Origin of the sequence: Spirillospora sp. NPDC047279 (assembly GCF_040643285.1) — a bacterium.
Lineage (GTDB): Bacteria > Actinomycetota > Actinomycetes > Streptosporangiales > Streptosporangiaceae > Spirillospora.
This window is the reverse complement of the sequence record NZ_JBEYUA010000011.1, coordinates 114,682-172,352: the sequence shown is the minus strand read 5'-3', so window position 1 is coordinate 172,352 and position 57,671 is coordinate 114,682. Positions and strand designations below refer to the sequence as shown.

Genomic DNA, 57,671 nt, shown 5'->3' with positions numbered 1-57,671 from the left:
CCGACCTCGCCGCCGACAACGAGCTGCGCGTCGTCGCCGACGCCGCGTACTCCCGTTCCGGCGAAGGGCTGCACCGGTTCGTCGACCCGGTCGACCAGAGCGTCTACCTCTACACGCAGTTCGAGACGGCCGACGCGCACCGGATGTACACCTGCTTCGACCAGCCCGACCTCAAGGCCACGTTCGAGCTGACCGTGACGGCCCCCGAGGGCTGGCAGGTGGTGACGAACGAGGCCGCCGACCGATCGGAGGGCGGCGACTGGCACTTCCCGCCGACGCCCGAGGTCTCGACGTACATCACCGCGCTGGTCGCCGGGCCGTACCACGTGGTGACCGACGAGTACCGGCGCCCGGACGGCGGCGTGATCCCGCTGGGCGTCTTCTGCCGCGCCTCGCTGGCCGAGCACCTGGACGCCGACGCGATCATCGACGTGACCCGGCAGGGCTTCGACTTCTTCGAGAAGGTCTTCGACCAGCCGTACCCGTTCACCAAGTACGACCAGCTCTTCGTGCCCGAGTTCAACGCGGGCGCGATGGAGAACGCCGGCTGCGTCACGTTCCTGGAGGACTACGTCTTCCGGTCGCGGGTGACCGACGCCGCCTACGAGCGCCGCGCCGAGACGATCCTGCACGAGATGGCGCACATGTGGTTCGGCGACCTGGTCACCATGCGCTGGTGGGACGACCTGTGGCTGAACGAGTCGTTCGCCACCTACATGAGCGTGCTGTGCCAGGCCGAGGCGACCAAGTGGACCGGCTCGTGGACGACGTTCGCCAACCTCATGAAGGCCTGGGCGTACCGGCAGGACCAGCTGCCCTCCACGCACCCGATCTCCGCCGACATCCCCGACATCCGGGCGGTCGAGGTCAACTTCGACGGCATCACCTACGCCAAGGGCGCCAGCGTCCTCAAGCAGCTGGTCGCCTACGTCGGCCGCGACAACTTCCTGGAGGGCGTCCGGCGCTACTTCCAGCGGCACGCCTGGGGCAACACCGTCCTGGCCGACCTGCTGGACGCGCTGGAGGAGACCTCGGGCCGCGACCTGGCGTCCTGGTCCAAGGAGTGGCTGGAGACGGCCGGGGTCAACACGCTGCGCCCGGTGTACGAGGTGGACGGCGACGGCGCCTTCACCTCGTTCGAGGTGCTGCAGGAGGCCAAGGCCGACTACCCGACGCTGCGCTCGCACCGCGTGGCGATCGGCCTGTACGACCGCACCGCCGACGGCATCGTGCGGCGCGAGCGCGTCGAGCTCGACGTGGTCGGCGCCCGCACGAGCGTCGCGGAGCTGATCGGCCAGAAGCGCCCCGACCTGGTGCTGGTCAACGACGACGACCTGACGTACGCCAAGATCCGGCTGGACGAGCACTCGCAGCGGGCCCTCGTCCAGGGCATCGGCGAGATCAGGGACGGCCTGCCGCGGGCGTTGTGCTGGTCGGCGGCGTGGGACATGACCCGCGACGCCGAGATGGCCACCCGCGACTACGTCGAGCTCGTCGTCCAGGGCATCAGCGGCGTCACCGACATCTCGGTCGCCCAGACGCTGCTGCGCCAGGCGCGCACCGCGATCGTGCAGTACGCCGACCCGGCCTGGCAGCCCGAGGGCCTGAAGCTGATGGCCGACGCGCTGCTCCGGCTCGCCCGGGAGGCCGAGGCGGGTTCGGACTTCCAGCTCGCCTACACGCAGGCGTTCACCGGCTCGGCGACGACCGACGAGCACCTGGCGTTCGTGGCCGGGCTGCTGGACGGCTCGCAGACGCTGGAGGGCCTCACGATCGACACCGACCTGCGCTGGGCGCTGCTGCGCCGCCTCGTCGTCAAGGGCAAGGCCGGCGAGACCGAGATCGACGCCGAGCTGCGGCGGGACGCGACCGCGGCGGGCGAGCGCCACGCGGCGGCCTGCAAGGCGGCCGTCGACACCGCGGAGGCCAAGGCCGCCGCCTGGGAGCGGGTCGTCTCCGGCGGCCTGCCCAACGCGGTCTTCCGGGCGACGCTGGGCGGGTTCACCGAGCCCGACCACGTCGAGCTGCTCCGCCCCTACCGGGAGCGGTACTTCGCCGAGGTCGGCCGGATCTGGAAGGAGTGGAGCAGCGACATGTCCCAGACGTTCGCCGAGGTCGCCTACCCCTTCCTGATCGTCGAGCAGGAGACGGTCGACCTGACCGAGGCCTACATCGCCGAGCATCGGCCGCCGGCCGCGCTCGTCCGGCTGCTCTCGGAGGGCCGTGACGGCGTCGCCCGCGCCCTGCGCGCCCGCGCCAAGGACGCGTCCGCGGGCTGACCGGACCGGGCCCGAGCCGGCCGGTCCGGCCGGGCCCGAACCGTCCCGGAACCCCCCGTGATCACGCAATCGTTGCCCAATCGAGGGAATGATCACGGGGGCCGGGGTGGAAGGGTTGATACGTGGAGACCGCGCGGGATGTTCTGAGGGCCTTGGCGAGCCGCTACGCGTTCGGCGACATCGAGGCCCTCGCGCCTCAGGTGGTCGAGCCGCGGCAGGCCGAGCCGCTGGCCGCGCTCTGCGCGTTCGGCCAGCGGGTCCTCGACCTGGACGCCGAGGACTTCGGCATGCCCGAGGCCGTCGGTGAGGTGCCCAGGGACCTGCTCGACCGGGCCCGGGCCAGCCGCATGCCGCAGACGCCCAAGGAACGCCCCCGCGGCGCGCTGGCCAGCCTGCGGCCCGCGTACGCGCTCCTGCTGGAGGTCATCGAGATCCGGTGGCGGCGCCGCGAGATGGCGGCGCTGGTCGCGGCCGTGCACATCGCCAGCGAATACCTGCCCATGCTCGCCTGGGAGCCGGTGCTCGGGCACGCGGGCGACCCGGCGCTGATCGGCGCCTCGGTGACCGGCGAGGGCAGCCGGTTCGGCGTCCCGATCGAGCCGGGGTCGGCGCGGATCTGCGACCACACCCGGCCGGAACGTTCCGCCTGCGAACGCACCCTGCGCGTCTCGAAGGAGCCGGGCCCCGGCTGGCGCGCCTACCTGGACCGCCAGCACAGCCAGGTGTCGCAGGCGCTCGGCGACTGCGCGGTCCGGTGCCGCACGCCCTGCACGGTCATGTCGCGGATCGACGAGCCGGTGCGGGCCGACCTGACCGACCGGTGCAAGCTGGCGTCGGAGTTCACCGACGGCGCGCTGGTCAGGCTGCGGCACGCGGCCCCGGTCGGGCACGGCTTCGGGGTGCCGTCGCCGGAGGAGGTCGAGACCGCGTGGGCGCGGTCGCGCGCCTCCCTGAGCCACCAGCCGCTGGGCCGGGCCGCGCTCGACGGCAGCGACGGCGACTCCTACCCGCTGCCCGGGCTGCCCGCGCTGTTCTCGGCGATCGCGGGCGTCACGATCGAGCCCGACGGGCTGCTGCACGAGGTGACCGAGCGCGTCACCGCCGGCATCTGACCGCGTCACCGCCGGGCTTTGAGCGCCTCGATCGCGGCGAGCACGCCCGGATGGCCGTCGAGGTCCTCGAGCCGGACGGGATCGCCGGCCGCGTCGGCGAGGGGCACCCGCCAGTTGGGGTACTCGTCGGTGGTGCCGGGCTGGTTCTGCGTCCGGCGCTCCCCCACGGCGTCGGCGAGCGCGATGCCGACGAGCCGGGCGGGCGTCCGGGCCAGGAACGCGTGCAGCGCCGCCACCACCGGGACGTCGTACTCGGCGGAGCCGCGCGCCAGCGCCGCCGTGATCTCGGCGGGCGCCGCCGCGAGCAGGCCCTCGGCGTGCAACAGGCCGAGCCAGCCGTCCAGCAGGCGCCGGTGCTCCGTCTCCTCGACCGAGCGGGGCCGCGTCAGCAGGCCGAGGCGGTCGCGCAGGTCGAGGTGGTCGCCGTGCAGGATGCCGGTGATCGGCGGCATGTCGTGCGTGCCGACCGTCGCCAGCGACGGCTCCCGCCAGGCCTCCGGCGGTTTGGGACCGCCGTCGCCGGCGCGTTCGAACCACAACAGCGAGGTGCCGAGGACGCCGCGCGCGGCGAGGTCGGCGCGCACGTCCGGCTCGACCGTGCCCAGGTCCTCGCCGATGATCACCGCCCCGGCCCGGGTGGCCTCCTCCACCAGGCAGGAGAGCAGCGCGTTCCGGTCGTAGGAGACGTAGGTGCCCTCGGACGGCGGGCGCCCCTCGGGCACCCACCACAACCGCGAGACCTGCATGGCGTGGTCGAGCCGCAGGCCGCCGCCGTGCCGCAGGGCCGCCGCGACCATCTGCCGGAACGGGGCGTAGCCGCTCGCGGCCAGGCGTTCGGGGTGCCACGGCGGCTGGCCCCAGTCCTGGCCGCGCTGGTTGAACTCGTCCGGCGGCGCCCCGACGCTGATGCCGGGCGCGAACAACGAGCGGTACATCCAGGAGTCGGCGCTCCCCTGGCTCACGCCGACCGCGAGGTCGTGCACGACGCCGATCGGCATGCCCGCGTCACGGGCCGCCCGCTGGGCGTTACCGAGCTGCTCGTCCAGCTGCCACTGCAACCAGGTGTGGAAGGCGACGCGGCGGGCGAGGCGCTTGGCCGCCATGGCCACCGCCGGGCCGTCGGCGTCGTGCAGTTCGGCGGGCCAGCGCCGCCAGTCGGCGCCGCGTTCCTCGGCGAGCGCGCACCAGACCGCGAAGTTCTTCAGCGGCGCGCCCTCACGTTCCTTGAACCGGTCGTACGCCGCCTCGCGGGCGGAGGTGCGCGGCAGCCGGTGGACGAGTTCGAGCGCCTTGCGCTTGGCCTGCCAGACGGCGTCCCGGTCGATGATCTCGCCGCGGTTCCGCAGGCCCGCCGCCCGGTCCGCGAGACGGTCGCGCTCCCGGCCGGGCAGCGCCGCGTACTCCGGCACGTCCTCCACCCGCAGGTACAGCGGGCTGGCGAAGCGGCGGCTCATCGGCGAGTACGGCGACGGGCCGACCGGCGGCGCGGGCTCGGTCGCGTGCATCGGGTTGACCAGCACGAACCCGGCGCCGAGCGCGCCCGCCCAGGAGGCGAGGCCGGCCAGGTCGCGCAGGTCGCCCATGCCCCACGAGCCGGCGGAACGCACCGAGTAGAGCTGGGTCGTGAACCCCCAGGCCCGGGAGCCGGGGGCGAGCCGCTCGGGCGTCTCGGGCGGCTCGGGGGCGGCGCGTTCGCGCGCGTTCAGGCGCGCCAGCGCGTCGTGCACGGCCGCCGGGGTGGACGCGTCCACGCCCAGCGCCGCCAGCACGGCCACGAGGGTCTCGCGGGAGACCGCGGCCTCGTGGCCGCGCCAGTCGGTGTAGCGAGTGGAGACGCTGTGCGCCTCGGCCAGGGAGTTCAGATCCTCGTCCACCACGTCGGGAACATTCCCCAGAAAACGTGTCGAACCCCGGGACCGTGTGCGACGTCTCCTTTCAGCATGGGCGGGAACACGGGCACGGGCGGGCCGGAGGCCGCCTCAGGCGTCCCAGACGCCGGGCTTGCGGCCGAGCCAGGGGCGCGCCTCCTCCAGCTGGGCGGCGAGCGAGATGAGCGTGCCCTCGCCGCCGAGCCGCCCGGCCAGCATGATCCCGATGGGGAGCCCGGCGTCGTTCCAGTGCAGCGGGACGTTGACCGCGGGCTGGCCGGAGATGTTGTACGCGGCGCAGAACGGCGTGAAGTGCTTCTGGCGCTCGAAGTTCTCGGCGGGCTCCTGGTCGTGGAAGTACCCGACGGGCACCGGCGGCAGCGCCAGGGTCGGGTGCAGGATCGCGTCGAACTCGTTCATGACCGGGAACGCGGCGCGCAGCGCGGCCTGCAGCCCGGCGTGGGCCCGGAACAGCTCGGGCGCCGTGGTGGCGTCGCCCCGCTCGCGCAGCCAGCGGGTCAGCGGCTGGAGCAGGTGCTCGCCCTCCGGCGGCACCGGGGTGAGCGTGGCCATCACGCCCCACAGCAGCTCGAAGTGCGGGACCAGCTCGGGCCCCATCACGCGGGGAAGCTCGACGACCTCGTGCCCCAGCTCGCCCAGCAGCTCGGTGGCGGCCTCGTAGGCGGCGACGCAGTCGGGGTGCACCTCGACGCCGGGGACGGCCGGTTCGAGGCTGCGCGCGATCCTCAGGCGGCCGGGCGGGCGTCCGGCGTACGAGAGGAACGTTCCCTCGGCCGGCGGGGCGCTGTAGAGGTCTCCCGGCTGCGGGACCGCCATGACGTCCAGCAGCGCGGCGGCGTCCCGGACCGTCCGGGCGATCGGCCCGTTCGTCGACAGGCCGAACAGGTCCGGGATGATCGGGCCCTGCGAGATCCGGCCGCGGGTGGGCTTGATCCCGAAGAGGCCGCAGGCGCTGCTCGGGATGCGGATCGACCCGCCGCCGTCGCTACCCTGCGCGATCGGGGCCAGCCCCGCGGCCACGGCCGCGGCCGCGCCGCCGCTGGATCCGCCTGCCGAACGGGACAGGTCCCAGGGGGTGCGGGCGGGCGGCGCGACGGCACTTTCCGTATAACAGGGCAAGCCGAATTCGGGGGTGGAAGTCTTGCCCAGAAGGACAGACCCCGCTTGCTTCAGGAGTACCACGACGTTGTCGTCCGCGAAGCCGGTGAGATCGTCAAAAACCTTCGATCCGAGCGTCGCCCGGATCCCGTTCACCATGTTGAGGTCCTTGACCGGAATCGGGACCCCGTGGAACGGGGGGAGGTCGGCGGGGTCGGCGGTTTCCAGAACCTGCTTTTCGGCTCTGGCGGCCTGATCGCGGGCCAGCTCCGCCGTGACCGTGGTGTAGGCGCCCACCTGGGGATTTACCCGCTCAATGCGTTCCAGGTAGTGATCTGTGATCTCCACCGGGGAAAGCTCCCGGGTGCGGATGGCGTCGGCGAGCGCTTGGGCGGTGAGGTCATGGGTATGCGTCACACCGCCGAACGGTAGACGCCGGGTGCGAGAGCATCAAAGATGGCATCCGGCGGTACACCGAGGAAGAGGGGGTAAAAACAAACCTACCCGGCCGTGACACCCGCGAATCACCCAGACGCGGCGACAAAAGTATTAACCCGACATCACTAGTCGCCAACCGTCGAAATCATTACTCTGCGCACAGAGGATCATGCCTCCAGCCCGGAAGGATTACGGAGCGTCATTTATGGCGATCATGGAGCGGGGCAACAACACCCAGCAGGCACGTGGGCAGCCCCATGAGACACCGTTGAAACGAACCGTCGACGAAAATCAGCAGACCTACGGAGACATGCTCAACGACCCCCAGATCCGCAGGTGGATCGAACGCGGCGTGGTGGCACTGATCGTCGGCGTGCTCTTCGCCGTCGTCTTCGACATCAGGATCGGGATCACGGCCGCCGTGATCGCGGTCATCGCCGACACGGTCCGCAGGTCCCGCAAGAACTCCAGCGTCACGGCGTGGCAGAAGTCGTCCGCCGCTGAACGGCGCACGGAGCGTCAGCTCAAGGCCCTGCAGAAGAATGGCTACGTCGTCCTGCACGCACGCGCCGTCCCGATGGACGACGAGGGCGTCAGCGACGGCCGGATCGATCACCTGGTGATCGGCCCGAGCGGCGTCTACGCCATCGACTCGGAGAAGTGGGACAAGCGCCTTCCGGTGCGGACCCTCTCGCACCGCAAGCTCTTCCACGGCCCCTTCAACAAGAAGGAGCGGCTGGACGAGGCGCGGTGGGAGGCCGAGCAGGCGGCCAGGATGCTGGAAGAGCGAGTCGGCTTCGAGGTCCCCGTACAGGCCTCGGTGGCGATCTACGGCCCGTCCATCCCGTGGAAGGTCATGCGGGTGCGGGACGTCGACGTCTACGCCGGCAACCGGGCACGCAGCTACCTGCGACGCCGTCCCAAGGTCCTGACCGAGACCGACGTCCAGCGGATCTTCAAGGCGGCCGAGAAGGCCCTGCCGCCCAAGTATCCGCAGGACGCCTAGAGCCCCGACGGCTCAACGACGAGCCCCCAGCGATCGGGAACCCCCTGCGGGTACCGGTGCCGGAGGGGCACCTCGCAGCCGTGAGGTGCCCGCTCCACCTCCTGGTACCCGCTGCTTTCTGAATTTCGGCCTGAAAGTTGCTCCGTACCTCTCTCCGCACCTCTCAGAATCCCGCTCCACCCCTCTCCACGCCGGCCGGGCCCTTCCCCGCCCCCGGCGTTTTCTGTTGCCCCCGGTTGGTAGGCTCGGGTGAAAGTCGTCGCCGACCCCCCAGGACCTCTGCCGGGCCGGCCGGGCAGCGCCGCGATCCGCCGCTGCGACTGAGACTCCAGCGAAAATCCCAGATCAGCGCATACGATCATGGGTACATCACACGTCAGGAGAGGTCCCATGCCCCCGCTCAGGTCACGTACGGTCACCCACGGCAGGAACATGGCAGGCGCGCGCGCCCTCCTCCGTGCCACCGGCGTGGAGCGGGAGGACTTCGGCAAGCCGATCGTCGCCGTCGCCAACAGCTTCACCCAGTTCGTGCCGGGCCACGTCCACCTGCGCGAGGTCGGCGACGTCGTGGCCGGCGCGGTCCGCGAGGCCGGCGGCGTGCCGCGCGAGTTCAACACGATCGCCGTCGACGACGGCATCGCCATGGGCCACAGCGGCATGCTCTACTCGCTGCCGTCCCGCGAGCTGATCGCCGACGCGGTCGAGTACATGGTCAACGCGCACTGCGCCGACGCCATGATCTGCGTCTCCAACTGCGACAAGATCACCCCGGGCATGCTCCTGGCCGCGATGCGCCTCAACATCCCCACCGTCTTCGTCTCCGGCGGCCCGATGGAGGCCGGCAAGCCCGTCACGGGCGTTGACGGCGGCAACAAGCTCGACCTGATCGACCCGATGATCGCCGCCGCCGACGCCTCGGTGTCCGACGAGACCCTGGCCGAGATGGAGGAGAACGCCTGCCCGACCTGCGGCTCCTGCTCGGGCATGTTCACCGCCAACTCGATGAACTGCCTCACCGAGGCGATCGGCCTGGCCCTGCCCGGCAACGGCACGATCCTGGCCACGCACACCGCCCGCCGCCGCCTCTACGAGGACGCGGGCCGCACCGTGGTCGACATCGCCCGCCGCTACTACGACCAGGACGACGAGTCGGTCCTCCCCCTCAACATCGCCACCAAGGACGCGTTCGAGAACGCCATGGTCCTGGACATCGCGATGGGCGGCTCGACCAACACGATCCTGCACCTGCTGGCCGCCGCCGTCGAAGGCCACGTCGACTTCGGCCTCAAGGAGATCGACGAGCTCTCCCGCCGCGTGCCCTGCGTCTGCAAGCTCGCGCCCGCGACCGCCAAGTACCACGTCGAGGACTGCCACCGCGCCGGCGGCATCCCCGCCCTGCTGGGCGAGCTCGACCGCGCCGGTCTCCTGCACCGCCAGGTCCACTCGATCCACTCCGCGTCCCTCGCCGAGCACCTCGCCGCCTGGGACGTGCGATCCCCCGAGATCGGCGACGAGGCGCGCGAGCTCTGGCACGCCGCCCCCGGCGGTGTCCGCAGCACCTCCGCGTTCAGCCAGGACGCCCGATGGGACGAGCTCGACCTCGACCGCGAAGAGGGCTGCATCCGCGACGCCGAGCACGCCTACACCAAGGACGGCGGCCTGGCCGTCCTCTACGGCAACATCGCCCCCGACGGCGCCATCGTGAAGACCGCCGGCGTCGAGGAGGAGCTCTGGACCTTCGAGGGCCCCGCCGTGGTCTTCGAGAGCCAGGACGACGCCGTCGACGGCATCCTGGGCGGCAAGGTCAAGGAGGGCGACGTCGTCGTCATCCGCTACGAGGGCCCCAAGGGCGGCCCGGGCATGCAGGAGATGCTCTACCCGACGTCCTTCCTCAAGGGCCGCGGCCTGGGCAAGGCCTGCGCACTGATCACCGATGGCCGCTTCTCCGGCGGCACGTCCGGCCTGTCCATCGGCCACGTCTCCCCCGAGGCCGCCTCCGGCGGCGCCATCGCCCTCGTCGAGGACGGCGACCGGATCGTGATCGACATCCCCCGCCGCGTCCTCGAGCTGGACGTCCCGCAGGAGACCCTCGGCGCCCGCCGCGAGAAGCTCCTCGCCGACGGCGGCCACCGCCCCAAGGACCGCCACCGCCCCGTCTCCGCGGCCCTCCAGGCCTACGCCGCCATGGCCACCTCGGCCTCCACCGGCGCCGCCAGGGACGTCAACCAGCTGTACCGGGACTGACCCGCGCCGACACGAAGGCCCGCGCCCCATGGGCTGCGGGCCTTCGCGCACGTATCCTCTACACGTGCCACGTTATGACTACCGCTGCCGCGCGTGCGGAGCCACCTTCGAGGTCTCGCGTCCCATGATCCAGGCCGGCGACCCCGCTTCCTGCCCCGACGGCCATGACGACACCGTCAAACTGCTGTCCACGGTCGCCGTCACCGGCTCCGCCAAGGGAGGCGCTCCCGCGCCCCGTCCCGGCTCGGGCGGCGGTGGTGGCTGCTGCGGAGGCGGCTGCTGCGGCTGACCCGCAAGGCCCGCTCAGCGGGCGGCCCTACGCAGCCGGCTCTGTGACGTAGGGGGCCCACTGGGGGTCGCCGTCGTGGACGATGCCGATCAGGCGCCAGTGGGCGCCCCGGGGCACGCCGGGCGTGACGGACAGGCTCCAGCCGAGCTCTTCGAGCAGGCGGTCGGCCTTGCGGTGGTTGCAGGTCATGCAGGAGGCGACGCAGTTCTCCCAGACGTGCTTGCCGCCTCGGCTGCGGGGGTGCACGTGGTCGATCGTCTCGGCCCGGCGGCCGCAGTAGGCGCAGCGGTAGTTGTCGCGGCGCATGAGGGCGGCGCGGGTCAGGGGCACGCGGGTGCGGTACGGGATGCGCACGTAGCGGCGCAGCCGGATGACCGAGGGGACCTCGATCGCCATCGTCGCGGAGTGCAGGATCGCGCCGGTGGTGTCGTGATGGACGACTTCGGCCTTCTCCCGGAGCACGAGGCAGACCGCCCGCCGGAGCGGAAGCGTGGTGAGTGGTTCGTACGTCGCGTTCAGGAGGAGGACTTGTCGCATCAGACGCCCTCCACCGGGCCGTGCGGGTCTGTCGCCTCGGCGGACGCGCGCCAGCGCGCCTCGCACCGAGGCCCGACTATTGTCTCCGGCACCTGCGCACCCATTAAGAGGACCTCCCCAGGGGCGAACCGAACCCGAAATCAGTGTGGCCCCTGAGAAGGCCGTCCGCTACCCCATTAATCCCCAGATGCGCAGGAGCTTGAACGCAAAAGGCTCCCGCCATCACGGTCCGTGGTGGCGGGAGCCCGGTGCGCATCACCCGGCGCGCCCCTGCGGGCACGCCGGGTGCCCGGCCTAGGCGGCGGGTGCTTCCGCGGTCGTGGGCGCCTTCACCGCCGGCGCGGTGGAGGAGCCGGGCGAGGTCGCCGTGCCCCCAGGCGCGGCGGGGCCCTGCTGCCAGGTCATCCGGCCGTTGATCTGCACGGTCCCGGAGGCGTCCGACGGCAGTTCGGCGACCACGACGCCCTTGCGCTCCTCCCCGGCCTTCATCGTGCCGTACTCGCACCTGATCGCGGTCGCGGTGACGGCGCACGGCGCGTCCACCGACCGGACCTTCAGCATCGGCGTCAGCTTGTGGGTCAGCAGCACCTTGTTGACGCTCTCCCCGCCGACGTTCTTGACCGACCAGCGCCAGGTGACCGTGTCGCCCGCCTCCGCGACCTCCGGCGCGGAGTAGGTGAACTCGACCTTCCCGACCGCCGTGACCGCGTTCGCCGGCGTGGCCGAGGCCAGCAGGGACAGGCCCAGCGCTGTCGCACCGAACGCGGCGCGGCCGCGGCGTCCCCTGACGATGCCCTTCATCTTCAACCCCCGTTTGGAAGAGCTCATTGATCGTTTCCACTTCTACCGAAGATGACCTGCGCGTTCATCTCGCCACACGGGCCGCGGCGGTCGCCGTCGCCGGGACTTCCCCGCGACATGACGGGCCCGTGACGCCCGCGCCGACGAACGCCTTGCCTCGGCCGTTACAGTGCGAGCCATGAGCCGACCCGCGTACCCGTCCGCGCCGCGCCAGGACATCGTCGACGAGTTGCACGGCCACCGGGTGCCCGACCCGTACCGCACGCTGGAGGACAGGCGGAGCGAGGAGACCGAGAAGTGGCTGAGCGCGCAGGACGACCTGTTCCACGCCTCGGTGGACGGCCTCCCCGGGCGGGATCACCTGCGGCGGCGGCTCGGTGAGCTGCTGGCCGCGGGCAGCGTCGGCTCCCCGGTGTGGCGGGGCGAGCGGCGTTTCTTCATGCGGCGCACGGCCGAGCAGGAGCACCCGGTGCTCTACACCGTCGACCCCGACGGCACCGAACGTACGCTGCTGGACCCGATGGCGCTCGACCCGGAGGGCACGACCACGCTGGACGGGTGGCAGCCCGACAAGGAGGGGCGCCGCCTGGCCTACCGGATCTCGACCGGCGGCGACGAGGAGTCGCTCCTGTACGTGATCGACGTGGCGACCGGCGACCTGGTCGAGGGGCCGATCGACCGCAGCCGCTACTCGGCCACCGCGTGGCTGCCCGGCGGGGAGGCGTTCTACTACGTGCGGCGGCTGCCCGCGGACGGCGTCCCGGAGGGCGAGGACCAGTACCACCGGCGCGTCTACCTGCACCGCGTGGGCACCGACCCGGACACCGACGACGTGCTGGTCTTCGGTGACGGCAGGGACAAGACCAACTACTACGGCGTCTCGGTGAGCCGGGACGGCCGCTGGCTGACGATCAGCTCGTCGCAGGGCACCGCGCCGCGCAACGACCTGTGGATCGCGGACCTGTCGGCGTCGCCGCCCGACCGGCCCGCCCTGCGCGTCGTCCAGGAGGGCGTGGACGCCGCGACCGGCCTGCGGGTGGGGCGCGACGGCCGTGCCTACGTCTTCACCGACCGCGACGCGCCCCGTTCACGGTTGTGCGTCGCCGACCCCGCCGGCCCGTCGTACGGCACCTGGCGCGACCTCCTCCCCGAGGATCCGGAGGCCGTCCTCTCCGACTACGCGATCCTCGACGACCTCGACCGGCCCGTCCTGCTGGCGGGCTGGACCCGGCACGCGATCAGCGAGATCACCGTGCACGACCTGGCCACGGGCGAGCGGCTCGGGACGGTCCCGATGCCGGGGCTCGGCTCGATCGGCGGCATCGTCGAACGCCCCGAGGGCGGGCACGAGGCGTGGTTCGGCTACACCGACAACGTGACGCCATCGTCGGTCATGCACTACGACGCGCGCACCGGCGAGACCACGCTGTGGGCGTCCGCGCCCGGCACGGTCGCCGTGCCGGAGATCGAGGCGCGGCAGATCACCTACGACTCGTTCGACGGCACCGAGGTCCGCATGCTGGTCCTCGCCCGCCCGGGGCCGCGCGAGCCGCGCCCGGCGATCCTGTACGGGTACGGCGGATTCAACGTGCCGCTCACCCCCGCCTACTCCGCCGGCGTCCTCGCCTGGGTGGAGGCGGGCGGCGTCTACGCGATCGCCAACCTGCGCGGCGGCAGCGAGGAGGGCGAGGAGTGGCACCGCGCGGGCATGCGCGACAGGAAGCAGAACGTCTTCGACGACTTCCACGCCGCCGCCGAGAGGTTGCGCGCCGACGGCTGGGCGAGCCGGCTCGCGATCTCCGGCGGCTCCAACGGCGGCCTGCTCGTCGGCGCGGCGCTGACCCAGCGCCCCGACCTGTACGACGCGGTGGTCTGCTCGGCGCCGCTCCTGGACATGGTCCGGTACGAGCGGTTCGGGCTGGGCGAGACGTGGAACGACGAGTACGGCACCGCCGCCGACCCGGACGAGTTCGAGTGGCTGCTCGGGTACTCCCCGTACCACCACGTCCGCGAGGGCGTCGCCTACCCCGCCACCCTGTTCACGATCTTCGACAGCGACACCCGGGTCGACCCGATGCACGCCCGCAAGATGTGCGCCGCGCTCCAGCACGCCACCGCGTCCGACGCGCCGGTCCTGCTCCGCAACGAGTCGGACGTGGGCCACGACGCCCGGTCGGTCAGCCGGTCGATCGGCCTGACCGTGGACACCCTGTCGTTCATGGCCGCGCACACCGGGCTGGTGCCGTCGGTCACATCGGTGGCCGACGACAATTGACTCGTGGTCGAATAACGGGGTGAGCCGAGTGCTGAACCGCGCCGCCCTGGACCGTGTCCGCGATCTGCTGGACGACGATCCGCTGGACGGCGATCCGCCCGAGCCGCACGACGGTTATCTCGACCTGCTCGACGCCGAGCCGACCCCGACGGTCGCGCAGCGCGTCATGCAGTCGACGTTCCTGCCCCAGATCTACGAACGGGTCTGGCGCCCGGTCGGCTTCAACCTCGCCAAGGGCTGGCCGGTCGGCCCCGACACCGCCACCGAGCAGGCGCTGGCCCGGAGCTGGCTCGGCCTCGGACGGCCCGGCGACGTGGACAGACCCGCCGCGACCGTGCTGGACGTGGCCTGCGGCCCGGGCAACGTCACCCGCGCCCTCGCCGCGGGCGTCGGCGGGGACGGCCTGGTCGTCGGGCTCGACGCCGCCCGCGGCATGCTCGCCCGCGCCGCCGCCGACGGCTCCGCCGGCACCGCCGACGGACACGGCGGCGGACATGGAGGCGGACATGGAGGCGGACATGGAGGCGGGCAGGGCGCCGACCACGGCGACATCGTGTACGTCCGAGGCAACGCCGTCGACCTGCCCTTCCGTTCGGGCACGTTCGACGCCGTCTGCTGCTTCGGCGCCCTCTATCTCTTCGACGACCCCTGGGCCGCCGTCGACGGCATGGCCCGCGTCCTCACGCCGGGCGGCCGGCTGGTCATCCTCACCACCCGCCGCCCGTTCCTGCCGGTCAGCCGCCTCGGCAGCGAGGTCGTCGGCGCCCTCTCCGGCGTCCGCATGTTCGGCGACCGCGAGGTGACCGGCGAGCTCGCCGCCCGGGGCTTCACCGACCTGAAACAGCGCCGCTATCCCCTGATGCAGATGGTGGCGGCCCGGCGTCCCTGAGCTGCGGGCCACTGAACCGCGGGCCCCCGAACCGCGGACCGTGCCATCCCGGGGACCGGGCCGCGGCCAGGCCCGGCCCCCGAGACCGCGGAACGTCAGCGAAGCCGTTTTTCGAGGTAGATGTTGACGATGCCGCCGATCAGCTCGCGGCGGATCTCCTTCCAGCCGAAGGTGCGGTAGAGCTCGAGGGCGGGGCCCTGGAGTTCGGTGGTGTCGGCCCGGAGGACGCGATAGCCGAAGTCGGCGGCACGTTCTTCCAGGGCGCGTACGATGGCGGTACCGAAACCACGGCGCTGCACGCCGGGGCGGACGCGGAGGCGCACCATTTCGACGGCGTCCAGGGTGGGCAGGCCGGTGACGGCGTACCCGCCGAACGCTCGCGAGCTGCCGCCGGGGACGAGATCGGCGCGGCGCAGGCCGCCCATGGCGACGATCACGCCGTCGAGCTCGCCGACGATGAACTCCCCGTCGTTGCGGAGATAGATGTCCTCCATTCGGAAGAAGTCGTGGTCGTAGTAGACGCCGTCGCCGGGGCGCAGGCCCACCTGGGCCAGCCCCTCTCGATGGAGTTCGAGAACGGTGTCGTGGTCGGTGGCACGGTACCGACGGATGCGCAGGTCGCCGAAGGTCCATACGGGCGGCTCCTGCTGGAGCCGGACCAGGGCTGCGCGAGTGCTGTCCACTCCCCCAGTGGTGAACTCTGGACGGCGCGGAAGGGGGGTGCCGTCCTGTGGTGCCATGGCCTCGCGCTCAGACCTGCTCGGCGGGTGGGACGGCAGGAGTGGACCTGGTCGGGCTCTTCACCGAGGGCGCGGCCAACGCCTCGTAGAAGTCCTTGAGCGCGGAGATCTCGCCGTGCTTGGCGTTCACGGCGGCTCCGAGCTGGCGGGCCCGGTGGACCAGGATGTCGGAACGATGCTCGCCGGGCAGTTCCAGGATGGCGTCCCGGCCGGCGTTGAGCGCCGCCTCCGGATGACCCGCATGGAGTTTGCAGGCCGCCCGGTCGAGGCGGACGAGCGTCATGTCGACCCAGTCGGTCGGCGAGTAGAGCGTGAGCGCGTGGCTCAGCACCTCGTCGCCGTGCTGGTGATCCCCGAGGTTGGTGAAGGTGTCGCCCTCGTAGAACGCCATCTGCCGGTCGGTGAACCCGAACGCCAGATCGCCGGTCTGCGTCTTGGAGAGCTGGTCGAAGACGGAACGGCCGCGGACGAGGGCACGCCGTGCGCTGGGCGCGGCGTCGCTGCGGCCGCGCAGCGCCAGCTGGCCGAGGGCGCGTGCCTCGACCGCGGGAGCCATCGCCGCCGCCACGCCGGGAGTCCGGCCCGCGAGGTCCTGCGCCTTGCGGGCCAGGTGCAGGGCTTCGCGCGGGTCGCCGTAGTACATCGGCACCAGCGACTCGCGCACCGTCACCCAGGCGCGCAGCTGGCGGTCACCGGTCTCGTCCGCCGCGGTGCGTGCGGTGCGGAAGAACGAGCGGGCGAGCCGATGGTCGCCCAGGTTGATCATGATCAGGCCGGACAGTCCGGAGAGCTGCGCGGCGATCCGGCACAACCGCTCCTGGAGCTCGACGGGCTGCCGCTTGTCGCACATGCGGCGTACCTCGCTGAAGTCCAGCAGCACGTCGCACAACATCCGCAGCGACGGGGTCGCCTGATACTGCTGGCCGTAGCCGAGAGTGGTCTCCTCCCACTGGTCGAGCATGGTCGGCGACACGGTGGCGCTGACCAGGGTGTCGTCCATCTTGCGACGAAGGTTGTCCACCGCCCCAAGAAATTGACCGTCGAGCGCCACGCCCGCGCCGGCCAGCAGTTGCAGAAGGGTTCTACGAAGCACGATGTCCTCCTCTCCTACATCGACGGAGATGGGGGCGTCGGCGCGGTCAGGCCCCCGTAGTTCGTTGACTGACATCCACTGACGATCGTCGGGCCGGGGTATCACGACCGACCCGACGAGAGGCGCGGGCTCCTCGGGCGCCCGCCTCTCGGCCATCCTCCGGTCCGCCGGCCGCAGGGGACCCGCCTCGCCCGGCCACCCCACCGTCCCGGAGCCGTTGACGGCGCCGGGTCGGACCGCGTGACCGCGGCCGCAGATGCAGGGGCTCTGAAAGCCGAGCTCGTCGGGCTCCACGCGGTAGACGGCGCAGAGGTAGTGCAGGTACTCGGGACCGGGGCGCTTGTATCCGCTCTCGTACGCCGACAGCAAGGTCTCCCCAAGGCGTGGGAGGGGCTTGCCTTCGACCTCGTAGAGCGCCCGGACCTGAGCGACGATGTCGGACAGCGCGACACCATGGGAAAGGCGGTGCGCCTTGACCCTGCTGGTGCCGAACAGCGGCCCGCATTGATCGTGGATCTCACCCGCGATCTCTATGGCACAACGTCCACGCGCCAGACCATGCGCGCGAATTCTGCGAGCAATGTCCGTTTCTTTCCGAGGGGGGTCCGACATCGATTCCGGCCTCCTCACCGCTGAGCCCGAAGCCGGTCCTCACAAGGGGAAGGGACCCGCTCCGGTCACGGCGACCGGTCCTAGATGGCCACGACAGATAATCTCTCGCGCACGCAGCGTAACTCTCGCAACGGGGCAGGCCAAGCCATTCTCATCTAAACCGAGGCGCTCCGAAGGGAGGTTCCGCCCCCGGGTAGAGATTCTTCCTCCGAGTAGGGGTGAACCTCCCCCTGAGGTGGGGCAATCCCGTACTTCGACGGACGGCACCCCCCTTGACCCACCACCGTGAGAGTTGCAATTCTCGCCCCGAGTAACGAAGCGCATTCAGAGAGTTCGATCACACGGGAACGTCCGAGCAGTCCTCGTAGCACGAACGACCGGAGGGGGTGCGCAGGTGGTCAGCGACAGACGCGTCGGCTACCTCGAGGAGCTGGAGCACGAACTGGACACGCGCGGGCTGGTGGCCCGTGTGGTCAGGACCCGCTCGGGGCCGGCCTTCCTGCGCGTCGTCAACCCGGAGGCCGCGAGCCTCGCGGAGGACGTCACGTGCGCGCCGGCCCCTGAATCGCACGACCACTACTACTGGTGGTCCTGGGGAGAGCGCATGCACCGCGTGGACGATCCCGGCGGCGCCGCGATCAAGCTGGCGCACGTCTTGCAGGCGTACCGCCGCGAGACGCGCAGCCTCGAACACCACGGTGCCGATGTCCGAGGGCTCGGCGTGCCCGGCCGTGAGGCCCATGCCGCCGGACCGTCGAGGGAGTGGCCGCCAGGCCACCGATGAGCCGGGCGTGTCCCGCGGGACTGCGGCCGGAACGGCGCGGCAGCCGCACCCCGCGGGACACGTTCGTCACCTCCCGGCGCGGGCACGGGCGGTTCAGCGACGGGCCCGCGCCACGGGCGCCCGGGACGCGCCATAGAGAGAGGCCCGTCACGTTTCCGAGACATCGCCGTACCGGCGATGACCGGCCGAGCCGGACCGGCGACCCGGTCCGCTCCCCCGGCACCGCCGTCCGTGGCCGGGCCCGCTCCTTGCGGCCCCGGCGACGACACGTCCCCTGCCTGCCGCGGATCTGAGACCCACGCCCGTACTCGGGTCCGCGGCTCAAGGTCAGATCCTCCCCGGCCGAGTCCCGCCGACTCGCCCGGCGCCGTACGAACCGCTCGTTACCGTCCCCTACGATCGGCTCGTACGTCCGCCGCAGGTCCACGGCGACATGGCGGAGACATCCACAAACCGGCCGGGGAGGGTCTGTCACATGCCGCTCGCCACCACGACGCTCGCCCTGGGCTCCGTGCTGCCCTGGCAGTCGGACGTCACGCCCGAGCAGGCGTGCGCTTCCCAGGACCCCAGCGTCTCCTGCCGCATCGTGTGGAACGTCTCCCACAACGAGTCCTTCACCAGGTTCTTCAAGACCTGGCTCGACACGCCGCTCAACACGATCTTCTGGATCGTCGTGACGCTGCTGGTCGCGCTGATCCTGCGCAGCATGGCGCACCGGGCGATCACCAGGATCACGATCCGCATGGCCGAGGGCACCATGTCGGAGAAGATCCGCGAGCGCACCCGGACGTCGTTCGAGGGCTCGCCCGCCCTGCTCAACCAGCGCCGCGCCAACCGCGCCAGGACGCTCGGGTCGGTGCTGCGCTCCATCGCGTCCGTCCTGATCATGGGCACCGCGGCGTTCAGCGTGCTCGGGTCGCTGGGCCTCAACCTCGCCCCGATCCTGGCCAGCGCCAGCGTGATCGGCGTGGCGGTCGGCTTCGGCGCGCAGAACATCGTCAAGGACCTCCTGGCCGGGCTGTTCATGCTCCTCGAGGACCAGTACGGCGTCGGCGACTTCATCGACGTCGGCACCGCCAAGGGCACCGTCGAGGCCGTCACCCTGCGCGTGACGCGCATGCGCGACGTCAACGGCGTGGTCTGGTACGTGCCCAACGGCGAGATCAAGAAGGTCGGCAACGAGTCGCAGAACTGGGGCCGTGCCGTCCTCGACATCCCGGTCGACATCCAGGAGGACACCGAGCGGGTCAAGGGGATCCTCCAGGAGACCGCCGAGGCGATGGCCGCCGACGCCGACTGGAAGGAACTGGTCCTGGAGGAGCCGTCGGTGTGGGGCGTGCAGGCGCTGGCCGGCGACGCGGTGATCGTCCGCGTGGTGATCAAGACCGCTCCGGGCAAGCAGGCCGAGGTGGCCCGCGAGCTGCGCGAACGCGTCAAGAAGGCGTTCGACGAGGCCGGGATCTCCGTCGCCACACCGGCTCCCGCGTCCTGAGGTGACCTGTCCCACACCGCCGGCCGGACGCGAGCACATAGGGTGGGAGGCGCGATGACACGACAGGTGACGTTCTACGAGGCGGTCGGCGGCGAGGAGACCTTCCGGAGGCTGGTCCACCGCTTCTACCAGGGTGTCGCTGACGACCCCCTGCTGCGCCCGCTGTACCCGGAAGAGGACCTCGGCCCCGCCGAGGACCGCCTGCGGCTCTTCCTCATCCAATACTGGGGCGGGCCCAGCACCTACAGCGAGCAGCGCGGCCATCCGCGGTTGCGCATGCGGCACGTGCCGTTCGTCATCGGCGAGGCCGAGCGCGACGCCTGGCTGCACCACATGCGCGAGGCCGTGGACGAGCTGGATCTTCCCGAGCAGCTCGAAACGATGCTCTGGAACTACATGACGATGGCCGCGCAGAGCATGGTGAACGCGCCCCGCTGACCGGGTAGATCGGCGGGTATGCCCCCTCCTCCCGCGGACCCGTCCCCCTCCCCCTCGCCCCTCCCCTGGTGGCGCGACGCCGTCGTGTACGAGGTGTACGTGCGCAGCTTCGCCGACTCCGGCGGCGACGGCGACGGCGACCTCCAGGGCGTGCGCTCACGGCTCGGTCACCTGCGCGACCTGGGCGTGGACGCGCTGTGGCTCACCCCGTTCTACCGCTCGCCGCTGGCCGACGGCGGCTACGACGTGGCGGACTACCGCGACGTGGACCCGCGGTTCGGCACGCTCGCCGACTTCGACGCGCTGGTCGCGGACGCGCACGCGCACGGCCTGCGGGTGATCGTCGACATCGTTCCCAACCACACGTCCGAACGGCATCCGTGGTTCCAGGAGGCCCTCGCGGCACCGCCCGGAGCCCCGGCCCGGGACCGGTATCTCTTCCGCCGGGGTAAAGGATCATCCTCCGGTGGAGGTTCCTCTACCGCCGGTGCGGAAGATCTTCCTCCGTTGGATGAGGAATCCGCTCCCGGGGAGGCGCCGCCCAACGACTGGCCCTCGACCTTCGGCGGCCCGGCCTGGACGCGGCTTCCCGACGGCGAGTGGTACCTGCACCTGTACGCGCCCGAGCAGCCCGACCTCAACTGGCGTCACCCCGAGGTGCGGCGGGAGTTCGAGGACATCCTGCGCTTCTGGCTCGACCGCGGGGTGGACGGCTTCCGGATCGACGTGGCGGCCGGCCTGTTCAAGGACCCCGAGTTCACCGATCTCGCGGGGCGCGGCAAGCATGTCGTCGACGGCCCGATCTACAGCCGTCCCGAGGTCCACCAGGTCTACCGGGAGTGGCGGCGCGTCCTCGACTCCTACGACGGCGAACGTATGGCGATCGGCGAGGTGTGGGCCACCGGCCCCGACGACCTCGCGCTCTTCCTGCGCCCGGACGAGCTGCACCAGGTGTTCCAGTTCGATCTCCAGCTCGCGCACTGGTCCGCGGCCTCGTTCCGCGAGGTCGTCTCGGCCGCGCTGGCGGCCGTCGCCCCGACCGGCTCGGCCCCGACGTGGGTGCTGTCCAGCCATGACGCCGTCCGGCACACCACCCGGTACGACCGGCCGCCGGGGTCGGGCCTGCCCAGGGCCCGCGCCGCCCTGCTGTTCATGCTGGCGCTGCCGGGCTCGGCGTACCTCTACCAGGGCGAGGAGCTGGGCCTGCCCGAGGTCGTCGACCTGCCGGACGAGGCGTTGCAGGACCCGATCTGGCTGCGGTCCGGCGGCACGCTGCGCGGGCGGGACGGCTGCCGGGTGCCGCTGCCCTGGTCGGGAACGAGCGAGCCGTACGGGTTCGGTCCCGACGGTACCCGGCCGTGGTTGCCGATGCCGGACGGCTGGGCCCGCCTCACGGCCGAGGCCCAGCGTGACGACCCGTCCTCGACGTTGTCGTTCTACCGGCGGGCCCTGCGGCATCGCCGCGATCTCGTCCCGGGCCTGCCCCCGGCGCTGGAGTGGGTGGACGCTCCCGGCACCGCGGTCTTCTTCCGCCGCGGCCCGCTGACCTGCGTCCTCAACTGCGGCACGGAGCCCGTCGCGCTCCCCTCGTCCACCGGCGACGACCGCGTCCTGATCTCCAGCGTCCCGCTGCCGCCGGACGCCCGGCACCTCCCCGCCGACACCGCCGCCTGGCTGATCACCTCCTGACCCGAGGTCGGCGGCGGTTCCGAGCGGAACACCCTGGCCGTGCGAGGGCCACCGCCCCGGTCGCGGTGAGGCCGCCCGGACGCGAAGGCCCGCGCCACGGCGCACATGCACCGTGGCGCGGGCCTCGCGCTCGTCAGAGACGGCCGAACGGGCTCACCGGGTCACAACCGCGGGCGTCCCTGGAGCACCAGCGGGTCGACCGCGTCGGACGGCACGGTCGGGGTGGTCAGGGCCTTGGTCTGCGCCTGCACGCCCGCCCAGCGGAGCAGGTCGGCGATCGCCTTGGCGCGCTCGGCCTCCGGCAGGGTCGCGATCAGCCGGCCGCTGTGGTTCATGCCGGGCGCGGTGTAGACGGCCGAGTCACGGGTGCCCTTGCCCAGGCGGAAAGGCTCCGAGCCCCACGGGTCGTTCGCCCCGTACAGGAACATGAGCTTGTCGCCGCGCGTCCGCACCCAGTGGTCGATGTCGCGCATCGCCTTGCTGTGGTCGAACCGCATCGGGATGTCCCGCGGGACGTACGTGCGCGGCTGGTAGGTGCTCTCGTAGCGCAGCAGCGGGCGCAGGTGCGTGAACTGCGGCGTGGGCCAGCCCAGCTGGGTGCCCGCCTGGTAGTAGTACGGGACGTACGGCGCCAGGCCCTGGTCGGTGTAGAACGAGATCCCCGCGATCGAGTCGAGGCTCTTGTAGAGATCGTCGTCGGAGGCGTCCAGCTTCGGCAGCGTCGCGCAGTCCGACTGCAGCGCGTACTGCCAGAAGCCCCACTCGTAGTCCATCACCGAGTTCTCGAACGCGCGGTCCGGCGTGCGCAGGATGTCGAACGTCCAGCCGTTCGCGGCGGCGTCGGCGGCGAAGCGCTCGAGCATCGCCGGGCGCCGCTTGAGCAGCTCGCGCGCCAGGCTCTTCACGTGCGCCCGGCACTGCGCGTCGGTGCCGACGGTCGCGAAGAACCGGTCGTACGCCGAGTCCTCCCGGTTGTCGACGTCGTTGGGCGCCACGTACACGACGCTGCCGTCGACGTCACGCGGGTAGAACCGCTTGTGGTAGACGACCGACATGCCGCCCTTGCTGGCCCCGGTCGAGATCCAGCGCGCGTCGTAGATCTTCTTCAGCGCCTGGATGATCCGGTGCTCGTCGGTCGCGGCCTGCCAGATCGTGTCCTTCGTCCAGTCGGCCGGCTCCGGGCGCGACGGCGTGAAGTAGCGGTACTCGATCGAGATCTGGTTGCCGTCGACCAGCGCCGTCGGCTCGGTCCTGAACATCGTCTCGGGCGTGTTGTAGCCGCTGGTGTAGCGCACCATCGGCCGGTCGGCCGCCTTGTGCTGGAGCATGATCCGCTGCTCGAACCAGCGGCCGCCCGGGCGCCGGTGGTCGACCGGCTGCCGGTACTTCAGCCAGAACCAGCGGTGGCCGGGCAGGGTGGAGGGCTTCTCCTCCACCGTCATGCCCTTGATCGCCTTGAGCCGCGCCGCGATGTCGTCGCCGGGCGCCGCCGCCACGGCGGGGGCCGCCTGCGCGGAGGCGGTGACGCCGAGGCCCGCGGCCAGTCCCGCGGCGAGCGCCAGCGCCAGGGCACCTCGAGAAACGTTTCCCATCGTCCGCCCTTCGTGTGGGGTCTCCACAATTCGCGGACGAGACATTAGAGGCAGAGATGGGGCGAAAACGGATTCATGTTTCCCTTGTTATTCATCCGTGACACCCCGGTTGTCCCGCCACACGATCCGGCCGGTTCCGGGCGTTGTCGCCCGTTCCGGCGAGGCATACCGTCGGCCTGGGGGCGGCCTCTCGGTAGCCGCTCCGTTCCGCGCAGTGATCTCAGTGAGGAGACACGCGATGTTCATTCAGGTCATCCAGGGCAAGGTCGGCGACGCCGGCGAGGTCAAGGAGGCGCTGGACCGCTGGGCCCGCGACCTCGCGCCGGGCGCGATCGGCTGGCTGGGCAGCACCGCCGGGGTCACCGACGACGGGACCTTCGTGGCGCTCGCCCGCTTCGAGAGCCAGGACGCGGCCCGCCGCAACAGCGACCGTCCCGAGCAGGGCCAGTGGTGGGCGGAGACGTCCAAGCTCTTCACCGGCACGGTGACGTTCCACGACTGCGCCGAGATCGAGGTCTGGTTCGCCCCGAGCTCGGACGACGCCGGCTTCGTCCAGGTCATCCAGAACCGGGTCACCGACTTCGCCGGGCTCGCCGCCTACATGAGGAGGCTGGACGACAAGCCGATGCGCGAGTTCCGGCCGGACATCATCGGCGGCCTCAGCGCCGCCCACGGCGACGGCGGCATCACCGAGGTCCTCTACTTCACCTCCGAGGCCGCGGCCAGGGAGGGCGAACGTAAGGAGCAGCCCGCCGAGATGCGGGCGCAGATGGAGCGGATGATGGAGTTCTACGAGGGCGAGCCCGCCTACCTCGACCTCCGCACCCCCTGGCTCTACTCGCGTTAGCCCGGGGCGTGGGACGGCGGGTGCAGCGCGTATCCGTCGTCCCACGGCGCCAGCCGTTCGAAGAGCCGCTCGTCGTGCCAGCGCCCGTCCACGTGGATGTGCCGCCGGGCGATGCCCACCTGGGCGAAGCCGTTGCGCGCCAGCACCCGCCGCGACGCGTCGTTGTCGACCCGGGTGAACGCCTCCACCCGATGCAGCCCGAGGTCGCCGAACGCGAGCTCCAGCACCTGCCGCACCGCCTCGGTCGCGACACCGCGCCCCGCGCGCTCCCGCGCCACCCAGTAGCCGACGAAACAGCTCTGCAGCGGCCCGCGCAGGATGTTGTTGAGGGTGATCCGGCCGGCGATCCCGCCGTCCACGAGGATCACGCCGGCCCACATCTCACCGGCGGCGTGCGCCCGGACGAGGTCGCGCGCGTTGTCCCGCTGCCCGGCGACGGTGAAGTAACCGTCGTCCCGCAGCGGCTCCCACGGGCGCAGGTACTCGCGGTTGGCCTGGTAGAGCGCCGCCAGCTCCTCCGCGTCGTCCACCCGCAGCGGGCGCAGCCGGACGGCGGCGGCGGTCGCGTCCACCGCGCCGGCGGGCGCCGACAGCTCGGTGAGCGTCATCGCCCGGCCGGATCCAGGTAGCGGCCGATGAACTCGCGCTCCTCCGGGGTGAAACGCCGCAGCCGGTTGCCCGCCACGTCGAACGCGACCAGCGTGGAGGTGGCGGTCGCGTAGACGTTGTCGTCGTCGCGCACCTCGTAGGCCAGCTTGAACGAGGCGGCCCGCGCCTCGGTCACCCACGTCTCGACCCGGACCGGGTAGACCGTGGGCTGCAACGGCAGCTTGTAGTCGATCTCGTGCCGCGAGATCACCATGCCCCGTACGGGCTGCTCCCCCTTGCGCACCGGGTCGCCGTGGAACATCTCCAGCCGCGCGTCCTCGAGGTACCCCAGGAACTTGACGTTGTTGACGTGCCCCTGCGAGTCGATGTCGCCGAACCGGAGGTAGAACTCGTACACGTGACGGAAGTCCGCCGGGGGCAGGTTCTTTCGCTGCATGTCCTCGCCTGGGGGTCGCGGGTGTCGGACAGATGGTACCGATCACGCGGCACGGATCCTTGTCCCGTAACGAGCACTTTACGGGCGCGGGTCCGATGCTCGGCCCCGGTGTGATCCACACCACTGGGCCCCGCCGACCGGCGCGAACGCGAGCGCCCGCCCCGAAAACGCGGGCGGATCCCGGAAACGCGAGCGCCGCCCGGACGCGGGGTCCGGGCGGCGCTTCGGCGACGACGATCAGTCGCGGGTGAGCTTGCGGTGGGTGACCCGGTGCGGGCGGGCCGCGTCGGCGCCCAGGCGCTCGATCTTGTTCTTCTCGTAGTCGGCGAAGTTGCCCTCGAACCAGAACCAGCTCGAACCCTCTTCCCAGGCCAGGATGTGGGTCGCGATGCGGTCGAGGAACCACCGGTCGTGCGAGGTGATCACGGCGCAGCCGGGGAACTCCAGCAGCGCGTTCTCCAGGCTGGACAGGGTCTCGGTGTCGAGGTCGTTGGTCGGCTCGTCCAGCAGCAGCACGTTGCCGCCCTGCTTGAGCGTCAGCGCCAGGTTGAGCCGGTTGCGCTCACCGCCCGACAGGACGCCGGACGCCTTCTGCTGGTCAGGACCCTTGAACCCGAACGCCGCCACGTAGGCCCTGGACGGCATCTCGACCTGGCCGACCTTGATGTGGTCGAGCCCGTCGGAGACGACCTCCCAGACGTTCTTCTTCGGGTCGATCCCGCCGCGCCCCTGGTCGACGTAGGAGATCTGCACCGTGTCGCCGATCCGCAGCCGGCCGGAGTCGGGCTGCTCGTCGCCGATGATCATCCGGAACAACGTCGTCTTGCCGACGCCGTTGGGGCCGATGACGCCGACGATGCCGTTCGGCGGCAGGGTGAACGAGAGCTTCTCCATGAGGAGCCGGTCGTCGAAGCCCTTGGTCAGGTCCTCGGCCTCGATCACCAGGTTGCCCAGGCGCGGGCCCGGCGGGATCTGGATCTCCTCGAAGTCGAGCTTGCGGGTCTTGGCGGCCTCGGACGCCATCTCCTCGTACCGCTGGAGACGCGCCTTGCTCTTGGTCTGCCGGGCCTTGGGGTTGGACCGGACCCACTCCAACTCGTCCTGGAGGCGCTTCTTGCGCTTGGCGTCCTTGTTGCCCTCGACCTTGAGGCGCTCGGCCTTCTTCTCCAGGTAGGTGGAGTAGTTGCCCTCGTACGGGAAGAGCCGGCCGCGGTCGACCTCGCAGATCCAGCCCGCGACGTTGTCGAGGAAGTACCGGTCGTGGGTGACGGCCAGGACGGTGCCCTCGTACTTCTCCAGGTACTGCTCCAGCCACTGCACGCTCTCGGCGTCCAGGTGGTTGGTGGGCTCGTCGAGCAGCAGCAGGTCGGGGTGCTCCAGCAGCAGCTTGCAGAGCGCGACCCGGCGGCGCTCACCACCCGACAGCTGGGTCACCGGCAGGTCGCCCGGGGGGCACCGCAGCGCGTCCATCGCCTGCTCGAGCTGGCTCTCCAGGTCCCACGCGTTGCGATGGTCGAGCTGCTCCTGCAGCTTGCCCATCTGCTCCATGAGCTCGTCGGAGTAGTCCGTCGCCATCTTCTCGGCGATCTCGTTGAACCGGTCGAGCATGCCCTTGGTCTCGGCCACCCCCTCCTCGACGTTGCCGAGGACGGTCTTGTCCTCGTTCAACGGAGGCTCCTGCTGGAGGATGCCGACCGTGAAACCGGGCATCAGGCGGGCTTCACCGTTGGACGGCTGCTCAATGCCGGCCATCATCCGCAGCAGCGTCGACTTGCCCATGCCGTTGGGGCCCAGGACACCGATCTTGGCCCCGGGCAGGAAGCTCATGGTGACGTCGTCGAGAACGACCTTGTCACCGTGCGCCTTGCGCACACGCTGGAACGTGTAGATGTACTCCGCCATATAGTCAAGCCTAGGGCCTCCCGGACACCAGTCGTTGCAGCGTCGGGCACCGGACCCCGCTCGATCACCGCACCGCGCGTCCCGGTTCAGCCGTCGGTGGCCTTGGGGCCCTCGATGGCGGGCAGGCAGACGCGGTCGCGGCCGGACTCCTTGGCGCGGTAGAGGGCCAGGTCGGCGGCGGCGAGCAGCTCGATGAGGTCCTCGCCGTGCATGCGGAAGAGCGAGACCCCGACCGAGATGGTGACGGCGACCGTGCCCTCCTCGGCCGGGACGGCCAGGCGGCGGACACGGCCGCGGAGGCGTTCGGCCACCCGGCAGGCCTCCACCGTGTCGGCACCGGGCAGGAGCACCACGAACTCCTCGCCGCCGAAACGGCCGACGACGTCGTAGTCGCGCAGCTGGCTGCACAGGGTGCTGGCGACGCCGATCAGCACCTGGTCGCCGACCAGGTGGCCGTGGGTGTCGTTGACCCGCTTGAAGTGGTCGATGTCGATCAGCAGCAGCGCCAGCGGGTCGTGCGAGCGCTGGGCGCGGGCGAGCTCGGTGTCGGCCTCGCGCTGCCAGGCGGCGGCGTTGAGCAGGCCGGTCTTGGCGTCGGTGCGGGCGGCGGCCTGGAGCTGCTGGTGCATCAGGCTGCGCTGCAGCAGGACGACCGGCGGCAGGGTGAGCAGGAGGAGGAACGGCGAGAGGGCGCTGGTGATCGCCACCAGGACGCCGACGCAGAGCTCGACGACGTCGAGCAGGAGGCTCTCGCGGTTCCAGAGGACGTCCCGCCAGCGGCTCTCCGGGGTCGCGGCATGGGCGGCCACGGCCACGATCGCGGTGTTGACCACGGTGAACAGCCCGGCGCAGGCCACCGCCAGCGGGATGCCCGGGTAACCGTCGATCACCCAGGTGGGGTCGCCCGCCAGCGGCTCGGGGACCACCAGATGGAAGACGACGGAGGCGAACGCGCCCGCCAGGCCCAGGGCGGCGGTGACCAGCACGCGCCGGTGGAGCAGCGTGCGGCGGACCCGGAACTGCAGCAGTATCTGCAGCGGGATCGGGGCCAGCAGCGCGTAGACGGGCGGCAGCAGCAGGGCCACCGGCAGCCACCAGGACGACAGCAGGTCGCGCGCGACGCCGGCGGGCATGCCCAGGCGGCGGCTCGCTTCAATGCAGACCGCTCCACACGCCAGCAGAGCGGCAAAAGTGAGTAGATCGTTGACTCGGACCGGGGTGCGCAACAGGGCGCCCAGGGTCACCGCCAGGTGGACCAGGACCACCGCCGGAACGTAGACCGCGAGCAGGGACGGACGCCCGGGAAGCCCACGGCGACAGGGCTTGCGGGCCAGGTCCCCGCCTCGGTCCTCGGCGGACGACTGCACTGCCGTCATCCTTCCCCCCTACACGCATCACGTTGTGTAACACGATAGTTGCAACGTGTGCGGAGCGGGCCGGAAACCGGTACCTTCGATAGCGCACACTCGGGTGACCGCTCTGGCCACCCGGCGCAGGACCAGCGGACTCGCTGTCCTCAGCACATCCGGAGGGGGAGAGAGACCATGCGCGGCGTTTCCTGGATATAAGGCGGCCCGCAACCCCTACGGGCGGGGGCGCCGGTTGGCAGGTCGGCCGGCTGCCGACGACGCCCCCGCAACCGATCGGGTGGTCCGGATCAGCTCTCGGGGGGCTGGTCCCCGCGCATCATCGAGAGTACGCCTCCTTCGCCCTTCGCGGGAGATGTCCGCTCACGATGTGACATCACAGCGGCACTTCCAGTGACCATGACAGGTCAGGCCGCCTCGGACTCCAGCTCCGGGGCCTCCCTCCCAGCGTCCCGCCCGGCGCCCCTCTGCTCGCCGCGCTCGGCGTCCTGCTCTTCACCGGCCTTCTCGCCACCGGCCTCGGCATCCTTGTCCTCCTCGCCCGGCCCGGCGTCCCTCCCCTCCCCTGACCCGAAGTCCTTCCCTTCGCCCGGCTCGGCGTCCTTCCCTTCGCCCGGCTCGGCGTCCTTCCCTTCGCCCGGCTCGGCGTCCTTCCCTTCGCCCGGCTCGGCGTCCTTCCCCTCGCCCGGCCCGGCCTCCTTCTCCTCACCGGGATCGGGGGTGGTCAGGGGGCCGGAGACCGCCCACTGGTCGGCGGCGTCCTGGGCGACCTGGCGGTCCTCGTCGTTGGGCGCGCCGCCGCGCTGGACGGGACGGAAGCCGGCGGTGCCGCGGTTGAGGTCGTGGCCGACGGTGCCGGCCTCGATCTCGGCGGAGAACCGGTACTGCCCGTCCCGTTCGTACTGGCGGATGCGCAGGCGGCCGGTGACCACGACCGGATGGCCGCGCCTGAACTCCGAGGCGTTGACGTTGTCGGCCAGCTGCCGCCAGCAGTTGACCGTCAGGAAGAGGGTGTCGCCGTCCTTCCACAGGCCCGACTGGCGGTCGAAGCGGCGCGGCGTGCAGCCGACCCGTAACGACAGGAACGGGGTGCCGTTGCCGGTGATCGTGTAGAAGGGGTCGGCGGCGATCCAGCCGATGACGGTGATCTGCGCCTCGTTCACGTGTCCTCCACTCGTGGCGGGGCCCTCGTGACCCCGGACGGTCACCACGGTGGCGGACGGTCACGGCCCGTGAGAAGACCGTGACGGAACTGTGGACAACTCAGGTGGCGCGGACGGCCTCGACGTCGGTGCGGAAGCGGGCGTAGGCCTCGAGCTCGGCGGCGATCGGGGTGAGGACCTTCTCGTCGGCGACCTCGGTGATGTGCTCGCGCATGTGCTCCTCCATGCGTTCGCCGTGTCTGGCCGACTGGAGCGCGACCATGTTGCGGCAGGCGGAGGCGGTCAGCGCGCCCATCCCCAGCGTGCAGACGACGAGGATCGCGACGTACGGGATCAGGCCCGCGTCGCCGACCAGGCCGGAGGGCGCGTCGCCGTCGCCGAACAGGCCGTAGGCGACCAGCAGGCCGATCCAGGCGATGCCCAGCACGGAGACCAGCACGAGGAAGTACTGCCAGGTCTTGACCAGCCACCACCAGCGCGGCACCTGGTTGAACGTGGGCAGCGCGTCCTTGAGCGCGATGCCCAGCGCCTCGGGGAGCTCGGCGGCGTGCGAGCGCGCGGCGCCGCGGACCGAACGGGCCCACGGGTCGGGCAGCTCGGCGACCACGCCGTCGGTGACGTTCTGGAGCGCGGTGTCGACGTCGCCCTGCTGGGCGCCGATGGGGCCGGTGAACGCGCCGCGCAGCTCGTCGCGGAGCTCGGTGAGCCGCATGCGGCGCAGCGGGTCGGAGCGCAGCCGGGTGATCAGCGCGGAGACGGGCCAGCCCACGAAGTCGGCGGCGCGCAGCTCGTAGGCGCTCTCCATCGCCTCGGCCACCGCGGGCGCCCCGGCGGCGTCGGTGAGGGACTGGACGAGCTCGACCCGGCGGCCCTCGTCGACGGCCTTGGGCGGCTCGGTGGCGCCGCGGAACTCGGTGAACCGTTCGGCGAGCTTGTCGACGTCGGCGGTCAGCCGTTCCGAACGGGCCCGGCGGGCGGCGACGGTGTCGACCAGGACGTCGCGGAACCCGGCGACGCCCTCCTCGGAGACGGCGGAGGTGGTGACGATGCGGGGGGAGGCGAGCCCCTCGGCCTCGAGCAGCCGGCGCAGGTCGGCCACGCAGTCGTCGACCTCGGCGGGCTGCAGCCGGTCGACCTGGTTGAGGACGATCAGGGTGACGCCCGCGTGCCGGGCGAACGGCACGATGTAGTTGCGGTGCAGGGCGGCGTCGGCGTACTTCTGCGGGTCGACCACCCACACGAGCAGGTCGGCGATGGCGACGAACCGGTCGACCTCGGCGCGGTGCATGGCCTGGATGGAGTCGTGGTCGGGCAGGTCGATCAGGACGAGGCCCTGCAGCGAGGCGTCGGCCCGTTCGAGGTCGAGGGCGCTGGCGCGGGCGTAGCGGTGCCGCTTGTCGACGTCCAGCCAGTCGAGGAGCGGCCCGGCGCCGTCCAGGCCCCACACGCAGGCGTGCGCCTTGGAGGTCATCGGGCGGCGCACGCCGGTGGGCGAGAGTTCGAGCCCGCAGATCGCGTTGAACAACGACGACTTGCCGCTGCCCGTGCCGCCGGCGAGCGTGATCACGGTGTGCTCGCCGGACAGCCGGAGCCGCTGGCCGGCCCGGTCGAGCAGCGTGTCGGCCTCGGTGAGGAGCGGCCCGTCGAGCCGGCCGGCGCCGAGCCGGACGAGCCGGTCGAGGCCGTTGAGCCGCTCGGTGAGCTGCGGAGCGCCGTCGACCGCCTCGGGTCCGGCGACGGGGACGCCGCCGGTCCCCGCCGGGGACTTCGCGGGTATGGCCGATGTGGTCATCGGGCGACCTCGAGGTTGTACGTGGCCTGGTAGAGCTGGACGGGGGTGGTCTCGTCGGGGATGCCGGCGGCGTCGAGGACCTGCCCGTACCGCAGGGCCTCCTCGTCGAACAACATGCCGATCCGGCTCCGCAGGTCGGCACGGGCCTTGGCGCCCATGCCGCGCAGCGACTCGGCGCCGAACAGCGCCTTGAGCAGCCGTTGCGGCACGGCGCTGGTGCCGCCCTCGACGGCGACCTCGGAGGTGCCGTAGCCGAGCAGCCCGATCATCAGGACGAGCGACAGCGCCTCCTCGTCGAAGGAGACCAGCTTGGCGACGGAACGTTTGGTGACGCCCTCGGTCCGGATGAGCTCCTGGACGTGGTCCTGCCAGGAGCTGACGGCCCGGGTGACGCGGCGCGACAACTCCGGCGAGGCGTGCCCGAGCCCGGAGGCCGGGCGGGCCAGCACCTGGCCGCCGGCGGGGTGGGCGCGCCATCGCACGATCACCTGTTCGGCGCCGTGCTCGGCGGACGCGATGATCAGCGATTCGAGCCCGCTGCGCAGGGCCGCCTTGAGCGCCCGCACCCGGGCGGGGCTGCGGCGGCGCCGGCTGGTGCGGCGGCCGGGGAAGCCGGTGCGGCCCCGCTGGACGTGGAGGGCGCGCAGCAGGTCGCCCGTTCCGGCGAAGTCCTGCCAGCGGGCCAGCACCTCGCCGCGCAGCAGCGAGCCGTTGCGGGTCGCCTCGTCGAGCTCGGCGAGCGCCGTGCCGTACGCGCCCTCGACCTCCCGGGCGAGCTCGTTGCGCTTCTCGACCTGCAGCTCGACCTGCTTGGCCAGCTCGGGCACCCGGATGCGGAGGCTGTCGAGCACGCCGCCGAGGGTGTCCTCGATGACGATCTCGCGGTCTTCGGTGTTCTCCGCGACGCCGACGAGCCAGGCCCGCACGTCCTCGGCCGCCTCCTCGGGCAGCCGGCTGTCTTCGATCTTGGTCTCCGGGATGGTGAACCGCCGCGCCTCGCCCACGCCGTGCTCGGTGAGCATCTCGGCGAAGTGGTCGACGACCTCCGAGCCCGCGCCCTGCGGCACCCGCGAGAGCACGACGCCGAGGGTGGCGCCCTGCTCCTTGGCGCGCTGGAGCATCTGCCAGACCTGGGCGTCGGCGTAGCGGGCCGCGGTGGTGACGCACAACCACAGGTCGGCGGCGGCCATCAGCTTGGTGGCGAACTCGAAGTGGTCTTCGAAGACCGAGTCGAAGTCGGGGCTGTCGAGCAGCGCCAGCCCGGGCGGGATCGCCTCGCTCGGGATGATCACCAGCTGGTCGCCCGCGATGGCGTCCGGCGCGGGGCCCGGGATGCGGCCCATGCCGGGCAGCAGCGGCCCCTCCAGGAACCATTCGCTGTGGTCGGGGTGGCACACCAGGATCGGGCTGCTGGTGGTCGGCCGCAGCACGCCGGTCGCGCTGACCCGCGCGCCGACGAGCGTGTTGACCAGGGTCGACTTGCCCGCGCCGGTCGAACCGCCCAGGACCACGAGCATGGGGGCGCCCGCCGCCTGAACGCGCGGCAGCACGTAGTCGTCGAGCTGTGCCTTGATGTCGAGCTGCGCCGCCCGCGCCTCGTCGACCCCGGGAACGTCGAGCACCAGCTCGAACGCGCCGAGCTGGTCGCGCAGGCTGCCGAGCGCCCTGGTCAGCTCGCCCTTGTGCGCGGACCCGGGCGAGGCCGGCGCCCCGGGACCGCTCTTGCCGGGCGCCGCGCGGCCGCTCTCGCCGGAACGCGGCGCGGGGGCCCGCGCGGGGGTGGGAGTGGGAGTGGGGGCGGGATCAGGCGTGGGGGTGGGGGCGGGGGCCTCGCCCGCGTGGGCGGAATCGCTGTCGGGCTCGGACGGAGGGGTCGTCACCGGGCCGCTCCCTGGGGACGGCGTGGGGGCAGGGTCGGTGGTGCCGGGGCCGGTCGCGTCGTCGCCCGTCCCGCCGGGACGTGGCTCGGCCTCGTCGTCGGTGCGCGCGGGCTCGGGCTCGGGAGCCGCGGCCTCCCGGGGCTTGGCGCGTGTCCCCCGGCCTCGTTTGCGGGCGGGACGCGCCTTGCCCGGCTCGCCGGACGCCGGGTCCGGGCGCGCGGCACCGACGCCCGTCTCCTCCGGGGGCTGGGTGCCGCCCTGGGCGGTCTGCTCGGAGGCGTCTCCGGACCGCTCGGTGCCGGCGCCCGCCTCCTCGTCGTGGACCGCGCTCTGCTCTGCCGGGGGTGTCACGGATCCCGTCCCATGTCCGCTCGAATCATGTCGATCTCTCGTGCCACGTTGACGACGTCGCCCACGACCACGATCGCCGGCGGACGGATCCCCCCGGCCGCCATCTCGTCCACCACGGTGCCGAGGGTGGCCGTCAGCGCCCGCTGGCCCGGGAGGGTGCCGTCCTGGACCACGGCCACCGGCGTATCAGACGACCGACCATAGCGTATGAGCGCGTCGGCGATCAGACCCATCCGCTCCACCGCCATGAGCAGCACCAATGTGCCCTCTGACCTGCCCAGAGCCTCCCAGTCGACCGTGGAGGCCGGAGTGTCGGGGGCGATGTGGGCGGAGACGACGTGGAAGTCCTGCGCGACGCCCCGGTGGGTGACCGGGATGCCCGCCGCGGCGGGCGCCGCGACCGCGCTGGTGATGCCCGGCACCACGGTCACCGGGATGCCGTGCCGGGCGCAGTGCAGCACCTCTTCGGCGCCGCGCCCGAAGACGAACGGGTCGCCGCCCTTGAGCCGCACCACGAACTTGCCCTGGCGCACGTTGTCGACCAGATAGCCGTTGATGCGCTCCTGGGTCACGGTACGACCGTAGGGGATCTTGGCGGCGTCGATCACCTCGACGTCCGCGGGAAGCTCGTCCAGCAGCTCGCGCGGGGCCAGCCGGTCGGTGACGACCACGTCGGCCTGGGCCAGCAGCTGCCGCCCCCGGACGGTGATCAGCGCGGGGTCGCCGGGACCGCCGCCGACCAGGGCGACCCCCACCGGCTTGTGCCGCGAGTGGCGCGCCTCGATCGTCGCGTCGCGCAGGCCGTCGACTACCGCGTCGCGGATGCCCGCGGCCCGGCGCGGATCGCCGCCGGACAGCACGCCGACCGTGGTCTCGCCCACCTGCCCGCTCGCGGGGGTCCAGGCGGCGGAGGCGTCGGCGTCGTCGGCCCGCACGCACCAGATCCGGGCCCTCTCGGCCTCGGCGGCGACGGCCGCGTTGACCTTCGCGTCGTCGCTGACGGCCTGGACGAGCCAGGCCCCGGCACAGTCACCCGCCGCGTATTCGCGGCGTTCCCAGCGCACCGTGCCGTCGTCGATCAGGCCCTCCAGCGAAGGCGTGACCTCGGGGGCGACCAGTACGACGTCGGCGCCGGCGGCCAGCAGCGCGGGCACGCGCCGCTGGGCGACCCGGCCCCCGCCGACGACGAGGACGCGCCGCCCGCTGAGTCGCAGGCCTAGCAGGTACGGGGGCAATTCCTTCTCTCGATCAGGACGCAGGTGACTGACATGTGCCTTTGCGGGTCAAAGGTACCGGGGTTACGGAGTCCATGGAGAGTGCTCTCCCCCAGTCGATAGCCGAGCGTGACTCAACCTGTGATCATGTCGTTACTGAGTCGACTCCTGTTTGCCGCTCACACCGGCGGAGTCGAAGGTCGCCACCTCGTGCATGACCCGGACCGCCCCCTGGACCAGCGGCAGCGCCAGGACGGCCCCGGTGCCCTCCCCCAGCCGTAGTTCGAGGTCCACCAGGGGCCGCAGGCCCAGCTGAGCGAGGGCGGCGGCGTGGCCCGGCTCCGCCGAACGGTGCCCGGCGACGCAGGCGCCCAGGGCGTCCGGGCACAGGGCGGCGGCGGCCAGCGCGGCGGCGCCGGCGATCACGCCGTCCAGCACGACCGGAACGCGCAGCGAGGCCCCGCCCAGGACGAATCCGGCCAGCGCCGCGTGCTCGAACCCGCCCACGGCCGCCAGCACCTCCAGCGCACCGCCACCCACCCGGGCCGGATCCCCCGCGGCACCGGCTGGCTCGGTGGACTCAACGGCCCTGGCGGGCTCGGTGGGCTCGGCGGGCTCGGCGGGTGAGGCGAGGAGGGCGTGGCGGGCCAGGGCGGCGCGGACGACTTCGATCTTGCGGGCGTGGGTGGCGTCGTCGATGCCGGTGCCGCGGCCGGTGACCCGCTCGGGCGGCAGGCCGGTGAACGCGGCGATCAGCGCGGCGGAGGCGGTGGTGTTGGCGATGCCCATGTCGCCGGTGATCAGGCAGCGCGCTCCGCCGGCGACCAGGTCGCGGGCCACCTCGATGCCGGTCTCGACCGCCCGGACGGCCTGCTCGGGCGTCATCGCCGGCCCCTGGGTCATGTCGGCCGTACCGTGGGCGATCTTGCGCGGGAGCAGCCCGGGCGCCGCGTCCAGGTCGGTGGCCACCCCGATGTCGACGACCGTGACCGCGGCGCCGACCTGGCCGGCGAACGCGTTGACCACGGCGCCGCCCGTGAGGAAGTTGGCGACCATCTGGGCCGTCACCTCCTGCGGCCAGGGGGTCACGCCCTGGGCGTGCACGCCGTGGTCGGCCGCGAAGACCGCCACGGCGGCGGGCTCGGGCAGCGGCGGCGGGGACTGCCCCGCCAGCCCGGCCAGCCGGACCGCCACCTCCTCCAGGACGCCCAGCGAGCCCGGGGGCTTGGTCAGCCGGGCCTGGTGGTCGCGGGCGTCCCGCATGGCCGCCTCGTCGGGCGGCGGGATCGCCGCGACGGTCCGCTCGATCAGGTTCACGGGTGCCTCCCCTGGCGGGCCGCGCCGGCCACGGCCGCGCCGTTCAGGTCTCGTCGTTCATGGTCAGATGCCGAGCTCACCCAGGACCTCCAGGAGGGAGTCGTCGGCGGCGCGGTCGCGGACGGCGACGCGGAGCCAGTCGGGCCCGAGCCCGGGGAAGGTGTCGCCGCGCCGCACCGCGTACCCGCGCTGCCGCAGCAGGGCCCGGATGCCCAGGCCGTCGGGCACGCGCAGGCAGAGGAACGAGGCGCGGGCGCCCGGCACCACGTAGAGCCCGCGGGCGGACAGCTCCGCCGACAACCTGGCGCGTTCCTCGCCCAGCTCCATCGCCCACCGCCCGGCCTCGTGCAGCGCGTCCGGCTCGCAGCAGGCCTCGATGGCGACCAGCGCGGGCGTGGAGAGCGCCCAGAGCGGCTGCGCGGCGGCCAGCCGGGCGACCAGGTTGGCCTCGGCGAGCAGGTAGCCGGCGCGCAGCCCCGCCAGCCCCCACGTCTTGGTCAGGCTGCGGATCACCACGAGTCCGGGCCCCGGGACCCCGGCCAGGCTCTCCGGCTCGCCCGGCACGCAGTCCATGAACGCCTCGTCGACCACGACGGTGCGGCCGGGGCGGGCGAGCGCGGCGACGGCGGCCTCGGGGTGCAGGACGGACGTCGGGTTCGTGGGATTGCCGATCATGACCAGGTCGGCGTCCTCGGGCACGGCGGCCGGGTCGAGCGTGAAGTCCTTGTCGAGGATCACCCGGCCGACGTCGTGCCCGGCAGCGCGCAGCGCGGCCTCGGGCTCGGTGAACTGCGGGTGCACGACCACCGCGCGGCGCGGCTCGAGCACCCGGGCCAGCAGCACGAACGCCTCGGCGGCGCCGGCGGTGAGGAGCACCTCGTCGACCGCCCGGCCGTGCCGCCGCGCCACCGCCCGGCGGGCCGCGCCCGGGTCGGGATAGGCCGCGAGATCGGCGATGGAGGCGCGCAGGCGCGCCGCCAGCCACTCGGGCGGCGTGCCCGGGCGTACGTTCACCGCGAAGTCGGCGAGCCCGTCACCGACCTCGGCGTCCCCGTGGTGCAGCAGGTCCACCTCATCGAACCGCTGCGGCTCGGTCACGGAACCACCCCTTCATCCGGCGACGGTGCGACGGCGCTGAAGGGGGGTTCGGGCACCATCATGTCCAACGAATCAGTGTGCATGAGCGTGCCCGTGGCCGTGACCATGGCCGTGCCCGGCGGGGTCGTCCGGATGGTGGTGGGGAAGCTGCGGAGCCCCCACGCGGCCCTCGAAGCCGGGCATCGCGATGCGGTAGACGCATGTGTCGCAGTTCATGCGGATGTCCCCGGCCAGGGCCTCCTCGTACCGTTCGACCACCAGGTCGGCCAGGCCGTCGCAGTCGCCGATCACCGCGGCGCTCCGGACGTCCAGATTCGGATGATCTTCCGAGAACGCCGCGGTCTCGGCGATCACGCGGTCCGGCAGGACGCCCGGGAACAGGAAGTACGGGAGGACGACGATCCGGCGGGCGCCCAGGCGCCGCAGCCGCTCCAGCCCCGCCGGCACGTCCGGCCCGGCCAGCGAGACGAACGCGGGCTCCACCGCCATCAGGCCAGGCCCCTGCTCGGGTCCGGAGGCGCCGCGCCCCTCCCAGAACAGCCGCGCCACCTTGTGCACCTCGGCGTTGGCGTCCGGGTCGCTGGACCCCCGTCCCACCAGCAGCACCCCCGTCGGCTCGGCGGGCCCCGGGGCGCCGGCCGCCTCGGGCAGGGCGGCGCGCAGGCGTTCGTCGAGCAGGTCCAGGAGTACGGGGTGCGGGCCCAGGGGGCGGCCGTAGACGTACGACAGGCCCGGATGGCGGACGAGCTCGCGCGCCATCGCGCCGGGGACGTCGCCCTTGCCGTGCCCGGCGGCGACGAGCATCAGCGGCACGGCGGCCACCCGGCGGTGCCCGGCCGCGTACAGCTCGGCGACCGCGTCGGTCAGCGGCGGCGGCGACAGCTCGATGAATCCGCCCGCCACCTCCACCGGAAGGCGTCCGGCCAGCCGTCGCACGAACGCCCCGAACTCGGCGACGCCCGCCTCGTCCCGGGTGCCGTGCCCGACCACCAGCAATGGCGGCGTCACCGTGGGTCCCCCTCGTAGTAGAGCAGTGCGTTGCAGGCGGCCGCGGCGACCGCGGACCCGCCCTTCTCGGAGTAGTTGCTGACCTGGGGCAGGCCGCTGGCGCGCAGCGCCTCCTTGGACTCGGCGGCGCCCACGAAGCCGACCGGCATACCGATGATCAGCGCGGGCCGCACCTGCTGCTGGATCAGCTCGTAGAGCGCGGTCGGCGCGCAGCCGACCACCCACACGGCGCCCGGCCCGACCTCGGAGTAGGCGAGGCGGACGGCGGCGGCGGAACGGGTGATCCCGGCGGCGCGCGAGAGCCGGGCCGCCGCCGGGTCGTTGACCTGGCACAACGCCTCGCGGGCGGTGATCCCGGCCGCCACCATCTCGACGTCGGTCACGATCGGGGCGCCGTCGCGCAGGGCCGCCCAGCCCTGGCGGAGCGCCTCCTCGTGAGTGACCAGGTCGACCGCGTACTCCAGGTCCGCGCTGGCGTGGATGACCCGTTCGGTGACCGCGCGCCAGAGAGGCGGCATCGGCGAGAGGTCCACCCGCGAGCGCAGGATCTCGTACGACCGCACCTCGATCGGGTGGGGCTGGCGGACCGTCATGAACTCTCCTCGATGGCGTCGACCGGGCAGACCTCGATGCACTCGCCGCAGCCGGTGCAGAGCTCGCCCAGGACGAGCAGCGGCCGCCCGTGCGGGCGGATCGCGTGCTCCGGGCACGTCAGCAGGCAGGCTCCACAGCCCTGGCAGCGGTCGGTGACGGTGACCCTCAGGGGGACCCTCGCGCTGGAGACTATGCCCATCGATACCCCCGAGGGGTGACAAAGCGCCCGGCGACCGCCCGGCTGACGCTCGAACCGACCAGGACCACGGTGAACATGTCCACGTCCGCCGGATCGACCGTCGCGAGCGTGGTCAGCGTCGTCGTCTCGTCCGGCCGGGAGGCGTTGCGGACCAGGCCGACCGGCGTCCCCGGCGGCCGGTGCTCGGCCAGGATGCCCAGCGCCTTGGGCAGCTGCCAGTCGCGCGCCCTGCTGCGCGGGTTGTAGAGGCACACGGTGAAGTCGCCCTCGGCCGCCGCCCGCACCCGCCGTTCGATGACCTCCCAGGGCGTGTGCAGGTCGGACAGCGAGACGTAGGCGTGGTCGTGCCCCAGCGGCGCGCCCAGCAGGTTGGACGCGGCGACCGCGGCCGTGATCCCCGGCACCCCGTCGACCTCGATGTCGTCGGCGGCGAACTCCAGCGCCGGGCTGGCCATCGCGTACACGCCCGCGTCGCCCGACCCGATCAGGGCGACCGCGTGCCCGGCCCGCGCCTCCTCGACGGCCGTGCGCGCCCGCTCCTCCTCCTGCCCGAGCCCGCTCTCCAGCACCCGGGTCCCCGGCCGCAGCAGGTCGCGCACCTGGTCGACGTACTGGTCGAGCCCGACGACGACCGACGAACGGCGCAACGCCTCGATCGCGCGCGGGGTGACCAGGTCGCGGGCGCCCGGCCCCAGCCCGACGATGCTCAGCCGCCCCTTCGGGACCAGGCGCGCGACGGCCACGGTCGCGTTCGCCGACTTGCGCTTCTCCGCGACCAGCTCGCCGCCGCGCCCGAACGAGCGGGCCGCGTGCAGGGCCGACGCCTCCGCGACGCTCGGCGTCCCGACCTCCGCCCGGACGACCTCGGACGGGTTGGGCACCTCGACGGAGGCCAGGACGCCGGCCGGATAGGTGACGACCTCCCAGCCGCGTTCGCGCGCCGCCGCGAGGATGCCCTCCTCGTCGGCCTTCAGGTCGACGGTCGCGACGCACCGCACCGACCCGGGCGCCAGGCCCGCGCCTGCGAGCGCGGCGTCGATCAGGCCGCCGACCTCGGCGGCGGCCACGCCGCGCGCCGACCCGACACCGACGACCAGCGACGGCGGCCGGTAGACCAAGCGCCCCCCGAACGTGCCTTCCGGGCACATGCACGTCGGCTCGGCCCGGTCGGTGACCAGGATGGCGGCCGCGGCGTCCGCCTCGCGGCTCACGTTCGGCGGAAGCGCGGGCAGCGGCCAGGTCTCGGCCCCCTCGATCAGCACCGGCTCGCCGGACAGCACCGCCGCTCCGACGTGCGCGAGGAGCTCACCGTTGTGGACGCGGAAGCCGAGGTCGGCGCCGAACGAGTCGAGCGGCGTGACGTTGCTCTGGTCGCTGGCGGTGGTGACGACCGGCTCGCAGCCGAGGACGCCGGTGAGCCGCCGGGCGAGCAGGTTGGCGCCGTGGTGCCCGCCCAGCACCGCGACCGCGTACCGCATGCCCTCGTCCACGCACACCACGGCCGGGTCGGTGGTCTTGTGCGCGAGCAGCGGCGCCAGCACGCGCACGGTCGCGCCGACGGCGAGGAAGCTCACGATCGTGTCGCAGTCCTCCCACGCCGCGCGCAGCCCGTCGCTCGCCTTGCCGCCGGTGTAGAGGCGCACCTCGTCCGGCCAGGCGCCGGCCAGCGTCGCCGCGGCGGTCCGGCCGCTCGCGGTCGCCGCGACAACCCCGATCACGTGTCACTCCCTGTCTCGTCCGGCTCCGGCAACCACGCGATGGCCTGAGGCCTGCGTTCGGGTTCGGGTACGGGCGCGGCGGGCGGTCCGGGCTCGCGGACGCCCCACACCACGTAGACGGGATTGGCGGCGGCGAAGCGGTGCACGTCGCCCGGCATCGGGGACAGCCGGCTGGCCTGGAGGTGAACGGCGTCGACCGTGAAGCCCTCCGCCCGCAGCGCGTCCAGCGCCGGCCGCACCCGTTCGACCGCGATCAGCGCCACCACCACGCAGCGCAGCGCCCGGGCCGCGCACGCCGCCACGACCTCGGGCCCGCCGCCGCCGACGAAGACCGCGTCCGGGTCGGGCAGGTGGTCGAGGGCGCCGGGCGCCTCGCCGCGCGACACCGCGACCTTGACGCCGAACGTGCGCACGTTCCCGCGGATCCGCTCGCACGACGCCGCGTCGCGTTCGACCGCGACGACCGCCGCGCCGAACCGGGCGCACTCGATCGCGACCGAGCCGCTGCCCGCGCCGATGTCCCACACCATGTCGCCGACCCGCGGCCCCAGCTTGGCCAGCGCGAACGCGCGGACCTCGGGCTTGGTGATGAGCGAGTCGCGGCGGTCGAACGCCTCTTCCGGCAGCCCCCAGCCGACCGGGCCGGGCGGCGAGCCCGCGAGCCAGCCCCGCTCTCCCACGGCGCGCCGCGAGTCGAGGACGAGCACCACGTTCGGGTCGCGCCAGGGCCGCGTCGACGCCTCGGCCGGGCGGACGTGGACGACGCGCTCGTCCGGGCCGCCCAGGTCTTCGCAGACCACGAACGAGCGCGGCGTCTGCGGGAACAGGGCGCGCGCCAGCTCCGCCGGCCCCGCTCCCGGCGCGGTGAGGACGGCGACCTTGGGATGCGCGCGGCACGCGTTGACCGCGCGCCGCAGCTCACGTCCGTGCGCCGACACCACCAGGGCGTCGTCCCACGGCAGTCCCGCCCGCGCGAACGCCGCCGCCACCGACGACACCGCCGGGATCACCTCGGGCTCCCGGCCGCGTTCGCGCAGCGCCCGAACGATCCCGAAGAAGCCCGGGTCGCCGCTGGCCACCACGACGACGCCGAGCCCCTCGCGGACCGCCGCGTCGATCTCGTCCAGGGCGGGAGCGAGCTTGCCCAGCACGACCGTGCGGGCGTTGCCGGGTACGCCGGCCGCCTCCAGGTGGCGGGCCCCGCCGACGACGAGCGCGGCGCCGGCCAGCCGCCGCCGGGCGGTCTCGGGCAGGGCGCCGCCGTCGTAGCCGACGACCGACAGGCGGGAGGTGGGGGGACCGGGGTTCATCGCGCCATTCGCCCCGCCATCGCGATCATGCGCTCGCCGGTGAAGTCGACCAGCACGACCTGCGCCGCGATCGGGGACGTCTCGGTGCCCGCGGCCTCGGCGGCGAAGCGCTCCAGGACGAGGCCGACGCGGCGGCACAACTCGCGGCCGCACGGGCCGAGCACGCCCGCCGCCTCCCACAGCTCGTACGCGTGCCGCCCGGTGTTGGCCCGCGCCACCTCGGCCGCCAGCTCGGCCGATCCGCCCATGTCGGTGGTGATCCGGCCGAGCAGCTCGGTGTCGACCCTGGAACGGGTGTAGTGGGTCATCAGGACCCCGGCGGCGAGCTTGGTGAGCTTGCCCGCCATGCCGACGAAGACGACCTGCCTGAGCCCGTGCTCGACGGCCCGCCGCAGCGCGGCGCCGGTGAAGTCGCCGACCTCGACGAAGCAGACGTCGGGCAGCTTGGGCAACATCTTCATCGCGCCCTTCTCGGTGCGCCCGCCCGTGCACAGGACGAGCGTCGTCTCGTCCTGCGCCGCCATGACCGAGACCGCCTGCTCCACGCTGGCCCGCCAGGACGCGGTGGAGAACGGCCGCACGATCCCGGTGGTGCCCAGGATCGAGATGCCGCCCAGGATGCCCAGCCGCTTGTTGGTGGTCTTGCGCGCCATCACCTCGCCGTCGGGCACCGAGATGACCACGCGCAGGCCGCGTCCGGTGCCCGGATCGGTGATCTCGGCGGCGTCCGGCGTGCCCTCGACGTCCAGGGACGTGTCGAAGACCGCCTCGGCGACCGCATGAGTGATCATCTTGCGCGGGACGGGGTTGATGGCGGGGCCGCCCGGCTCCAGGCCGAGGCCCGGCTTGGTGACCACGCCGACGCCCTCGCCGCCGTCCAGGTCGAGCCCGGGCTCGTCCCGCCACGACACGTCGGCGGTGATGTGCGCGCCGTGCGTGACGTCGGGATCGTCCCCGGCGTCCTTGACCACGACCGCGCGGGCCCGTTCGCGGTCGGCGTCCAGCACCGTCTCCTCGACCTTGAACGTGACGCGGTTGCCCGACGGCAGCGCCACCTCCACGTATCCGGGCAGGTCCTCGCCGCGCAGCAGCAGCGCGGCCGCCTTGGCCGCCGCCGAGGCGCAGGAACCTGTGGTCCAGCCGGTGCGCAGCGCCTTCTGCCGCACCTTCATGGTGCGCGGCAGATCGGGTTCGCGGAGTTCGGGATTCTCGGTCATGGTCGTGTGCTCGCTTCCTCGTCGCGCCGGTCAGGAGGAGCGACGAGCCTCCCGGAGGCGGCGCCGGGCCGTCGGCTCGGCACGCCGGAAACCGTGGAAGTGACCCGGGTGATAGAGGTGCGACCGCGTCCCGCCGGCCGCGAGGGCCGGGCCGACGAGGACGAGCGTGTGCTTCCACAACCTGTGGGTCCTGACGGTCTCGGCCAGCTCGCCGAGCGTGCAGCGCACGATCAGCTCGTCCGGCCAGGTGCACTGGTAGGCGACCACGCACGGGGTGTCGTCGGGGTAGCCGCCCTCCAGGAGCTCGTCCTGGAGCTGCCCGGAGCGCGCCGCCGACAGGAAGAGCGCCATCGTCGTCCCGTGCCGGGCGAACTCGCGGACCTCCTCCCCCGGCGGCATCGGCGTCTTGCCGCCGCCGAGCCGGGTCAGGACGACCGACTGCGCGACCTCGGGGATCGTCAGCTCGCGCCCGACCGCCGCCGCGACCGCGCTGAAGCTCGACACCCCCGGGATCACCTCGACGTCCAGCCCCATCTCCCGGCAGCGGTCGAGCTGCTCCTGGAGCGCGCCCCACAACGCCGGGTCGCCGGAGTGCACGCGCGCGACGGTCAGCCCCTCGGCGAGCGCGCGTTCGAAGTACGGCAGCACGCCTTCCATCGGCAGCTGCGCGGAGTCGACGATCTCGGCGTCCGCCCGCGCGTGCTCCAGCACGTCGGGATGCACCAGGCTGGCCGCCCAGATCACCACGTCGGCGCCGGCGATCGCCGTGGCCGCGCGGAACGTCAGCAGGTCGGCGGCGCCCGGCCCGGCGCCGACGAAGACCACGCGTCCCCTGCTCACAACTTGCCTCCTCGGGTCGTGCGGTGGCCCGGCACGATCAGCGTCGACAGGTACGGCACCGGTCCGGTGATCTCCCGGGCCGGCCGCACGTCCTCGCCGTCCAGCCCCAGCCGCTCGCCGTACACCGCCTCGTCCAGCCGGCCCGCGTCCTTGAGCACCTCGACGACCTCCTCGGCCACCGCGCCGAACTTGTAGGCGACGACCGTGTCGCCGTGCTCCAGCGCGGCGCCGAGGCGTGCGGTGCCGCGCGTCACCGGGACGAGCGTCAGCGACTCCGCGCCCTCGGTGAGGACGGTGCCGGAGCGGGCGGCCAGGTCCTGCATGGCGGTGATCCCGGGCACGGTCTCCACGACCGCGCCGGGCCGCCGCTCGCGCACGGTCTGGGCCAGGTAGGTGAAGGTCGAGTAGACGTTGGGGTCGCCGATCGTGGCGAACACGACGGTCCTGGCCCCCTCCGCGAACGCGCGCACGACCCGGTCGGCGGCGCCGTCCCAGGCGGCGGCGCGCTCGGCGGTCACGCCGCCCCGGTCGTTCAGCGCGAAGACGACCCGTTCGGCCTTGCCGGTGTGGGCGCGCACGACCGACTCGGCGCGGCCCTCCTCGTCCAGGGCCATGACCGGCACGAGGACGACGTCGGCGGCGCGCAGCAGCCGGACGGCCTTGGCGGTGACCAGCTCGGGGTCTCCCGGGCCGACGCCGATGCCGACGAGCACGGGCGGACGGTCACCGGCACCCTCGCCCTCGGCGCGGTCGAGGTCGGCGGCCAGCAGGCTGAAGACGTGCTGGTCGCGGTTGACGCCCTCGGCGTCGCGCTCGCCGCCGCGGGCCGTGCCCTCGCGCACGAAGCCGGCCTTCTCCGCGACCCGGAGCGAGGCGAAGTTGGACGTGACCGCGCGCAGCTCCACGCGGTGCAGGCCGCAGTCGCGCAGCGCCCACGCCGAGACCAGCCGGAGCGCCTCGGTGGCGTGGCCGCGGCGCCGCAGGCCGGGCCGCATGCCGTAGCCGACCTCGCAGGTGCCCTGCGACCAGTCGACCCGGAAGAGCCCGATCGTGCCGACGAAGGCGCCGCTGTCGCGCTCGACCACCGCGAGGTGCACGGCCAGGCCGTAGCGATGCGGCTGGTGCACGCCGGTGGTGAGCCACCAGGCCAGCTTCTCCGCGTCGAGCTCGGCCGGGAAGTTGTCGGGGAGGAAGTCCTCGCCGGCCCGGATGACCTCGATGAGCGCGGCACCGTCGTCGATCGAGAACGGCCGCAGCTCGACCCGTTCCCCGCGCAGGTGGACGGGACCGCGGAAGGTGTCGTCGCTCATCGGCAGGCCTCCGTGAATCTCCCCGCGACGTGCGGTGCCCCGGCCCAGTGCAGATGCAGGTACGAGGCGACGCGGTCGCCCTGGACGAACCCGGCCGGTCCTTCCGGCGACCACTGCCACGCCGCGGTGGCGCCGTGCGCCGGGTCGGTGACGGTCCGGTGGAACTCGTGGCCGTGCACCCGTTCGCCGGCACGGGCGACGACCGAGTCCGACACCGCCACGGCCGCGCGGTAGCCCAGCGTCAGCCGCTCGCTCATCCGGCCGGTGACGTCGCCGAGCACGCCGCACATCGGCCTGCCGTCCAGCTCGCGCGCCAGGTAGAGCATCCCCGCGCACTCGGCGTAGACCGGCCCCGCGAACGCGGCGATCTCCGCGCGCAGCGGCTCGTTGTCCGACAGCTCCGCCGCGTACACCTCGGGGAAGCCGCCGCCGATGACGACGCCGCGCGTGCCGGCGGGCAGCCGCTCGTCGCGCAGCGGGTCGAAGCGCACCACCTCGGCCCCGGCCGCGGCGAGCAGTTCCTCGTTCTCGGTGTAGCCGAACGTGAACGCCGGCCCGCCCGCCACCGCGACCCGGACCGGGACGGCCGCCCCGTCGCGGTCCGGGTCGCGGTGCGGCGGCGTCCAGGGCTCGGCGGTCAGGGCGGGTGCGCTGCGCGCGAGCGCGAGCACGGCCTCCAGGTCGCAGGACCCGGCGACGAGGGCGCCGAGCCGGTCGACGGTGTCGACGGCCTCGGCGCTGCGCTCGGCGACCGGGACGAGCCCGAGGTGCCGGGACGGCTTGGCGATGCCGTCGTGGCGGCGCAGCGCGCCGAGCACCGACACGCCCAGCTCCTCGACCGCGTCCCGGCACAACCGTTCGTGGCCGTCCGACCCGATCCGGTTGAGGATCACGCCGCCCAGCCGGACACCGTCGCCGTAGCTGCGGAAGCCGTGCACCGTCGCCGCCACCGAACGGCCCGCCGCCGCCGCGTCCACGACGAGGATCACCGGCGCGTCGAGCAGCCGCGCCACGTGCGCGGTCGACGCGAAGTCGCCCTCCCCGGACGCGCCGTCGTACAGGCCCATGACGCCCTCGACCACCGCCACGTCGGCGCCGGCGGCCCGGGCGCCGTGCAGGAAGAGCGGCGCCACCAGTCCCTCGGACGTCAGCCACGGGTCGAGGTTGCGCCCCGGGCGGCCCGTCGCCAGCGCGTGGTAGCCGGGGTCGATGTAGTCCGGGCCGACCTTGTGCGGCGACACCGCCAGGCCGCGGGCCGCGAACGCGGCCATCAGGCCCGTGGCCACGGTCGTCTTGCCGCTCCCGGAGGCCGGGGCCGCGACGACGACGCGGGGAACGTTCACCACTCGATCACCACTCGATCACCACTCGATGCCCTTCTGGCCCTTCTGGCCCCGGTCCATGGGGTGCTTCGCCTTGCCCATCTCGGTGACGAGGTCGGCGAGCTCCAGCAGCCGCGGGTCGGCGTCCCGGCCCGTGATGACCACGTGCTGGTTGCCGGGACGTTCGCGCAGCGCGGCCACGACGTCCTCGACGTCGACCCAGCCCCACCTCATCGGGTACGTGAACTCGTCCAGCACGTAGAAGCGGTAGGTCTCGGCGGCCAGGTCGCGCTTGATCTGCTCCCAGCCCTCGCGGGCGTCGGCCTCGTGGTCCTCCTCCGAGCCCGGCCGCTGGATCCACGACCAGCCCTCGCCCATCTTGTGCCAGCTCACCGGGCCGCCCTCGCCCGTCTCGCCGAGGACGCGCAGCGCCCGCTCCTCGCCGATGCGCCACTTGGCCGACTTGACGAACTGGAAGACCCCGATCGGCCAGCCCTGGTTCCAGGCGCGCAGCGCGAGCCCGAACGCGGCGGTCGACTTGCCCTTGCCCGGACCGGTGTGCACGATCACCAGCGGCCGGTTGCGGCGCTCGCGGGTCGTCAGCCCGTCGTCGGGCACGTACTCCGGCTTGCCCTGCGGCATCTCGCTCACGCCACCCTTCGAACGTCGCGGACGACCCCGGCCAGCGCGTCGGCGGCCAGCTCGTCCAGCCGGACGAGCTCGGCGCCCAGGTGACCGGCCAGCCGCCCGGACAGGCCGAGCCGCACCGGCCCGGACTCGCAGTCGACCACGACCGCGGCCACTCCGGCGAGCGGTCCCGCCGCGGCGGCCGGATCGGGACCGTGGGTGGCACGGCCGTCGGTCACCACCACGAGGAGGGGGCGCCGGGCCGGGTCGCGGAGCCGCTCGACGCGGAGCACCTCGGCGGCCCGCAGCAGCCCGGCCGCCAGCGGCGTGCGGCCGCCGGTCGGCAGCCCTTCCAGCCGCCGCGCCCCCGCCTCGACCGAGGACGTCGGCGGCAGCGCGAGGTCGGCGCCGGTGCCGCGGAACGTGATGAGGCCGACCTTGTCGCGCCGCTGGTAGGCGTCCAGGAGCAGGCTGAGGACCGCGCCCTTGACGGCGCGCATGCGCTGCCGTGCCGCCATCGACCCGCTGGCGTCCACGACGAACAGCACGAGGTTGCCCTCGCGCCCGTCGCGGACGCTCTCGCGCAGGTCTTCGGCCGCGACGACCAGGCCGGGCCCGCCGCGGCCGCGCGCGTGCTGGTGCGGGGCGGCGGCGCGCAGGGTCGCGGTGAGGTGCAGCCCGCGCGCGCCCGGCCGCGAGCCGGAGACCCGGCCGTACGGGCTGCGCGCCTTGGAGCGGCGGCCCGGAGCGCCCATGCCGGTGCCGGGGACGGTGAAGAGCCTGGGCTTGTAGGCGGCGTCCGCCGGCGCCGGCTCGTTGCGTTCGGGCGCGGGCTTCTGGCCGTTGGGCTCCGGGCGCCGGTCGCCGTCCGGCTCGGAGGGGGCGGAGCCGTCCTGCGGCGGGGTCGGCTCACCGCCCGGTCCGTCCGGGTCGTCCGGACCGTCCGGGCCGCCGGGGTCGTCGTCGGGGGGCTCGGGCTCGCCGTGCTCGTCGTGCTCGTCGTGCTCGTCGTGCTCGTCCAACACCTCGTCCAGCTTCTGCCGGTCCAGGCCGGGCGCGTCGAACGGGTCGCGGCGGCGCCGGTGCGGGAGGGCCAGGCGGGCGGCCGTGCGGACGTCGTCGGCGGTCACGGCGGTGCGGCCGTGCCAGGCGGCCAGCGCGATCGCGGCACGGGCGGTCACCAGGTCGGCGCGCAGGCCGTCCACCTCGAACGCGGCGCAGACGGCGGTGATCTGGCGGAGCGCGGCGTCGGTCAGCTCGACGGCGGCGAGCCGGTCGCGCGCCGCCGCGATCCGCCCGGCCAGCTCCGCCTCGGCGTCGGTCCAGCCGGCCGCGAAGCCCGCCGGGTCCTCCTCGTAGCGCAGCCGCCGCCGGACGACCTCGGCGCGCTCGTCCGGGTCGCGGGTCGCCGCCACCTCGACGGTCAGCCCGAACCGGTCGAGCAGCTGCGGGCGCAGCTCGCCCTCCTCGGGGTTCATCGTGCCGACGAGGAGGAACCGCGCGGCGTGCCGGACCGAGACGCCCTCACGCTCGACGTACGACTCTCCCATCGCCGCGGCGTCCAGCAGCAGGTCGACGAGATGGTCGTGCAGCAGGTTGACCTCGTCGACGTAGAGGACGCCGCGGTGCGCGGCGGCCAGCAGGCCGGGTTCGAAGGCCTTCACGCCCTCGGTCAGCGCCCGTTCGATGTCGAGCGAGCCGGTGAGCCGGTCTTCGGAGGCGCCGACCGGCAGCTCCACCAGCCGCGCCGCCCGGCCCTCGCCGTCGGCCGCGTCGGCGTGCGGGCCGTCCGGGCAGTCGGGGTCGGGGTCGGCCGGGTCGCACGAGAAGCGGCAGCCCGGCACGACGTCCAGCGCGGGCAGCAGGCCCGCGAGCGCGCGGACGATCGTCGACTTGGCCGTGCCCTTCTCGCCGCGGACCAGCACGCCGCCGACGCCCGGCGACACCGCGTTGACGAGCAGCGCCAGCTTGAGGTCGTCCATGCCGACGACGGCGGAAAAGGGGTACCGAGCGGTGGCCGCGCCGCGGCGGCGGCTCATCGGCCCATCAGACAGGCAGGCATGCCTCATCGTCCTTCCCTCGGGTGTCCACGCCCGTGGCGGTCTCGTCCGACGGCCGGAGTCTCCTGGCTCCCGGATCACCGTTCTCCCTCAGCCTTCCAGCGTCGCCGCCGTGGCATGTGCGAGAGGGAACTCCCCTGGTCACAGTTGCGGGACAGCCCCGGAATAGGCAGGCCGATCGTTCGGCCCCGCCGCACCGGGTTCCTCCGCGTCCGTCGCAGGCAAGGATCGCACACCCCCGCAGGCCGCCCAAGTCGCGGTGGAGTGAGATGCCCCGCCCCGCACTGTTGGCGTAGCGCCAAGAACGTGTTCTACTGAGCCCCATGGCGAGATCCGATGGGCTGCCCTTCCGGCCTGGCGACGTGTCCTGGAAGGTGATGCGCGAGCCCGTGCTGGGGCTCGGCGCGGCGCCGACGCTCCTGTTGCAGGTGACGCATCCCCTCGTGGCGGCGGGCGTCGAGCAGTACTCCGACTTCGAGAGCGACCCGTTCGCCCGCCTCTGGCGCACCGCCGACGTCATGCTCAAGCTGTCGTTCGCCGAGCCCGAGGTCTCCGAACGCCAGGCCGTCAAGCTGCGCCGCGTCCACCAGCGCGTCGAGGGGCTGTCCGACGAGGGCGTGCCCTACCGGGCGCTCGACCCCGACCTGCTGCTGTGGGTGTGGGCGACGCTCACCCACAACGGGCTCGACCTGTACGAGCGGACGTTCGGGCGCCTGTCCGGCACCGACCGCGAGCGCTTCTACCAGGAGCAGAAGCTGATCGCCTACGCCTGCGGAGTTCCGGAAGGGCACTGCCCCATCACTTACACGGACTTCCGTGCTTACTTCGACGGGGTGGTCCAGCACGAGCTGCGCCCCACCACGGTCTCGGCCAAGCTCCTGGACACCAGCCGCAAACTGCGGATGCCGTGGCCGCTGGGGCCCGCCTACCTGCAGATCAACCTGCTCGCCGCCGGGGCTCTCCTGCCCGCGCGCCTGCGGCGTGAGCTGGACGTTCCGTGGAGCCGGTCGCGCGCGGCCGCGTTCGCCTCGCTGATCAGCGCCAACCGCGCGGCGGCGCGGGTGACGCCGGTGTCGATGCGGCACCGCCCCACGGACTACCTGGTCGCACGCGAGCGCCCGCTGCGGCTCTTCGCGCAACCGCGCCGCGGAGCCGCATAGGCTGTCCGCGTGGCCTCTCCGTCCCCATCCCGGTCGTCCCGGGCGAGCTACCAGCGCCTCCCGCGCGACGAACGGCGCGACCAGATCCTCGGCGTGGCCCGGCGGATGTTCACCGAGCTCCCGTACGCGGAGGTGTCGACCGCCGCGATCGCACGCGAGGCCGGGGTGCAGCGCGGACTGATCCACTACTACTTCGGCACCAAGCGCGAGCTGTTCCTGGAGGTCGTGCGCGGGCTGACGGTCGACTACTCCGGCCAGGCCCCGCCGCCCGACGCCCGGCTGAGCACCGCCGAGACCGTCGACCTCTGCGTACGGCTGTTCCTCGACGCCGCCGAGGCCAACGCCGACACCTGGCTGGCGGCGCTCGACGCCGAGGGCTTCGGCCAGGATCCCGAGCTGCGCCGGATCGTCAACAAGACCCGCGACATCACCGTCGAGCACATGCTGACGATGCTCCGCGTGCCCGACCCGACCGACACCCTGCGCGCCGTGCTGCGCGCGTACTCCGGTCTGGCCGAGGTGGCGACCCGCCAGTGGCTCCAGGAGAAGACGCTGGGCCGCGCCCAGGTGCACACCCTGCTGGCCGGCTCGCTGCTGGCCCTCATCACCGACATCGCCCCCGCGGTCGAGCGGACCTGAGCCCGGCCGCCCGTTGCTCGGGCGGCGCGGCGTCGCTCAGGCGGCGCCGGGCGCGGGCGGGAAGTCGTCGTTGCCCGACGGGGCGAGGAAGGACGCCACCGCGGCGGAGACGGGCACGGCGAACCAGACGGCCTTGCCCGGCACGGGCGGGCCCAGCCGGGAGAGGGTGCGCAGCACCCCCCAGCGGCCCTCGGACAGCTCGCGGACGATGCTGAGGCCGCGGCCGCAGTCGCCGGACGTCCACGAGTAGCCCGGCAGCCTCGCGTCGGCGTGGCCGTCGAAGACCGCGCAGCGCACCTCGCGTACGGCCGGGGTGGCGGACTGGCACTGGGCGGCGCGCGTGCCCGTGCGCTCGCCCAGGTAGACCCACAGCTCGTGCGGCCCGTGGTCGGACGCGTGCTGGTGAGCGTTGGTGACCAGCTCGCTCACCATGAGCTGTGCGTCGCAGATGATGTCGCGGGTGACGCCCAGCGAGGTGAGCGAGTCCGCGAGCACCGAACGCGCGTGACCGGCACAGCCAGGGCCGCGTGGCAGCGCCCAGACCCGGCCGGGTAGATGCGTATCGTCGTCGGCGAACTCAGGCGAAGCCTGCACGAACCCTCCCGGGTGACGTTCCGTTTTGCGCGGTTACGTACTGCCCCGTCACTTTCAGTCCCCGAGTGGTCACATTTCAAAGCGTCGCGTGAGATTCTCATCGCCGCAACTCTCTTCCCAAGATTGCTCTTACCGGCTTGCTCAATCCCGTTGTACTGGACGGCCCGGATAGGGGACTCTCACCTCTATGACCTACCGGCCCACGGTGCGTGGCCGCCGGTTGGCTCGGGAGCTTCGCAGGATGCGGGACGGGCAGGGACTCACCCTGCAGGACGTGGCCGACCGGCTCGGCTGGTCACGGGCCACGGTCTCGCGCCTGGAGACGGGGCAGACCCGGCCACGGCATGGCGATGTAGCCGACATCCTCGACCTGTACGGCGTGCCCAGCCCGGAGCGGGACGCCTATATCAACCTCGCCCGCGAGGCGGGCCAGCGCGGCTGGTGGACCGCGTACGCCGACGTGTTCGCCGGCAGCTACGTGGCCTTGGAGGACGAGGCCTCACAGATCAGCACCTGGGATCCCCAGCTCGTGCACGGCCTGCTGCAGACCGAGGAGTACGCGCGGGCCGTCATCACCACCGGCCGCATGCTGCCCGGCCGGGCCCAGATCGAGCGGCGCATCGCCGCGCGCCTGACGCGGCAGGCCCTGCTGGACCGGGAGGACGCCCCGCGCCTGCACGTGGTGTTCGACGAGGCGGTGCTCTACCGGCCGATCGGCGGCAAGACGGTGATGAACGACCAGCTCCGGTCACTCGCCGAGGCCGTCCGGCGGCCGAGAGTCACGATCCAGGTGCTCCCCTACGACGTGGGCGAGCACGCCGGGCTGGACGGCCGATTCACGATCCTTTCGTACCCGGACCCCGCCGACCCCGATATCGCCTACGTGGAGGGGACCATGGGCGACGTTTATCTCGAAAGCGTGGAGGCAATAGCCCAACACAAGGCCAGGTTCGACAAGATCACGGCCCTGGCCCTCCCCCCGGAGGAGTCCGCACGCCTCCTCCTCGACGCAGCAAGGAGCGGCAGCACGTGAACAAGGTGCGAACCGAACTCGCCAAAGCCATCTGGCACAAGTCCTCCCACAGCGGAAGCGGCGACCAGTGCGTCGAGGTCGCCTCGCTCTCCGGCCACCGCCGCGCCGTCCGCGACTCCAAGGATCCGGGCGGGCCCGCACTGGTCCTCTCGGCCGCGGAGTGGGCGACGCTCGTCCGCGCGATCCGCTGAACCCGCCTCTGTAGATCACCCCTCCCTTCCGGCGATACTAGAACGTGTTCTAGTATCGCCGGTGCGCGTCGTCAGACGTCGTCGAGACCGGAGGTTGACCCGTGACCGCAGAACTCAAGCTCGGCATCAACGTCGGCTACTGGCAGCGCGACCCCGACGACCAGACCGAGACGGTCCTGGCCGCCGAACGCCTCGGCTACGACGTGGTCTTCACGGCCGAGGCCTACGGGTCCGACGCGTTCACCCCGCTCACCTGGTACGCCGCGCGCACCTCGCGCATCAAGCTCGGCACCGCCGTCGTCCAGATGTCGGCCCGCACCCCCGCCGCGACCGCGATGCACGCGCTCACCCTCGACGCGCTCTCGGGCGGCCGGGTGATCCTCGGGCTCGGCGCGTCCGGCCCGCAGGTGGTGGAGGGCTGGTACGGCGTGCCGTTCCCCAAGCCGCTCGCCCGCACCCGCGAGTACCTCGACATCGTCCGGCAGGTGTGGCGCCGCGAGGGCCCGGTGACCAGCGAGGGCCCGCACTACCCGCTGCCCTACCCGGGCGGCGCCGGGCTCGGCAAGCCGCTCAAGTCGATCGTGCACCCGGTGCGCCCGGAGATCCCGGTCTACCTGGGCGCGGAGGGACCGAAGAACATCGCGCTGGCGGCGTCCCACACCCAGGGCTGGCTGCCGCTCTTCGTCGACCCGGCCCAGATCGACACGCTCTTCGGCGAGTCGCTGGCCGGCCGTCCCGACGACTTCGAGATCGCCGCCACGGTGACCACGATCGTCACCGACGACCTCGACTCGGCGCTCGAGTTCGCCAAGATCCCGCTCGCGTTCTACATCGGCGGGATGGGCGCCCGCGACCACAACTTCCACCTCGACATGATCGGCCGCCTCGGCTACGCCGAGCAGGCCAAGCGTGTCCAGGAGCTCTTCCTGGAGGGCCGGCGCGACGAGGCGATCAAGGCCGTGCCGGCCGAGCTGGCCGACTCGATCTCGCTGCTCGGCCCGATCGGCCGGATCAAGGAGCGCCTCCGCTTGTGGCGCGAGAGCCCTGTCACCACGCTGCTGATCGCCGGCGTCCGGGACGAGGCCACGCTGCGCGAGCTGCGCGACCTCGTCCGCGACTGAGCCCTAGAACGGGTACGGCGCGATCTCGCCGCGGACGGTGACCCACTGGGTCTCGGTGAAGGCCTCGATGTTGGCGTCGGGGCCGCCGAACCGGGAGCCGTTGCCGGACGCGGCGAGGCCGCCGAACGGGACGACCGGCTCGTCGTTCACGGTCTGGTCGTTGATGTGCACGAGCCCGGTCGGCACCACGTCGGCGACGCGCATCGCGGCGCCGACGTCGCCGAGGATGCCCAGCGACAACCCGTACTCGCTGTCGGCGGCCAGCGCGATCGCGTCGTCGACCGTGGCGAACGGCACGACCGGCGCGACCGGGCCGAACACCTCCTGCGCGTACGCGGGCATGTCGGGGGTGACGTCCGCCAGCACGGTCGGGCGGTAGAAGAGGCCCTCGTGCGTCCCGCCCGCCGCGAGCCGCGCGCCCGCCGCGACGGTGCCCTTCACCAGGCCGTCGACGTGCTCCAGCTGCCGCCGGTCGATGATCGGGCCGAGCGCGACCTGGCCGGCGGCCGGGTCGCCGACCGGCAGCTTGTCGGCCTTGTCGGCCAGCGCCGCGACGTACTCGTCGTGCAGGCTCTCGTGCACCAGCTGGCGGCCGGTGGTCATGCAGATCTGGCCCTGGTGCAGGAACGAGCCCCACGCGCCCGCCGACACGGCCTTGCCGACGTCGGCGCCGGGCAGCACGATGAGCGCGTTGTTGCCGCCCAGCTCGAGGTGGGCGCGCTTGAGCAGGCGCCCGCACACCTCACCGATCTTGCGTCCGGCGGCGGTGGACCCGGTGAACGAGACGACGCGCACCTCGGGCGCGGCGATGACGGCCTCGCCGACGTCGGCGCCGCCGGGCAGCAGGTGCAGCAGCCCCTCGGGCAGGCCGGCCTCCTCGAAGACGCGGGCCAGGACGACGCCGCCGCAGACCGCGGTGCGGGGGTCGGGCTTCAGCAGCACCGCGTTGCCCAGCGCGAGCGCGGGCGCCACCGAGCGCATCGACAGGATCAGCGGGAAGTTGAACGGGGCGATCACGCTGACCACGCCGGCCGGGCGGCGCCGGGCCAGGCTCCAGCGCGGCTGCGCGGACGGCAGCACCAGGCCCTGCGGGTGCGAGGCGAGCGCGGCGGCCTCGTAGCAGAGGTTCTCGGCGAAGTGCGTCTCCAGCTGCGCCTTGGGCGGGATCGAGCCGGCCTCGCGGACGATCCAGCCCTGGATCTCCGCGGCGTGCTCCTCGAACAGCCGGCCGGCCTTGCGCAGGATCGCGGCGCGTTCCTCGTAGGTCCGCGCGGCCCAGTCGCGCTGCGCCGCGGCGGCCCGGGCCGCGGCGGCGGTCACGTCCTCGGCGGTGGCGGTGCCGAGACGGCCGAGGGTCGCTCCGGTGGCGGGCTCGACAACGTCGAACGCACCGCCCGCGGCGGGGTCCGACCAGCCTCCGTCGAAGATCTTCCCGGTCCACGTGCCGGCGTCCAGCAGCGTCATCGCTCCTCCTCAGGACATCCGGGGCCCTGCGGGGTGTGCGGGCCCCCTCCCGATCCTGCCCGCGATCGGCCCCCATCTGAACTGCATCTTTCCACTGAGCGGAAACCCGGTCGGGCGGCCCCGTCTCCCGGGCCCCGGACGGCCCCGCCCTCCGTGCCCGACGCCACAGCGCGTGATGGAATGTGCGGGGTCGCCCGCGCGCTACACGGGATGTCCAATGATCGAGACAGCTCCATCGGAGAGGGACACCCGATGTCCAGCCCGCAGGTCGGCGCAGCCCGGTTGCTCGTTCGAGCCCTCGAAGCCGAGGGGGTCGAGTACGTCTTCGGCATCCCGGGCGAGGAGAACATCCACTTCGTCGACGCGATCAACGACTCCTCCATCCGCTACATCCTCGTCCGCCACGAGCAGGGCGCGGCGTTCATGGCCGAGATCTACGGCCGGCTCACCGGCAAGGCGGGCGTGGCGTCCGCCACCCTCGGCCCCGGCGCGATCAACCTCCAGCTCGGCGTCGCGGACGCGACCACCAACAGCACCCCGGTCGTCGCCATCTCCGCCCAGGTCGGGCTGGACCGCATCTACAAGGAGTCGCACCAGATCGTCGACCTGGTGTCGCTCTTCCGGCCCATCACCAAGTGGTCGGAGCTGGCCCCCACCGCCGAGGCCCTGCCGGAGATGATCCGCAAGGCGTTCAAGACCGCGCAGACCGAACGTCCCGGCGCCGTCTACCTGGCGATCCCCGAGGACGTCGAGGCGGCCACCGTGCCCGCCGATCTGCGCCCGCTCCCGCTGAACGTCGTCCGCCCGCAGGAACCTTCGTCCTCCCAGATCGCCCGCGCCGCCGACGTCATCGCGCTGGCCGAGCGGCCGATCGTGCTGGCCGGGCACGGCGCCACCCGCGCCCGCGCGAGCCAGGCCCTGATCCACTTCTCCGAGCAGCTCGGCCTGCCGGTCGCGACCACGTTCAACGGCAAGGGCGTCTTCCCCGACGACCACCGCAACGCGCTCGGCGCGGTCGGCTTCATGCGGAACGACTACGTCAACTTCGGCTTCGCTGAAGCGGACGTCGTCATCGCGGTCGGGTACGAGCTCCAGGAGTTCGACCCGGTCAAGATCAACCCCAAGGTGGACAAGAAGATCATCCACATCCACCAGTTCCCGGCCGAGGTGGACGACCACTACCCGGTCGAGGTCGGCATCCAGGGCGACGTCTCCCGCTCGCTGCGCGCCCTCGCCGACTCGGTGCACCGCCGCTTCGACCTCAACGGCACCGGCCGCAGGATCCGCGACCTGATGGCCGCAGAGCTGCGCGAGGGCCGTTCCGACGACGGCTTCCCGCTGTCGCCGCGCCGCATCGTGGCCGACACCCGCGCGGCGATGGGACGCGAGGACATCGTGCTCGCCGACACCGGCGCGGTGAAGATGTGGATGGCCCGCATGTACCCGACGTACGAGCCCAACACCCTGCTGGTGTCCAACGGCCTGTCGTCGATGGGCTTCGCCGTCCCCGGCGCGATCGCCGCCAGGCTGGCGCACCCGGACCGCCGCGTCCTGGCGGCCACCGGCGACGGCGCGTTCCTGATGAACTCCCAGGAGCTGGAGACCGCCGTCCGCGAGAACATCCCGATCACCGTCCTCATCTGGGAGGACGAGGCGTACGGGCTGATCGAGTGGAAGATGGACCTGGAGATGGGCCGCAACTCCCACATCAAGTTCGGCAACCCCGACTTCGTGAAGTACGCGGAGAGCTTCGGCGCCAAGGGCTACCGGGTCACCGCGGCCGGCGAGCTGCTCCCCACGTTGCGGAAGGCCCTGGCCGACGACGGCGTCTCGGTCGTCACCGTCCCGGTCGACTACTCGCACAACCTGGAGCTCACCAGGAAGCTGGGCGACCTCACCGACGCGCTCTGACCGGCGCGCACCGACCGATGCGCACCGGCCCGCCGGTGATTTCTGACCCGCTGTTTACAGAAGGGAAACGCCGCGTCCGC

The 57,671-nt window shown here is 72.8% G+C and carries 48 protein-coding genes and 1 riboswitch (1 of these 49 running past the window's edge); of the genes, 18 read left to right on the top strand and 30 right to left on the bottom strand.

Going from position 1 to position 57,671, the window contains the following annotated elements; genetic code table 11:
• Together pepN and ABZ810_RS27840 are read left to right on the top strand one after the other, a co-directional pair.
• A protein-coding gene (gene pepN, locus ABZ810_RS27845; protein WP_358408177.1) for an aminopeptidase N crosses the window boundary here: on the top strand, positions 1-2,279 show its 3' portion. It extends 256 nt beyond the left edge of the window; 2,279 of the gene's 2,535 nt are visible here — the last part of the coding sequence; the start codon falls outside the window, past its left edge; its stop codon occupies positions 2,277-2,279.
• Positions 2,280-2,431: 152 nt separating this feature from the next.
• Positions 2,432-3,391 (top strand): hypothetical protein, encoded by a 960-nt coding sequence (locus ABZ810_RS27840; protein WP_358408174.1) that lies wholly within the window; start codon positions 2,432-2,434, stop codon positions 3,389-3,391.
• A gap of 5 nt (positions 3,392-3,396) precedes the next feature.
• Here the strand turns inward: ABZ810_RS27840 and malQ are convergent, their stop codons facing one another.
• Both malQ and ABZ810_RS27830 read right to left on the bottom strand, forming a co-directional pair.
• Positions 3,397-5,268, bottom strand: a complete 1,872-nt coding sequence (gene malQ / locus ABZ810_RS27835; RefSeq protein WP_358408172.1) for a 4-alpha-glucanotransferase — start codon at positions 5,266-5,268, stop codon at positions 3,397-3,399.
• A gap of 102 nt (positions 5,269-5,370) precedes the next feature.
• Complete coding sequence (locus ABZ810_RS27830) at positions 5,371-6,795, bottom strand: amidase (protein WP_358408169.1); 1,425 nt, start codon at positions 6,793-6,795, stop codon at positions 5,371-5,373.
• Positions 6,796-7,126: 331 nt separating this feature from the next.
• Here ABZ810_RS27830 and ABZ810_RS27825 point away from each other — a divergent pair, with 331 nt between their 5' ends.
• The 3 genes from ABZ810_RS27825 (at position 7,127) to ABZ810_RS27815 (ending at position 10,355) form a co-directional block, all read left to right on the top strand.
• On the top strand, positions 7,127-7,822 hold the full coding sequence (locus ABZ810_RS27825) for a nuclease-related domain-containing protein (protein WP_358408166.1): 696 nt from the start codon (positions 7,127-7,129) through the stop codon (positions 7,820-7,822).
• Between the two features lie 390 nt (positions 7,823-8,212).
• A complete protein-coding gene (gene ilvD, locus ABZ810_RS27820; RefSeq protein ID WP_358408164.1) occupies positions 8,213-10,066 on the top strand; it encodes a dihydroxy-acid dehydratase in 1,854 nt (617 codons plus the stop codon).
• A gap of 64 nt (positions 10,067-10,130) precedes the next feature.
• Positions 10,131-10,355, top strand: a complete 225-nt coding sequence (locus ABZ810_RS27815; protein ID WP_358408162.1) for a zinc ribbon domain-containing protein — start codon at positions 10,131-10,133, stop codon at positions 10,353-10,355.
• Between the two features lie 27 nt (positions 10,356-10,382).
• Here the strand turns inward: ABZ810_RS27815 and ABZ810_RS27810 are convergent, their stop codons facing one another.
• Both ABZ810_RS27810 and ABZ810_RS27805 read right to left on the bottom strand, forming a co-directional pair.
• A complete protein-coding gene (locus ABZ810_RS27810; protein WP_358408160.1) occupies positions 10,383-10,892 on the bottom strand; it encodes an HNH endonuclease in 510 nt (169 codons plus the stop codon).
• 294 nt (positions 10,893-11,186) lie between these two features.
• Positions 11,187-11,693: a hypothetical protein gene (locus tag ABZ810_RS27805; RefSeq protein WP_358408157.1), complete on the bottom strand. Its 507-nt coding sequence runs from the start codon at positions 11,691-11,693 to the stop codon at positions 11,187-11,189.
• A 178-nt stretch (positions 11,694-11,871) separates the two neighbouring features.
• On the opposite strand from ABZ810_RS27805, the gene ABZ810_RS27800 reads away from it, so the two are divergent.
• Together ABZ810_RS27800 and ABZ810_RS27795 are read left to right on the top strand one after the other, a co-directional pair.
• A complete protein-coding gene (locus tag ABZ810_RS27800; RefSeq protein WP_358408154.1) occupies positions 11,872-13,968 on the top strand; it encodes a prolyl oligopeptidase family serine peptidase in 2,097 nt (698 codons plus the stop codon).
• Between the two features lie 19 nt (positions 13,969-13,987).
• Positions 13,988-14,857: a class I SAM-dependent methyltransferase gene (locus tag ABZ810_RS27795; RefSeq protein ID WP_358408151.1), complete on the top strand. Its 870-nt coding sequence runs from the start codon at positions 13,988-13,990 to the stop codon at positions 14,855-14,857.
• A 95-nt stretch (positions 14,858-14,952) separates the two neighbouring features.
• Here ABZ810_RS27795 and ABZ810_RS27790 read toward each other — a convergent pair whose 3' ends face one another.
• Positions 14,953-15,540 carry a GNAT family N-acetyltransferase gene (locus ABZ810_RS27790; RefSeq protein WP_358408148.1) on the bottom strand — a complete coding sequence of 196 codons (588 nt, stop codon included), beginning with the start codon at positions 15,538-15,540 and terminating at the stop codon, positions 14,953-14,955.
• Between the two features lie 67 nt (positions 15,541-15,607).
• On the bottom strand, positions 15,608-16,690 hold the full coding sequence (locus tag ABZ810_RS27785; protein ID WP_358408145.1) for an XRE family transcriptional regulator: 1,083 nt from the start codon (positions 16,688-16,690) through the stop codon (positions 15,608-15,610).
• A gap of 1,006 nt (positions 16,691-17,696) precedes the next feature.
• Between ABZ810_RS27785 and ABZ810_RS27780 the strand changes: the two genes are divergently transcribed.
• From ABZ810_RS27780 to ABZ810_RS27765, 4 genes are all read left to right on the top strand, one after another.
• Positions 17,697-18,086, top strand: coding sequence for a hypothetical protein (locus ABZ810_RS27780; RefSeq protein WP_358408142.1), 390 nt, complete (start codon positions 17,697-17,699; stop codon positions 18,084-18,086).
• A 475-nt stretch (positions 18,087-18,561) separates the two neighbouring features.
• Entirely contained in the window at positions 18,562-19,578 is a 1,017-nt protein-coding gene (locus ABZ810_RS27775; RefSeq protein WP_358408140.1) for a mechanosensitive ion channel family protein, read from the top strand.
• A 54-nt stretch (positions 19,579-19,632) separates the two neighbouring features.
• Positions 19,633-20,016, top strand: coding sequence for a globin (locus ABZ810_RS27770; RefSeq protein WP_358408139.1), 384 nt, complete (start codon positions 19,633-19,635; stop codon positions 20,014-20,016).
• Between the two features lie 18 nt (positions 20,017-20,034).
• Entirely contained in the window at positions 20,035-21,705 is a 1,671-nt protein-coding gene (locus ABZ810_RS27765; protein WP_358408137.1) for a glycoside hydrolase family 13 protein, read from the top strand.
• Positions 21,706-21,866: 161 nt separating this feature from the next.
• On the opposite strand, the gene ABZ810_RS27760 is transcribed toward ABZ810_RS27765, so the two are convergent.
• A complete protein-coding gene (locus tag ABZ810_RS27760; protein WP_358408135.1) occupies positions 21,867-23,297 on the bottom strand; it encodes an aminopeptidase in 1,431 nt (476 codons plus the stop codon).
• 238 nt (positions 23,298-23,535) lie between these two features.
• Here ABZ810_RS27760 and ABZ810_RS27755 point away from each other — a divergent pair, with 238 nt between their 5' ends.
• A complete protein-coding gene (locus tag ABZ810_RS27755; RefSeq protein ID WP_358408132.1) occupies positions 23,536-24,144 on the top strand; it encodes a hypothetical protein in 609 nt (202 codons plus the stop codon).
• Here the strand turns inward: ABZ810_RS27755 and ABZ810_RS27750 are convergent.
• The 21 genes from ABZ810_RS27750 to ABZ810_RS27650 form a co-directional block, all read right to left on the bottom strand.
• Entirely contained in the window at positions 24,141-24,752 is a 612-nt protein-coding gene (locus ABZ810_RS27750) for a GNAT family protein (protein WP_358408129.1), read from the bottom strand. The two genes, ABZ810_RS27755 and ABZ810_RS27750, sit on opposite strands and share 4 nt — an antisense overlap.
• On the bottom strand, positions 24,749-25,189 hold the full coding sequence (locus tag ABZ810_RS27745) for a thioesterase family protein (RefSeq protein WP_358408127.1): 441 nt from the start codon (positions 25,187-25,189) through the stop codon (positions 24,749-24,751). Before ABZ810_RS27745 ends, ABZ810_RS27750 begins: the two co-directional genes overlap by 4 nt.
• A gap of 237 nt (positions 25,190-25,426) precedes the next feature.
• The gene (gene ettA / locus ABZ810_RS27740) at positions 25,427-27,091 is read right to left on the bottom strand and encodes an energy-dependent translational throttle protein EttA (protein ID WP_358408125.1); all 1,665 of its coding nucleotides are present in this window, start codon (positions 27,089-27,091) and stop codon (positions 25,427-25,429) included.
• 86 nt (positions 27,092-27,177) lie between these two features.
• Entirely contained in the window at positions 27,178-28,467 is a 1,290-nt protein-coding gene (locus ABZ810_RS27735) for a GGDEF domain-containing protein (protein ID WP_358408122.1), read from the bottom strand.
• A 398-nt stretch (positions 28,468-28,865) separates the two neighbouring features.
• Entirely contained in the window at positions 28,866-29,621 is a 756-nt protein-coding gene (locus ABZ810_RS27730) for a single-stranded DNA-binding protein (RefSeq protein WP_358408120.1), read from the bottom strand.
• 100 nt (positions 29,622-29,721) lie between these two features.
• Positions 29,722-31,413, bottom strand: coding sequence for an ABC transporter (locus ABZ810_RS27725; RefSeq protein ID WP_358408117.1), 1,692 nt, complete (start codon positions 31,411-31,413; stop codon positions 29,722-29,724).
• On the bottom strand, positions 31,410-33,644 hold the full coding sequence (locus ABZ810_RS27720) for an AAA family ATPase (RefSeq protein ID WP_358408116.1): 2,235 nt from the start codon (positions 33,642-33,644) through the stop codon (positions 31,410-31,412). Before ABZ810_RS27720 ends, ABZ810_RS27725 begins: the two co-directional genes overlap by 4 nt.
• Positions 33,641-34,879, bottom strand: a complete 1,239-nt coding sequence (gene cobA, locus ABZ810_RS27715; RefSeq protein WP_358408115.1) for a uroporphyrinogen-III C-methyltransferase — start codon at positions 34,877-34,879, stop codon at positions 33,641-33,643. Before cobA ends, ABZ810_RS27720 begins: the two co-directional genes overlap by 4 nt.
• 132 nt (positions 34,880-35,011) lie before the next feature.
• Positions 35,012-36,175, bottom strand: coding sequence for a nicotinate-nucleotide--dimethylbenzimidazole phosphoribosyltransferase (locus tag ABZ810_RS27710; RefSeq protein WP_358408112.1), 1,164 nt, complete (start codon positions 36,173-36,175; stop codon positions 35,012-35,014).
• A gap of 63 nt (positions 36,176-36,238) precedes the next feature.
• Positions 36,239-37,273 (bottom strand): Rv2231c family pyridoxal phosphate-dependent protein CobC, encoded by a 1,035-nt coding sequence (gene cobC, locus ABZ810_RS27705; protein ID WP_358408110.1) that lies wholly within the window; start codon positions 37,271-37,273, stop codon positions 36,239-36,241.
• Positions 37,274-37,345: 72 nt separating this feature from the next.
• The gene (locus ABZ810_RS27700) at positions 37,346-38,281 is read right to left on the bottom strand and encodes a sirohydrochlorin chelatase (RefSeq protein WP_358408109.1); all 936 of its coding nucleotides are present in this window, start codon (positions 38,279-38,281) and stop codon (positions 37,346-37,348) included.
• Positions 38,278-38,874 (bottom strand): precorrin-8X methylmutase, encoded by a 597-nt coding sequence (locus ABZ810_RS27695; RefSeq protein ID WP_358408107.1) that lies wholly within the window; start codon positions 38,872-38,874, stop codon positions 38,278-38,280. Before ABZ810_RS27695 ends, ABZ810_RS27700 begins: the two co-directional genes overlap by 4 nt.
• Positions 38,871-39,074 carry a 4Fe-4S binding protein gene (locus tag ABZ810_RS27690; protein ID WP_358408105.1) on the bottom strand — a complete coding sequence of 68 codons (204 nt, stop codon included), beginning with the start codon at positions 39,072-39,074 and terminating at the stop codon, positions 38,871-38,873. Before ABZ810_RS27690 ends, ABZ810_RS27695 begins: the two co-directional genes overlap by 4 nt.
• Complete coding sequence (gene cobJ / locus ABZ810_RS27685; protein WP_358408104.1) at positions 39,065-40,792, bottom strand: precorrin-3B C(17)-methyltransferase; 1,728 nt, start codon at positions 40,790-40,792, stop codon at positions 39,065-39,067. The genes ABZ810_RS27690 and cobJ overlap by 10 nt, the downstream gene beginning before the upstream one ends.
• On the bottom strand, positions 40,789-42,102 hold the full coding sequence (cbiE, locus tag ABZ810_RS27680) for a precorrin-6y C5,15-methyltransferase (decarboxylating) subunit CbiE (protein ID WP_358408103.1): 1,314 nt from the start codon (positions 42,100-42,102) through the stop codon (positions 40,789-40,791). The genes cobJ and cbiE overlap by 4 nt, the downstream gene beginning before the upstream one ends.
• Positions 42,099-43,319 (bottom strand): cobalt-precorrin-5B (C(1))-methyltransferase, encoded by a 1,221-nt coding sequence (locus ABZ810_RS27675; protein ID WP_358408102.1) that lies wholly within the window; start codon positions 43,317-43,319, stop codon positions 42,099-42,101. Before ABZ810_RS27675 ends, cbiE begins: the two co-directional genes overlap by 4 nt.
• Positions 43,320-43,349: 30 nt before the next feature.
• Positions 43,350-44,159, bottom strand: a complete 810-nt coding sequence (gene cobM, locus ABZ810_RS27670) for a precorrin-4 C(11)-methyltransferase (protein WP_358408100.1) — start codon at positions 44,157-44,159, stop codon at positions 43,350-43,352.
• A complete protein-coding gene (cobI, locus tag ABZ810_RS27665) occupies positions 44,156-45,469 on the bottom strand; it encodes a precorrin-2 C(20)-methyltransferase (protein WP_358408097.1) in 1,314 nt (437 codons plus the stop codon). Before cobI ends, cobM begins: the two co-directional genes overlap by 4 nt.
• Positions 45,466-46,815, bottom strand: a complete 1,350-nt coding sequence (locus ABZ810_RS27660; protein WP_358408096.1) for a cobyrinate a,c-diamide synthase — start codon at positions 46,813-46,815, stop codon at positions 45,466-45,468. The genes cobI and ABZ810_RS27660 overlap by 4 nt, the downstream gene beginning before the upstream one ends.
• A 15-nt stretch (positions 46,816-46,830) precedes the next feature.
• On the bottom strand, positions 46,831-47,433 hold the full coding sequence (cobO, locus tag ABZ810_RS27655) for a cob(I)yrinic acid a,c-diamide adenosyltransferase (protein ID WP_358408498.1): 603 nt from the start codon (positions 47,431-47,433) through the stop codon (positions 46,831-46,833).
• 5 nt (positions 47,434-47,438) lie between these two features.
• Entirely contained in the window at positions 47,439-49,457 is a 2,019-nt protein-coding gene (locus ABZ810_RS27650) for a putative cobaltochelatase (protein WP_358408094.1), read from the bottom strand.
• Between the two features lie 79 nt (positions 49,458-49,536).
• Positions 49,537-49,685, bottom strand: a riboswitch (cobalamin riboswitch).
• Positions 49,686-49,801: 116 nt separating this feature from the next.
• Here ABZ810_RS27650 and ABZ810_RS27645 point away from each other — a divergent pair.
• Positions 49,802-50,638 carry an oxygenase MpaB family protein gene (locus ABZ810_RS27645; protein WP_358408091.1) on the top strand — a complete coding sequence of 279 codons (837 nt, stop codon included), beginning with the start codon at positions 49,802-49,804 and terminating at the stop codon, positions 50,636-50,638.
• A 9-nt stretch (positions 50,639-50,647) separates the two neighbouring features.
• Positions 50,648-51,277: a helix-turn-helix domain-containing protein gene (locus ABZ810_RS27640; RefSeq protein WP_358408089.1), complete on the top strand. Its 630-nt coding sequence runs from the start codon at positions 50,648-50,650 to the stop codon at positions 51,275-51,277.
• Positions 51,278-51,313: 36 nt separating this feature from the next.
• Here ABZ810_RS27640 and ABZ810_RS27635 read toward each other — a convergent pair whose 3' ends face one another.
• The gene (locus ABZ810_RS27635) at positions 51,314-51,871 is read right to left on the bottom strand and encodes an ATP-binding protein (RefSeq protein ID WP_358408087.1); all 558 of its coding nucleotides are present in this window, start codon (positions 51,869-51,871) and stop codon (positions 51,314-51,316) included.
• Positions 51,872-52,058: 187 nt separating this feature from the next.
• Between ABZ810_RS27635 and ABZ810_RS27630 the strand changes: the two genes are divergently transcribed.
• The 3 genes from ABZ810_RS27630 to ABZ810_RS27620 all read left to right on the top strand — a co-directional run bounded on the left by ABZ810_RS27630 (position 52,059) and on the right by ABZ810_RS27620 (position 54,216).
• Complete coding sequence (locus ABZ810_RS27630; RefSeq protein ID WP_358408084.1) at positions 52,059-52,904, top strand: helix-turn-helix transcriptional regulator; 846 nt, start codon at positions 52,059-52,061, stop codon at positions 52,902-52,904.
• Positions 52,901-53,095 carry a DUF397 domain-containing protein gene (locus ABZ810_RS27625; RefSeq protein WP_358408082.1) on the top strand — a complete coding sequence of 65 codons (195 nt, stop codon included), beginning with the start codon at positions 52,901-52,903 and terminating at the stop codon, positions 53,093-53,095. Before ABZ810_RS27630 ends, ABZ810_RS27625 begins: the two co-directional genes overlap by 4 nt.
• A 101-nt stretch (positions 53,096-53,196) precedes the next feature.
• Positions 53,197-54,216: an LLM class F420-dependent oxidoreductase gene (locus ABZ810_RS27620; RefSeq protein ID WP_358408079.1), complete on the top strand. Its 1,020-nt coding sequence runs from the start codon at positions 53,197-53,199 to the stop codon at positions 54,214-54,216.
• 3 nt (positions 54,217-54,219) lie between these two features.
• Here the strand turns inward: ABZ810_RS27620 and ABZ810_RS27615 are convergent, their stop codons facing one another.
• Positions 54,220-55,680: a benzaldehyde dehydrogenase gene (locus ABZ810_RS27615; RefSeq protein WP_358408077.1), complete on the bottom strand. Its 1,461-nt coding sequence runs from the start codon at positions 55,678-55,680 to the stop codon at positions 54,220-54,222.
• A 252-nt stretch (positions 55,681-55,932) separates the two neighbouring features.
• On the opposite strand from ABZ810_RS27615, the gene ABZ810_RS27610 reads away from it, so the two are divergent.
• Entirely contained in the window at positions 55,933-57,591 is a 1,659-nt protein-coding gene (locus ABZ810_RS27610) for an acetolactate synthase large subunit (protein ID WP_358408076.1), read from the top strand.
• Positions 57,592-57,671 lie beyond the last annotated feature (80 nt).

Bases quoted from the DNA above. Each gene is read 5' to 3' on its own strand.
- ABZ810_RS27630 (WP_358408084.1), top strand. From the start codon at position 52,059: ATGACCTACCGGCCCACGGTGCGTGGCCGCCGGTTGGCTCGGGAGCTT.
- ABZ810_RS27675 (WP_358408102.1), bottom strand. From the start codon at position 43,319: ATGACCGAGAATCCCGAACTCCGCGAACCCGATCTGCCGCGCACCATG.
- ABZ810_RS27775 (WP_358408140.1), top strand. From the start codon at position 18,562: ATGCCGCTCGCCACCACGACGCTCGCCCTGGGCTCCGTGCTGCCCTGG.
- cbiE (WP_358408103.1), bottom strand. From the start codon at position 42,102: ATGAACCCCGGTCCCCCCACCTCCCGCCTGTCGGTCGTCGGCTACGAC.
- ABZ810_RS27695 (WP_358408107.1), bottom strand. From the start codon at position 38,874: ATGACGGTCCGCCAGCCCCACCCGATCGAGGTGCGGTCGTACGAGATC.
- cobO (WP_358408498.1), bottom strand. From the start codon at position 47,433: ATGCCGCAGGGCAAGCCGGAGTACGTGCCCGACGACGGGCTGACGACC.
- ABZ810_RS27610 (WP_358408076.1), top strand. From the start codon at position 55,933: ATGTCCAGCCCGCAGGTCGGCGCAGCCCGGTTGCTCGTTCGAGCCCTC.
- ABZ810_RS27810 (WP_358408160.1), bottom strand. From the start codon at position 10,892: ATGCGACAAGTCCTCCTCCTGAACGCGACGTACGAACCACTCACCACG.
- ABZ810_RS27615 (WP_358408077.1), bottom strand. From the start codon at position 55,680: ATGACGCTGCTGGACGCCGGCACGTGGACCGGGAAGATCTTCGACGGA.
- ABZ810_RS27745 (WP_358408127.1), bottom strand. From the start codon at position 25,189: ATGCAGCGAAAGAACCTGCCCCCGGCGGACTTCCGTCACGTGTACGAG.
- cobI (WP_358408097.1), bottom strand. From the start codon at position 45,469: ATGAGCGACGACACCTTCCGCGGTCCCGTCCACCTGCGCGGGGAACGG.
- ABZ810_RS27755 (WP_358408132.1), top strand. From the start codon at position 23,536: ATGTTCATTCAGGTCATCCAGGGCAAGGTCGGCGACGCCGGCGAGGTC.
- ABZ810_RS27770 (WP_358408139.1), top strand. From the start codon at position 19,633: ATGACACGACAGGTGACGTTCTACGAGGCGGTCGGCGGCGAGGAGACC.
- ABZ810_RS27690 (WP_358408105.1), bottom strand. From the start codon at position 39,074: ATGGGCATAGTCTCCAGCGCGAGGGTCCCCCTGAGGGTCACCGTCACC.
- ABZ810_RS27760 (WP_358408135.1), bottom strand. From the start codon at position 23,297: ATGGGAAACGTTTCTCGAGGTGCCCTGGCGCTGGCGCTCGCCGCGGGA.
- ABZ810_RS27645 (WP_358408091.1), top strand. From the start codon at position 49,802: ATGGCGAGATCCGATGGGCTGCCCTTCCGGCCTGGCGACGTGTCCTGG.
- ABZ810_RS27725 (WP_358408117.1), bottom strand. From the start codon at position 31,413: ATGACCACATCGGCCATACCCGCGAAGTCCCCGGCGGGGACCGGCGGC.
- ABZ810_RS27825 (WP_358408166.1), top strand. From the start codon at position 7,127: ATGCTCAACGACCCCCAGATCCGCAGGTGGATCGAACGCGGCGTGGTG.
- ABZ810_RS27765 (WP_358408137.1), top strand. From the start codon at position 20,035: ATGCCCCCTCCTCCCGCGGACCCGTCCCCCTCCCCCTCGCCCCTCCCC.
- ilvD (WP_358408164.1), top strand. From the start codon at position 8,213: ATGCCCCCGCTCAGGTCACGTACGGTCACCCACGGCAGGAACATGGCA.
- ABZ810_RS27800 (WP_358408154.1), top strand. From the start codon at position 11,872: ATGAGCCGACCCGCGTACCCGTCCGCGCCGCGCCAGGACATCGTCGAC.
- ABZ810_RS27650 (WP_358408094.1), bottom strand. From the start codon at position 49,457: ATGAGCCGCCGCCGCGGCGCGGCCACCGCTCGGTACCCCTTTTCCGCC.
- ettA (WP_358408125.1), bottom strand. From the start codon at position 27,091: ATGGCGGAGTACATCTACACGTTCCAGCGTGTGCGCAAGGCGCACGGT.
- ABZ810_RS27735 (WP_358408122.1), bottom strand. From the start codon at position 28,467: ATGACGGCAGTGCAGTCGTCCGCCGAGGACCGAGGCGGGGACCTGGCC.
- ABZ810_RS27805 (WP_358408157.1), bottom strand. From the start codon at position 11,693: ATGAAGGGCATCGTCAGGGGACGCCGCGGCCGCGCCGCGTTCGGTGCG.
- ABZ810_RS27750 (WP_358408129.1), bottom strand. From the start codon at position 24,752: ATGACGCTCACCGAGCTGTCGGCGCCCGCCGGCGCGGTGGACGCGACC.